This is a genomic window from Polynucleobacter sp. UK-Kesae-W10, from assembly GCF_018881575.1.
GTDB lineage: Bacteria > Pseudomonadota > Gammaproteobacteria > Burkholderiales > Burkholderiaceae > Polynucleobacter.
Map to the genome: position 1 here is coordinate 731723 of NZ_JACVQB010000001.1, position 57671 is coordinate 789393.

The following is a 57671-nucleotide window of genomic DNA, read 5'->3' on the forward strand; positions in this document are numbered from 1 at the left end:
CTTCAGTATTGCAAGAGTGGCTAGATAACATTTACATCGCTTCCAGCTTAGAAGATGCTTTACATCGTCGCGAGAAATTACCTGCGGGTGGTGCATTTGTTACCCAACAAGGCCACTTAGTAAGTCGTGTTGGTGTGCAGTTATATGCAGCGGACTCTGAGCAAGCGGGCATGTTGGCGCGCGCTCAAGAGATGGAAAGTCTCGAGAAGCAATTGCGTGCTCAAAAACTCATGCAGAGTGAATTGCAGGGTGAACTAGATCAGTGTGTAGCGAATTACCAAGCTGCGCACCAGGCTGCAGAGCAAGCACGCTTGAATGCTGAGCATGCCGTTCAAGAGGCACATGGTTTTGAAGTGGAAAGAATGCAGTTGACTCAGGCCGAAGAGCAATACAGTCAACGTGCAGCTCAAATTCAAAATGAACTGGGTGAATTGCGTCAGCAAATGGAGCAATTGACGCAAACTCAAGAGCAGTCAGCTACTGAGTTGGCTCAATCTGAGGAATCAAAGCAAGGCCTACAAGAAGCTTTGGCTTTGGCGCAAGAAAAATTAGAGTTGGCTACGCAAGAGCGTGATCGTTTGCGTGAATCATTACGAGCGGCTGAAATGGCTGCGCAAGAAGCTGCATTTGCTACTCGTTCATTACAGCAACGCATTGCAGATTTACAGCGTGATCAGAGTACGGCACGTACCCAGATCATGGAGATTCAAGATAAGCATGATGTAGCCAGCCAAGAGCTAGAGACCTTGAGCGACGAAGAGGCTCAAGAAAAATTACAAGGTTTGTTATTGGCTCGTAGCGCACGTGAAGCTGCTTTGGCTAATGCGCGTACAGAGCAAGACGCTCTCTTGCATCAGTTGCGGGAAGCGGATGAGGCACGTTTACAAGTTGAACGTAGCTTGCAACCGATGCGTGACAAAGTAGTAGATTTGCAATTGCGTGAACAGGCTGCTCGTTTGAACTATGAGCAATTTGCTACCTTATTGTCTGATGCAGAAGCGGATTTAAGTGCGCTAGAAGCCAACTTCAGTCCTGATCTCAAGGTGGGCGCGCTGCAAAGTGAAGTCAATCGCTTGAACTCCGAAATTCAGTCTTTAGGTCCTGTCAATATGGCTGCTTTAGATGAGCTAGCTAGCTCACGTGAACGCAAGCAGTTCTTGGATGCCCAATCAGCTGACTTAAATGAAGCGATGCAAACATTGACCGATGCGATTGCGAAGATTGATGCTGAAACACGCGACTTGTTGCAAGGCACCTTCGATCAGGTGAACAGCCACTTTGGCAAACTCTTCCCTGAGTTGTTTGGTGGTGGTCATGCTGAGTTGGTGATGACTGGTGAAGAGATTTTGGATGCTGGCGTTCAGGTAATGGCTCAGCCACCAGGTAAGAAGAACAGCAGTATCTACTTGCTCTCCGGTGGTGAGAAAGCCCTGACTGCTATTGCACTGGTCTTCTCACTCTTCCTCCTCAATCCAGCGCCTTTCTGCTTGCTGGACGAGGTCGATGCACCTTTGGATGATGCAAATACCTTGCGCTATGCCCAGATGGTTGCCAAAATGTCAGATAAGACACAGTTTGTGTTTATCTCACATAACAAGATCACTATGGAAATCGCTCATCAACTCATTGGTGTCACGATGCAAGAGCAGGGTGTATCCCGAATTGTGGCAGTGGATATTTCATCTGCCGTTTCGATGGTGGAGGCTGCCTAAGTGTACGTAGAACAAATCATGACGATGTTGGGTTTGTCTGATTTGCAATTCGCTTTGGCTGCAATCGGGCTGCTGATACTCGTTTCAGTGGCCGTCCTGAATTTTAAATACTCCCGCGCAAGACGCAGAGCAAGAGAGCAAGTCGAATTTGCTGGCGATCGTTTCGGAGGTGAGCCTAGCTTCAGCTCGGGCTTTGCTGATCCTGATGCTGCTCGCGCTGAACCTAGTTTTGGTGCCCCACTTTCTGAAACCATATCTGCGCCAGAAAAATTTGCCATTGACCCTCGTATTGATTGCGTCATTACATTGCGTTTTGATGAGGGCATCAGTGGCGCCGAAATTCTTGAAGAGATTGAGGCGTGGACTGACCTGCAAGCCACTTCTTCTGCACGGTGGATGTGCGAAGGATTGAATGCTGATATTGATGCGGCTGAAGATTGGGAAGAATTAAAGCCTGAGGCGAAATATTCAGAGCTGCAATTGGCTGTTCAGTTGGCAAGCCGTCGTGGCGCTATTGGTGTGCTTGAGCTTTCTGACTTCTGCTCCCGTGCTCAAGCTCTTGCAGATACCTTGGGTTCACAGATCGATATGCCTAGTGTCAATACGATGCTGGAAAGTGCCAAAGAATTAGACGCCATGGCTGCTGAGAGTGACATTCAGCTAAGTATTAATGTACTTTTTGATGAACCATGTCCTTGGGGTAACTTTGATGCCCTCATGCGTCAGCGTGGTTTTAGACTGGCGCGCAATGGTCGAGGATATGAGTTCTACAGTAATGGATCGCTCATTTTTAATAGCGCCCAATTGGATCCTAATCAAGCTGTCAAACAAGTTACATTGCTCTTAGAGGTTCCTTTGGTTTCTCAAGAAGAACGTGCATTTGAAAGAATGTTAGGTGAAGGTGTTGAGATTGCACAAGCGGCCCATGGCCGACTGGTTGACGATAATGGCATTAATCTGAGCGAAGCTGCAGTAATCAGTATTCGTCAGCATTTAGATGTTCTCTACGCCAATCTTGAGAAATCTGGCGTAGCAGCTGGCTCCTCAACTGCTAGCAGACTCTTTAGCTAGGACATCACCTTGTCGTCCAATAGTCCGACAAATTTAGCGGAGCGTTATGCATTCTTGCAAGTAGAGCTCGCCCGCTTAGAGCATGCTTATTACGTTCTCGACAATCCCTTGCTTCCTGATATTGAGTATGACCGTTTATATCGCGAGTTATTAGATATTGAAGCGGCTCACCCCGAGTGGGTTACACCAGAATCACTGTCTCAGCGGGTAGGGGGTACGGCTCTCAAAGAGTTTGATTCGGTTACCCATGAGGTGCCGATGCTTTCTTTGAATAATGCATTCGAAGAAGCTGAGTTGATTGCTTTTGATCGCCGCTGTCGTGAAGGTCTGCATGTAGATCGCGTAGCATATGCTGGCGAGCTGAAATTTGATGGCCTGGCAATTTCCCTGCGCTATGAAAATGGCTCTTTAGTTCGCGCCGCCACTCGTGGTGATGGTGCTAGCGGTGAAGATGTCACTGCAAATATCAAAACCATTCGCGCTATCCCACTGAAGTTGTCTGGAAAAAATATTCCACAAGTTTTAGAGGTCCGTGGTGAAGTCTTTATGTACCTTAAGGACTTCGAGAGGATGAATCAACAAGCTGCTGCCCTCGGTGAAAAAGAGTTTGCCAATCCCCGTAATGCTGCAGCAGGTAGTTTGCGTCAGTTGGATTCAAAGATCACTGCAAAAAGACCACTCTCCTTCTTTGCTTATGGCTTGGGGGCGTTGGAGCCTCAAACATGGTTACCCAAAACCCATGAAGAACTATTAAATGCCTATGAAGACTTAGGCTTACCAGTCTGTTCAGAACGGCGCGTCTTGAACTCTGTGGAAGAGATCCTTGCCTTTTATAACGAGATTGGCGCTAAGCGCGATTCATTGCCATATGACATTGATGGCGTAGTGTACAAAGTGAATGCATTTGCTGAGCAAGCTAAGCTAGGCTTTGTATCTAGAGCCCCTCGATTTGCTTTAGCTCATAAGTATCCCGCTCAAGAAGCACTTACCACCGTATTGGGTATTGATGTTCAGGTAGGGCGTACGGGCGCAATTACGCCTGTAGCAAGATTGGCGCCAGTAGAAGTGGGTGGTGTTACGGTGACGAATGCAACCCTACACAATGAAGATGAAGTGAAGCGCAAAGACGTTCGCATTGGCGATACCGTTTCAGTGCGCAGAGCAGGTGACGTCATTCCTGAGGTGGTTTCCGTCATTAAAGATCGTCGCCCCGCAAACACTCAAGAGTTTCAAATGCCAATACGTTGTCCGGTGTGTGACTCTCATATTGAGCGATTAGCAGATGAGGCAGTGGCGCGGTGTAGCGGTGGCTTATTTTGTGGCGCACAGCGTAAGCAGGCTCTGATTCACTTTGCCCATAGAAGGGCTTTAGATATCGAAGGCTTAGGTGAGAAGATCGTCGATCAGCTGGTAGATCAAAATTTAGTCAGAACTCCGGCAGATCTCTATCGACTAGGATTTACCGCTCTAGCTAATTTAGAGCGTATGGGCGAGAAGTCTGCTGACAATCTCATTGTGGCAATTAACAAATCCAGAAACACTACCTTAGCTAGATTTATCTTTGCTTTAGGTATTCGTCATGTGGGCGAGACAACGGCAAAAGATTTGGCAAATCACTATCAGTCTATGCATGCCTTGATGGATGCTGGTATGGAAGATCTTTTGACAGTTAAAGATGTGGGTCCTGTTGTTGCCGATTCCATCACGAGCTTTATGCAAGAAGCCCACAACCGTGAAGTGATTGAACAGTTATTGGCCTCAGGTATGCAGCTGGCCGTCGAAGAAAAAGTGATCAGCGCAGCAGTAGCTGGCAAGACTTTTGTTCTGACTGGTACATTCCCGACACTTACAAGAGATCAAGCAAAAGACCTTCTTGAAAAAGCGGGGGCCAAAGTTGCGGGATCGGTTTCTAAGAAAACAGACTATGTCGTTGCAGGCGCTGATGCCGGCAGCAAGCTTACTAAGGCTGAGGAGCTAGGCGTGCCTGTAATCGATGAAGAGGCGATGTTGGCTTTATTGAGCTAAGCCAAACCATTTGAAGCTTTAAGCCCCCAAAGCCTCAAGTAACTCTGTTTCTAATTGAATTTGCAGCTTGGGATTCTTGCCTAAGTTAGCTGCATCCAACAGCAGAATATCTTCCACGCGTTCACCTAAGGTGTTGATTCTTGCGGTGTGAATCGAAACCTGATGTTTAGCTAATACTCTGGATATTGTGTACAACAGTCCAGTCCTATCGCTGGCTGAAAGCGCAAGGGTGTAATAGCGACCGCGGTCATCCGGAACCATATGGACACGTGGTTGAATTGGGAAGGTGCGCGACTGTCTCGAGAGTCGACCCATGCTGGGTGCTGGTAGCGGCTCAATATTGGTGAGGGCTGCGGTTAATTCAAACTCTACCAATTGAATGATGTCGCGATAGCTGCCGCCTTCATCCACCAAGTTGCTGCCAGAGATTTGGAACGTGTCGAGTGCGTAGCCATGGCGAGTGGTGTGAATGCGGGCGTCCCAGATCGAGAATCCATGTCTTTCAAAATAGGCGCAGATTCTGGCAAAGAGATCTTCTTGGTCTTTGACATAGACTGCAACTTGCAACCCTTCTCCGACTGGTGACAATCTTGCTCTTACAACAGGTTGATCGCTATTGACTTTGTTGTAAAGGTGACGTGTTAGCCATGCAATATCGGATGAATCTTGTCTTAAGAAGAAAGCAACGTCTAGTTGCTTCCAAAATTCTTCATAGAAGTCATCGTTGATGCCATAGAGGCGTAACTTTGCTCGAGACTCTTCTTGATGTTGCGCCAATTCGGAGGAAGCATCTGGTTTGGCGCCACCCAATACTCTGAGAGTTGCACGATAGAGATCTTCCAGCAACTTCCCTTTCCAGGCATTCCACACTTTAGGGCTGGTGCCGCGCACGTCAGCAACCGTCAGTAGGTATAGGGCGGTGAGATGGCGTTCATCACCCATCTTCTTTGCAAATGCGCGAATAACATCGGGGTCGGTAATATCCTGTTTTTGTGCAACCTGACTCATATTGAGATGCTCGGCAACTAGCCATACCAATAACTCAGTATCTTTTTTGTCTAATCCATGGTCTTTGGCGAACTTGCGCATATCCGCTCTGCCTAATTGGGAGTGATCGCCCCCACGTCCTTTGGCGATATCGTGGAATAAGGCAGCAATCACAAGCAGCCAAGGCTTTTCAAAATGGGCAATGAGACTGCTACAAAACGGGAACTCATGGGTATGCTCGACCACCATAAAGCGGCGCACGTTACGTAAGACCATCAAAATGTGTTGATCAACGGTATACACATGAAATAAATCATGCTGCATCTGACCAACAATTTTTCTAAAGGCGGGGAGGTAACGGCCAAGTACACTGCTGCGGTTCATTAGCTGAAATGCGCGACTTACACCTTCCGGTTGTTTCAGAATCTCAATAAAGAGCGCGCGATTGATTGGGTTGGCGCGCCACTTACTATCCATTTTTTGACGTGCGTTATACAGCGCTCTAAAAATGGTCGCTGACAGACTCTTGACGTTGGCAGTTTGAGCAAACACCAAGAAAGTTCTCAGTATTTGTTCAGGATGCTTTTGAAATAGCTGGGGATCTGTGATATCCAGCACACCTTGCCGCTCGATGAAGTGCTCATTGCCTTCACCTGGAATGGGGAGGATTGTTTTGGATTCTTGTGGAAAGAGCAGCGCTTCAATATTTTGTAAAAGTACATCATTTAATTGAGTAACCGCTTTGGCTGCCCAGTAATAGCGACGCATGATGGCTTCGCTTGCTTGGCGTGAGGAGTCGGTCTCAATGCCCATGGCTTTGGCCAAGGGGGCTTGCAAGTCAAAGGCAATTACATCTTGGCGTCGACCAGCGAGCAAATGAAGGTTTGCCCTTAAGGTTTCCAAAAAACGTTGGTTGCGGTTTAGCTCGGTTAACTCACGTTGAGTGACTAGACCGGCTTGGTTTAGATCTTTAAAGGTATCACCCAACAACGCTGCCTTACTCACCCAAGAAATGACCTGCAAATCCCGTAAGCCGCCGGGGCTTTCTTTGCAGTTGGGTTCCAAGGAGTAGGGCGTATTTTGATATTTGTAATGACGCTGTATTTGTTCGGCCTGCTTGGCCTGAAAGAAAGCCTTGGGTTCCATGGCTTCTTCAAATGCTTTTGCAAAGTCTTTAAAAAGGGTTTTCTTGCCGCAGATGAGTCGTGACTCGAGAAGGGATGTGCGGACGGTAATATCTTGCTCAGATTCTGAAATGCACTCTGCTACCGTTCTAACGGAGGAACCAATTTCTAATCCAGTATCCCAACAGCTTGCAACAAATTGTTCGACTTTTTTTGATAAGGCTTGCGCTTGTTTTTCATCTGCCGGTAGCAAGATCAAGATATCGATATCGGAATAGGGGAATAAAGCACCTCGACCAAATCCACCAACCGCAATTAATGCAGCATCCGTATCTAGGCCGCAACTAGCCCACAAATGCGCTAGTAAAGAATCGCTCAGCTTGCTCAGTTGTTTGGTTAGCTTGCCAACCGCCTGAGTTTCTTTAAATTCGGTATATGCAATTTCGCGAGCGGCGCGCAGGCTGGCTGCATCAGTAATCTTGCTCGCGGTTTGCGACTTGTTCATGAGATTAGATCTTGGCTGCTGTGGGTCTAAAGTTGAGGCCTTTAACGCAATCTGGCGGTGGGTTGCTACCCTCAGACCAGGTCAGCACTTCAACACCAGTTTGGGTTACCAACAAAGTGTGCTCCCACTGCGCTGAGAGACTACGATCTTTGGTTTTAACAGTCCACTGATCTGGCATGGTGCGAATGTCGCGTTTACCTGCGTTAATCATGGGCTCGATGGTGAAGGTCATGCCAGCTTCTAATTTCTCGCCTGTGCCTGGTCGGCCATAGTGAAGAATCTGTGGGTCTTGATGAAAGACTTTTCCAATACCGTGACCGCAATATTCGCGCACCACTGAGTAGCCTGCGTTTTCAGCATGCGTTTGAATGACGTGACCAATGTCACCTAGTGATGCACCGGGCTTTACTTGAGCAATGCCAAGCCACATGCATTCAAAAGTGATTTGTGTAAGACGCTTTGCCATGACAGAAACTTCACCCACCATAAACATGCGGCTAGTGTCGCCGTAATATCCGTCAGGCGTAATCACGGTGATGTCTAGATTGACGACGTCACCATTTTTCAGCACCTTTTCTCCGGGAATACCGTGGCAAATCACATCATTGACTGAGGTGCAAATCGATGCCGGAAAGGGTGGATAACCTGGTGGCTGATAGTTCAGTGGTGCTGGGATTGTTTTTTGGACATCGCGCATGTACTCATGGCAAATGCGATCCAATTCACCAGTGGTAACGCCAGCCAGAACATGGGGCGCCACATGGTCCAACACTTCGCTGGCCAGGCGACCAGCTTCACGCATCCCTTGGATGTCTTTTTCTGCAGTAAATACACTATTCATGCCTTGATTATCAACGACTTGGAGAGTTTTGGTTGAGGCAGTTTGCCTAATATTTAGGCAAATATCCCATTTTTGGCGCTTCTAAGGGCTATTTTGATGCCTGGCACCTGTGTTCGGATTGGGGTGGGGGTGTCTAGAGCATTGATATTTAAGCTATAATTTCGGTCTCAGGTCTATTTTGGACTTGAAATCGCGAGTTGAGCCTTCCAGGGTGGCGTTTTTTAGCGCAGCTAGGACTCAACTTTAGAACCAACCCTTAGGAGAAGTTATGTCAGTAACTATGCGTCAAATGCTGGAAGCCGGTTGCCATTTTGGTCACCAAACACGCTTCTGGTCCCCAAAGATGGCCCCATTCATTTTCGGTCATCGCAACAAGATCCACATCATCAACTTGGAAAAAACATTGCCAATGTTTCAGGACGCCCTGAAATTTGCAAAACAAGTTGCTGCTAATCGTGGCACGATTTTATTTGTTGGTACTAAGCGTCAATCACGCGAGATCATTGCTGAAGAAGCTGCTCGTGCTGGTATGCCTTATATCGACAGCCGTTGGTTGGGTGGCACACTCACCAACTTCAAAACTGTTAAAGGTTCTTTGAAGCGTTTGAAAGATATGGAAGTTGCTAAAGAAGCTGGCGACTGGGAAAAGCTTTCCAAGAAAGAAGCTTTGACAAACGACCGCGATCTCGACAAATTGCAAAAAGCACTCGGCGGTATCAAAGATTTGAACGGCGTTCCAGATGCAATTTTTGTAGTGGACGTCGGTTACCACAAGATTGCTATTACTGAAGCGAACAAGCTTGGTATTCCAGTAATCGCTGTTGTGGATACCAACCACTCACCAGAAGGTGTTGATTACATCATCCCTGGTAACGATGACTCCAGCAAGGCTGTAACCCTCTACGCACGTGGCATTGCCGATGCAATCCTCGAAGGCAAAGCAAACTCTGTTCAAGAAATCTTGACAGCAGTTAAAGAAGGTGAAGAAGAGTTTGTTGAAGAAGGGAAAGCTGAATAATGGCCGCTATTACCGCTGCAATGGTTGGCGAGTTACGCGCCAAAACTGATGCTCCGATGATGGAGTGCAAAAAAGCTTTGACTGAGGCTGATGGTGATATGGCTCGTGCAGAAGAAATTCTGCGCGTTAAGCTTGGTAGCAAAGCTGGTAAAGCTGCATCACGCGTTACTGCTGAAGGTATCGTTGCTACTGCAATCAATGGCACTACTGGTGCATTACTGGAAGTGAACTGCGAAACTGACTTCGTTTCTAAGAATGATGACTTCTTGGCGTTTGTAAATGAGTGCGTGAAGTTGGTTGCTGAAAAGAACCCAGCTGACGTTGCTGCATTGCTCGCATTGCCATTGAATGGTCAAACTGTTGATGAAGTTCGTAGCGCATTGATCGGTAAGATCGGCGAGAACATCATGCCGCGTCGCTTTAAGCGTTTTTCAGGTAGCAATAAGTTGGTTTCTTACCTCCATGGCACCCGTATTGGTGTGGTAGTGGAGTTTGAGGGTGACGAGACTGCTGCTAAGGACGTTGCTATGCACGTTGCTGCGATGAAGCCTGTGGCTTTGTCTATGGCTGATGTGCCAGCGGAATCCATTGCGATTGAGCGTAGCGTGGCGGTTCAAAAAGCGGCTGAATCTGGCAAACCACCAGAAATCGTTGAGAAGATGGTTGAAGGTTCTATTCAGAAGTACCTCAAAGAGGTTTCTTTGTTGAACCAAACCTTCGTTAAAAACGACAAGCAAACCGTTGAGCAAATGCTCAAAGCTGCCAACACCACGGTGAAGGGTTTCACCATGTTTGTTGTAGGTGAAGGCATTGAGAAGCGTCAAGACGACTTTGCGGCTGAAGTGGCTGCTCAGGTGGCTGCCGCCTCTAAAGCTAGCGCTTAATACGCGAATCGCCAGTTTGGGGTCTCCCCAACTGGTTGGTAATACCCAAAAGGGCATAGAAACCTTAGTTTCTGTGCCCTTTTCTTTGATCTTTCCCAAGCCCTTTATAATTTGCTGCAGATATTAAAAGCGCTTAAAGATCAATAAGCTAAGTAAGTAAATTACTTGGCAAATTACGGAAAATAAAAACATGCCAGGCTACAAACGCGTCCTCCTCAAATTATCTGGTGAAGCCCTTATGGGAGATGATGCTTTTGGCATCAATCCGGTCACCATTGATTCCATGGTTTCTGAAATTGCCCAAGTTGTTAATAGTGGGGTAGAGCTAGCGATCGTAATCGGCGGCGGAAACATTTTCCGCGGAGTTGCTGGTGGTGCAGCCGGCATGGATCGTGCTACTGCTGACTACATGGGTATGTTAGCGACGATGATGAATTCCTTGGCGCTGCAAGATGCTTTGCGCCAAAAAGGCGTTGAAGCGCGTGTGCAATCAGCGCTGCGAATGGACCAAGTCGTTGAACCCTATATTCGTCCACGTGCAATTCGCGCAATGGGCGAAGGTAAGGTAGTGATTTTTGCGGCAGGCACTGGCAACCCCTTCTTTACTACCGATACTGCAGCTGCTTTGCGAGGTGCGGAGATGGGGGTTGAGGTGATGCTCAAAGCGACTAAGGTAGATGGCATTTACAGTGCTGATCCAGTCAAGGATCCGAGCGCCACTCTATATAAGACCATTACATTTGATGAGTGCCTGATCAAAAATCTACAAGTCATGGATGCCACAGCATTTGCATTATGTCGTGACCGCAAATTACCAATCAAAGTATTTTCAATTCTCAAGCCAGGCGCATTGATGCGTGTAGTGCAAGGTGAACCTGAAGGTACTTTGGTGCACGTTTAATAGGAGACCTGATGTCAGCAGCAGAAATTAAAACCAATACCAATCAAAAGATGGAAAAGTCTCTCGAAGCTTTGAAGTCTAATTTGGCAAAGATTCGTTCCGGTCGAGCTAACCCCGGAATCTTGGAGCATATTCAAGTGGAGTACTACGGTAATCCAACGCCATTGAGTCAAGTAGCTAGTTTGGGCCTTGCGGATGCTCGCACAATCAATGTCCAGCCATTCGAAAAAACCATGGTTGCTGTGGTTGAGAAGGCAATTCGTGATTCTGATTTGGGATTGAATCCTGCTTCGCAAGGAACTGTCATTCGCGTACCAATGCCCGCTCTGACTGAAGAGCGTCGACGCGAGCTCACCAAGGTGGTTAAGAGCGAAGGTGAAGATGCCAAGATTGCTGTGCGCAATTTACGTCGCGATGCTAATGAGCATCTCAAGCGTTTGACTAAGGATAAAGAAATCTCTGAGGATGAAGAGCGTCGCGCAACTGATGAAATTCAGAAAATGACCGATAAAGCAGTAGTGGATATTGACAAAATCATTTCTGAAAAAGAAAAAGAGATCATGACGGTTTAAGGCCTGATTGCGTTTGATTCTTTTATGACCCAACACCTAAGCTCCACTCAGGCAATTCCAGAGGTAAGCGCTATTCCTCGCCATGTGGCGATCATCATGGATGGCAATGGACGTTGGGCCAGTAAGCGCATGATGCCCAGAGTGGCAGGGCACTCAGAAGGCTTGGGTGCTGTGCGAAAAATTGTGCAAGAGTGTCGTCGTCTGGGCGTGGAGTACTTAACAGTCTTTGCTTTTAGCTCTGAGAATTGGCGTCGCCCACCAGAAGAGGTGGGTTTCTTGATGAAGTTATTTCTGAAATCTCTCAAGGGTGAAGTATCCCGTCTTGCTGAGAATGATATTTCTCTACGCTTAATTGGTGACCTCAGTCGTTTTGATACAGCGATTCAGGAGATGGTCCAATTTTCCGAAGAGAAGACAAAGGGTTGCAAGGCTCTGACTTTTACGATTGCCGCTAACTATGGTGGTCGTTGGGATATTTTGCAGGCGATGAGCCGTTGCCTTGCGGCAAATCCAAATTTAAAGCCAGAGGACGTCAGCGAGAATTTGCTTCAGCCCCATCTCTCCATGGCTTATGCGCCAGAGCCCGATCTATTTATTCGTACTGGTGGTGAGCAGCGCATTAGTAATTTCTTATTGTGGCAGTTAGCGTATACCGAGCTGTATTTCACTGATGTCTTGTGGCCAGATTTTGATGAGGTGCAATTGCATAAAGCCTTTGATTGGTTCAGTCAACGCGAACGTCGCTTTGGACGCACAAGTGCTCAGCTTGCATCGCAAGCCATGAGCGACACGGTTTGATTTTTAAAGTCCATACTTCATGTTAAAGACCCGCGTGATTACTGCCCTTGTTTTATTGGCAGTGCTGCTCCCAATACTGTTTTTATTGCCGATTGTGTATGTCGGCGCATTCTTTTTGCTTGCTCTGGTCTTAGCTGCTTGGGAATGGAGTCGTTTGCTAGCACCACAGGCTAGCCGTGCAGCATGGCTATACGCATTGTTTTGTTTTGCTGTCATCATGCTGTTATTGGGAATGCAAAACACAGCATGGCAGTTTTCAATATTATTTTTAGCCGTGCTCTTTTGGTTTTTTGTGGCGCCATTCATATTGGCGCGAGGAATGAATCTCTCTTTAGAGAAGCTACGTCCATTTTATGTGGTGCTTGGACTTATTATTTTGCCGGCCACCTGGTTTGCTTTGGTTTTCTTGCGAGAGCTGGGCCTGATCTTTTTGCTATCAACGATGGCCTTGGTATGGGTTGCCGATATTGGCGCTTACTTTGTTGGCAAAGCATTCGGTAAGCATAAGCTGGCTCTACAAATTAGCCCAGGTAAGTCGGTTGAGGGTGCATTTGGTGGTCTTGTACTCTGCTACGTCTACGCTTTCCTTTGCGTCTATTACCTCCCATTTGAATCCACTTTGTTTGGTGCGTGGGCAATTCGTTTCGGTTGGGTACCCATGTTCTTGATGGTGACCGTACTTACCGCGTTTAGTATTTTTGGTGATCTTTTTGAGTCGCAGTTAAAACGATTAGCGGGTGTTAAAGATAGCAGCCATCTTTTACCAGGTCATGGGGGCATTCTGGACCGAGTCGATGCCTTGATTCCAACCATGCCCATTGCCGCATTGCTTGCAGGACTGGTGTAATGACAAAGCAGGTTGCCATCTTAGGTTCAACAGGTTCTATCGGCGTCAATACACTAGATGTCATTCGCGCACACCCTGACCGCTTCAAAGTGGTGGCGCTCACGGCCGGTAAACAAGTGGAACGCTTGGCCGAACAATGTATTGAATTTCAGCCAGAAATTGCTGTAGTCACAGAGGTGCAAGATGCAGCTCGCCTAGAAAAGTTTCTCCTAGCAAAAGGGCTGCGTACAAAAGTCTTATATGGACCGCAAGCCTTGGTAACTGCCGTTACCGAATCCGGGTGCGATACAGTCATGGCAGCTATTGTCGGTGCGGCGGGTTTGGTTCCTACCTTAGCGGCCGCCCAAGCCGGTAAGCGGGTGCTTTTGGCAAATAAAGAAGCGCTGGTCATGTCCGGTAATTTATTTATGCAGGCAATGCAGCGGGGTGGTGGTGAACTGCTCCCGATTGATAGCGAGCACAATGCCATTTTTCAATGTTTGCCAAATGGATTTGCTAAGGTGCCTCAGTCGAGTTTGGGAGTTGAAGAGCTTTGGTTGACTGCATCTGGCGGCCCATTTAGAGATACCCCGCTTGAGCAGCTCGCCGGTATTACGCCTGCACAAGCTTGTGCTCATCCGAATTGGGTGATGGGAAAAAAGATTTCCGTGGACTCTGCCACCATGATGAATAAAGGTCTTGAAGTCATTGAGGCCTTCTGGTTATTTGGCTTGCCTTTAGAGAAAATCAAAGTATTGATTCATCCACAAAGCGTAGTGCATTCCATGGTGCGCTATCGCGATGGTTCGGTCTTGGCGCAAATGGGCCAACCAGATATGCGTACGCCGATTGCTTACGGACTTTCATGGCCAGAGCGGGTTGATGCGGGTGTTGCTCCTTTGAATTTAGCGCAACTGGCTGCCTTGAGTTTTGCGGAGCCAGACTTGGCGCGCTTTCCTTGCCTCTCTTTAGCCTTTGCGGCCGCAAAAGCTGGAGGGACTAGTCCTGCGATCTTAAATGCAGCCAATGAAATCGCAGTGGCGGCATTTCTAGATGAGGGTCTGCCGTACTTGCAGATCGCTAAGGTAGTAGAGCAAGTCCTAAATGCCATTCCTTCAAGTAATGCCGATTCATTGGAAACGATTTTGTCTGTTGATGCGCAGGCAAGAAAACTCGCACAGGATTTTATTTGCAAGCATTGATTACCCTTGCCTCCTTTTTGCTGACGCTAGGAGTGCTTGTAAGCTTTCATGAGTTTGGGCATTTTGTAGCGGCTCGTGCCTGCGGGGTGCGTGTATTACGTTTTGCCATTGGCTTTGGAAAACCGCTGTATACCTATCGCGCTAAAAATCAAACGGAGTGGGTGATTGCCGCCATTCCTTTAGGGGGATATGTAAAGTTATTAGATGGGCGTGATCGCAATCAGCAGATTGCAGCGGCTGAGAGTGGTCTTGCGTTTGATTCAAAACCGCTGTGGCAACGTTCTTTGATTGTGGCGGCTGGACCATTCGCCAACTTTTTCCTGGCGATGACTCTTTTTTCCGTAATTTATGTTTCTGGGGTGCCTCAATTACCGGCAGTGTTACAGGCGCCACCCGAGCGCTCTGTCGCTGCTAATTTGGGTATTGAGGCGGGGGATAGGGTGATTGGATGGCAAGCAATGAGGGCGGACTTGGGCTCTGTGCCCATTTTTGGTGAATTTGACCGAGTTCCCAGTTGGAATGCCTTGCGCTGGAGCTTGATGGACTCTCTGAGCGGGGAGAATGGTTTTGCGCTGGAGTTGGAGGATGCCGCCGGGCAGCGCCTGGTAAAGGCCTTTCCTAGTGAGATCTTGCCAAAAATCCGCCCAGATAGTGATCCAATGATGCAGTTGGGGATATTGCCTAAATTAACCCCTTTAGATAACTGGGAGACCTTGCAGCTGGGCCCCATTGATGCCATGGTTTTTGCCTCCCAAAGGGTGTGGCTCATCAGCAAGGTTTCCCTGAGGCTCATGGTGGGCATGTTTACGGGTCACACCTCCATTAAGCAGCTGGGTGGCCCCCTCAGTATTGCTGATATGGCCGGTAAGTCAGCCAGGGTTGGCTGGCAGCCTTTTTTGGCATTTTTGGCACTAATCAGCATCAGCATTGGATTGTTAAATCTACTCCCTTTTCCCATGCTTGATGGGGGTCAGCTCCTGTATGATGCATGGGAGTTAGTTACCGGTAAACGGATTTCAATCTCAGCGCAGGAGCAGCTCCAAAAAGTGGGCTTCCTGATACTGATTTTTGTGTCTTTACTGGCCTTGTTTAATGATTTACAACGCTATTTGTCGCCTTGAATTTTTTAATCCCTTCTTCCTCTCTTTTGATGCGTTTTGTCTTGCGACTGCTCATGATTTTGGGTCTTGCTTTAAGCGCTCAGGTTCACGCGGCTGATTCTTTTGTCGTAAAAGATATTCGAGTAGAGGGTTTGCAGCGCGTTGAGCCAGGAACCGTTTTTAGTTATTTGCCTGTTCAAGTTGGAGATACTTTTACTGAAGAAAAAGGTGCAGAAGCTATTAAGGCTTTGTACAGCACAGGCTTCTTTAGAGATGTGCAAATTCAAGCACAAGGCGACGTTCTGATCGTCATTATTGAAGAGCGCCCAACGATCTCCCGCATTGAATTTACCGGGATGAAAGAGTTTGATCCCGAGATCGTGCGTAAATCGCTTAAAGCAGTTGGTGTAGCAGAAGCACGCTTTTACGATAAAGCCTTAATTGATAAAGCAGAACAAGAATTAAAACGTCAATATGTCGGTAAAGGCATGTTCGCGGCTGAGGTTGTGGCAACAGTTACCCCAGTTGAGCGCAACCAAGTAGCGATTTACTTCAATATTGACGAAGGCCCTGTTGCCAAAATTCAAGAAATTAACTTTATTGGTAACGAAGCGTTTAGCGAGGGCGCCCTCAGGGGTGAGATGCAGTTAAAGACTGGCGGTTGGTTATCTTGGTATAGCAAAGACAATCTTTACTCTAAGCAGAAATTAACTGCCGACTTGGAGACCATTCGTTCTTACTATTTAAATCGTGGCTATCTTGAGTTTGTGATTGAGTCCACTCAAGTATCGATTACCCCAGATAAAAAAGGTATTTACCTCACCATCAGCATCCGTGAGGGTAAGAAATTTACCGTTAAGGATGTTCGTTTAGCTGGCGAGTTACTCGGTAAAGAAGCTGAGTTCATGCAGCTGATCACACTCAAGCCTGGTGACACCTTCTCCTCAGCACGTTTAACTGAGAGTACTAAGGCAATTGCGGAGGTCTTGGGCTCATATGGATATGCTTTTGCAACCATCAATCCACAGCCTGATATTCGACGTGAATTGTCAGAGGTCGATTTAACTTTGGTAGTAGATCCAGGGCGACGTATTTATGTTCGTCAAGTGGCTATCTCCGGTAATGCCAAGACGCGTGATATGGTGATTCGTCGCGAGATGCGCCAATTTGAGAGCTCATGGTTTGATAGCGACAAAATCGACTTATCCAAAAAGCGTCTCAATCGCTTAGGCTACTTCAATGAGACAGACGTTACAACTGAAGATGTTCCAGGAACATCTGACCAGGTTGACGTGAATGTGAAGGTCACTGAAAAGCCAACAGGTGCAGTTACATTGGGAGCTGGTTATTCCTCAACTGAGAAAGTGATCTTATCTGCCGGTATTAACCAAGATAATGCGTTTGGTACCGGTACGGCCGTGGGCTTGAATGCTTCCTTAGGTAAGGTTAACCAAAACTTAACCCTCTCTAACTATGATCCTTACTTTACTGAGGATGGCATTAGTCGTTATACCGACCTGTACTATCGTCAATCGAAGCCGCTGTACTACGTTGGTGACCCAGACTACGCCATTAAATCAGTAGGCTCTAATATTAAATTTGGCGTGCCATACACTGAGGTAGACCGCGTATTCTTCGGAACTGGTATTGAGGTGTTTAGTATTTACGCAACTTCGAACACTCCAATTCCGTATCAAAATTACGTAACCAGTTATGGTGGTCAAGTTCCTGGCCGTTTACAAACGTATAACGTACCTTTGACAGTCGGTTGGTCACGCGATGGACGCGATAGCGCTTTGATTCCATCTGACGGATCTTTGCAGCAATTGTCTGCCGAGGTTGGCACACCTGTAGGTGACTTAACCTTCTATCGTTTGTACGGTCAGTATCAGAAATACCACTCATTCTCTAAAGGCAATATTTTGTCCTTTAACGGTGAGGTAGGTTACGGCGAAGCTTATGGTAACAAGCCCTTCCCGATTACCAAAAACTACTATGTGGGTGGTATCGGATCGGTTCGTGGTTATGCCCCGGGTTCGTTGGGTCCCCAGTACTACAACAGCATTATTGGAGCGAACCAGCCCACCGGCGGTCAGTCTAAGATTGTGGGTAACGTGGAATATACCGTTCCAGTGCCTGGATCCGGAATTGATAAAACCTTGCGCGTCTTTACCTTCGTGGACGGCGGTAATGCGTTTGGGGAAAATATCAACTTGGTCTTAAAATACTCCTACGGCTTGGGAGTATCATGGATATCACCGTTGGGGCCGTTGAAGTTTAGTTATGGTATTCCGTACAAATCTGCACCGACCGATAATATTCAGCGTTTGCAGTTCCAGGTGGGTACAGCGTTCTAATTGTTTAAGGAAAGTTTTATGAAGTTTTCTCTATCTTCTAAATGGATTCAAGTAGGATTGGTTGCCGCCGCAATCGCAGTTGTTGCGCCACAGGCTTTTGCCCAGGATGCGGGTACCCGCGTTGCTGTTGTGAACTCTGAAAAAGTATTTAATGAGTCAAATTTGGCAAAAGCAATGCAAACCCGTTTGCAAAATGAATTTACTAAGCGCCAGAATGATTTGCGTGACAGTGCTCAAAAAATCAAAACTGCTGCAGAAAAATTGGATCGCGATGCAGCCGTGATGAACGAAGCTGAGCGTATTCGTCGTCAGCGTGAGTTGGCCGATCAAGATCGCGAATTGCAACGTAAGCAGCGTGAATTTACTGAAGATCTCAATCAGCGCACATTTGAAGAGCGCGCCAAGATTGCTGAAAAAGCGAACTTAGTTCTGCGTCAAATTGCTGAACAAAGAAAGCTCGATGTCATCGTTCAGGAAGCGGCTTATGTAAGTCCTAAAGCTGATATTACCGATGATGTCATCAAGGCTTTAAATAGTCAGAAGTAAGTTTTATGCCTACCGCCATTGAGCTGGCCGAACAGTTTCATGCAAGCTTGGTGGGGGATGGCTCTCCTGCGTTCACTGGCCTCGCTCCTCTAGAGCGGGCCCAGTCGGATCAAATATCCTTTCTATCTAACCCCCTATATCGTCAACAGGCGAGCAATAGCTCTGCAGGGGCGTTGATTCTGAGTCAGGCCGATTACGACTATTTGCAGGCAAACCCCAGCCCGCAATCAGCCAAGCGCGTTTACTTTGTAGCAAAAAATCCCTATGCCATATTTGCAAGAATGGCGCAGCACTTTGCAAGCCAGGCGGCACCTGTGTACGCCCCAGGAATTCATGCAAGCGCAGTGATTGACCCAACTGCAGTTGTTCCAAGTTCATGCCATATCGGCCCATTTGTAAATATTGGTGCTGGAGTGAAGTTGGGGGAGCGGGTCAGCATCTTAGGTAATAGCAGCATTGCAAGAAATAGCAGTATTGCTGGTGACACCTTGATCTATCCTTCAGTATCCATTTATAACGGTACCCAAATCGGTCAACGTTGCATCATTCATAGCGGTGCTGTGATTGGTGCAGATGGCTTTGGATTTGCTCCTGACTTTTCTGCAACAACTGCTGAGTGGGTGAAGATTCCCCAAACAGGTAATGTTGTTATTGGTGATGATGTTGAGATTGGCGCCTCCACAACGATTGATCGCGGTGCTATGAGTGATACAGTGATTGGCGCTGGAACCAAGATCGATAATCAAGTTCAAATTGCGCACAATGTGATTGTTGGGAATTGCTGTGTGATTGCCGGATGTGCTGCTATCTCTGGTAGTACCAAGATTGGTAATTTCTGCATCATTGGAGGCGCCGCTAATTTTGCAGGCCATCTCACTATCGCTGATAGAACGACGGTTTCTGGTAATACCTCCATTATTCGTTCAATTACTGAGCCTGGTCAGCATTTCACTGGGGTATACCCATCTATGCTCCATGCAGCATGGGAAAAGAATGCAGCGATTTTGCGCGGGCTAGATAAAATACGCCAACGCTTGCGTTTATTGGATAAAAACAAAAATAACGAGTCATAGGCTCGGCAGCAATGCTATTCATCATTAACTATTAGGCAGGTAATTTATGAGCAAACCTATTGCGATCGATATCAACAAGATTTTGCAGCTATTGCCACATCGCTACCCATTTTTATTGGTAGACCGTGTATTGGAAATCGAGCCGCGTGTCAGTATTACTGCCCTGAAGAATGTCACGATGAATGAACCTTTTTTCCAAGGCCATTTTCCGGATTTTCCAGTAATGCCTGGCGTGCTCATTATTGAAGCGTTGGCTCAAACAGCCGCCTTACTCACATTCTCAGAAGAGCGTGCAGAAGATGCGATTTATTACTTTGCTGGTATTGATGGCGCGCGTTTCAAAAAGCCAGTATTGCCTGGTGATCAATTGATCATGACTGCTAAGCTGGAGCGTGGGCGTGCTGGCATCTATAAGTTTGCTGTTCAAGCTACAGTGGATGGTGAGATTGCTGCAGAGGCCAATATTACTTGTGCGGTACGTACGAAAGGCGCGTAATGACTCGGATTCATGCATCTGCAGTTGTTGATAGCAAGGCTGAACTTGCGAGCGACGTGGAAATTGGGCCGTATTCAGTGATTGGACCAAAGGTCAAAATCGGTGCCGGAACAAAGGTAGGCTCACATACCGTCATAGAGGGTTACACCACGATTGGTAAGGAAAACAATTTTGCTCACTTTGCTGCTATTGGGGGCCCTCCTCAAGATATGAAGTATCGCGGTGAGCCAACTCAACTCATTATTGGTGATCGTAATACGATTCGCGAGTTCACCACAATTCATACGGGTACATCGCAGGATGAAGGTATTACCCGTATTGGCAATGACAACTGGATCATGGCTTATGTGCATATTGCACATGATTGCCAAGTTGGTAATCACACCATTTTTTCAAGCAATGCTCAAATCGCTGGTCACGTACAAGTAGATGACTGGGCAATTATGGGTGGAATGTCTGGGGTACATCAGTTTGTTCGTATTGGCCAGCACGCTATGCTGGGTGGTGCTTCAGCCTTGGTGCAAGATATTCCTCCTTTTGTCATTGCTGCTGGTGATAAGGCCTCACCTCATGGTATTAACGTTGAGGGCTTGAAGCGACGGGGATTCTCTAGTGAAACGATTTCCGCATTACGTCAGGCGTATAAAGTTCTCTATAAGGATGGACTGAGTTTCGAAGAAGCAAAGCTAGCCATACAAAAGATGGTCGCAGAGCATGCTGCTGATGCACCTACTGCCGAAAAGCTTGCCCAGTTCCATGACTTTATTGCCGCCTCTACCCGCGGCATTATTCGCTAACGATAGGAATACTTTGCCAAAGTTAGCCTGTGTCGCGGGCGAACCCTCTGGTGATTTATTAGCCGCACCGGTATTAAGTGCTTTAAATCAAATTCCGGATATGGCCGGCCTTGAGGTGTATGGCATCGGCGGGCCTCGTATGCAGGCTGAAGGGTTGCGCTCTGATTGGCCAATGGAAACCTTGAGTGTCCGCGGCTATGTAGAGGCGATTCGGCAACTCCCCGCTATTTTGAAATTACGCAAAGAGTTAATTTCGAATCTATTGGGAGAGGGCCGACCTGATGTGTATTTGGGAGTAGATGCGCCTGACTTTAATCTGGGGGTAGAGCTGCAATTACGCAAGGCCGGCATTCCAACTTTGCATTTGGTATCTCCATCCATTTGGGCGTGGAGAGCAGGGCGCATCAAAAAGATCGCACAAGCAGTGGATCGGATGCTCTGCATTTTCCCTTTTGAGACTGAAATCTATGATCGTGCTGGCGTAGCCTCTACTTATGTAGGTCATCCACTTGCCAGTGAAATTCCGCTCGAGCCCAATAGCAAGCAAGCAAGACTAAAGCTAGAAGGCTGCCTCAATATTCCGGCATCCTCTCTTGATGGCGTCCTGGTTGCTGTATTGCCTGGAAGTCGCGGTTCAGAAATTGAACTCATTGCCCCTGTATTTTTTGAGACGATGCAATTATTGGCTGAGCGACTAAAAGGGCAGAAACTGCACTTTTTAATTCCGGTAGCGACGCCTCGCTTACGCGCACCCCTCGAGCAACTCTTGCTTAAAGCAAAAAGCCACCATCCTGATATTCAGATTCATTTACTCGATGGTATGGCCGATGAAGTGCTTGAGGCGGCCGATGTGGTCTTGATTGCGAGCGGCACTGCAACTTTGCAAGCAGCCTTATGGAAAAAGCCAATGGTGATTTCTTATAAGGTGCCTTGGTTAACTGCCCAGATCATGAAGCGCCAGGGTTATTTGCCCTATGTGGGGCTACCTAATATTCTCTGCGGAGAATTTGTGGTGCCAGAGTTATTGCAAGATGATGCTACACCAGAGAAATTAGCCAATGCATTACAGGAGTGGTTAGATCGCCCGAATAAGGTTGCAGAGCTAAAAGCGCGTTTTTCTGAAATGCATGAGACTCTACGTCGTCCAACTGGGCTGCTGGTTGCCCAGGCTGTAGCGCAAACAATTGCTAATCAGCGAGTCACTGCATGAGCATGATTTGGGTCTGCGGTGTTGATGAGGCAGGGCGTGGTCCATTGGTTGGCTCTGTAGTGGCGGGTGCAGTAGTGCTCGATCCTAATCATCCGATTGATGGACTGAAAGACTCTAAAAAACTAAGTGCTACACGTCGTGAATTTTTGTACGAGCAAATTATTGAAAAGGCGAAAGCCTGGGGTATTGGCGAAGCCAGCCCCGCAGAAATCGATGAGATCAATATTTTGCAAGCCACTATGCTGGCGATGCGCCGCGCAGTCGAAGATTTAACTACGCGCCTGGGCGGCTGGCCTGATAAAGCCTTGATCGATGGCAATCGTTGCCCGGAGTTGCCTATTGCTGCCGAGGCTATTATTAAAGGCGATGCAAAAGAGCCGGCAATTTCTGCGGCATCGATCTTGGCAAAAGTTACGCGGGATCGTCAGATGATGTCTTTGCATGAGCGTCACCCAGAATACGGATTTGCACAACACATGGGCTATCCAACCGAGTTTCATTTTGCGGCGCTCAAGCAGTATGGAGCCTGCTCTGAACACCGCCGTAGTTTTTCTCCGGTACGCAAAGTGCTAGAAATGCTGGGTCATTGATATGTCACTGAATATGGACCTCATTAGCTCTAAAGAAAATCCACTCTTTAAAGAGTTGCGCCTCTTGCAGGCAACAGGATCAAAAGGGCAAAAAGCCAGAGTGGCTAGTGGGTGCGCTTTATTAGAGGGCATTCATCTGGTCCAGACTTGGGTTGGTGCCCCCGCTTTAAAAACACTTTTTACTTCTGAAGTTGGAATGCGCAATGGTGAAATCGCCCAAGCGGTATATGCCCATTTGGAAATTTGTCCAGAAACCCGAATTTATCAATTGGATAGTGCGTTGTGGGATTTGCTTAGCGAGCTAGTCAATGCGCCGCATATCGCGGGTTTATTAGAGCTACCAAAATCCTCTCTCCAGTCTGCCCAGTCCATTGCCACCCTAGCTGGTGATGTAGTGATTTTGGATCGCATTCAGGATGCCGGTAATGTGGGTGCTATTTTGCGTACTGCCGCTGCTGCTGGTTTTACACAGATCATTGCCTTATCGGGTTGCGCCCATCTTTGGTCTACAAAGGTACTTCGCGCTGGTATGGGCGCACATCGTTTACTGGACTTGTATGAGGGTTGGTCGAGCCAACAAGTATTAAGTGCAGTGACAGCGCCACTACTTGCCGCGACTGCCGATGCTCAGCAAGATCTTTTCGCTATGAAGAATGAATTAATGCATCCAGTGGCCTGGGTCATGGGTAGCGAAGGTCAGGGCGTATCTGAGGAATTCTTGGCCCAAGCCAAGGGAGTCTCTATTCCAATCGATCCCCGCGTGGAGTCTTTAAATGTAGCTACAGCAGCAGCCGTCTGTTTATTCGAGACGGTCAGAGTGCGGCGAAGTTAAGCCTGGCTACTAGCCTAAGATTGTTTTATCCGACTTGATGGCTTGTAAGACGGTAGTTGCAATCTCTTCAATCGATTTGCTAGTCGTTAAGACCCAAGGAATCGATTGTTTTTTCATCATCGCGGTAGCCTCATTAATTTCATAGCGACAATTTTCGAGTTTGGCGTAGTTGCTTCCAGGTCTGCGCTCATTGCGAATTTCTGAAAGTCGCTCAGCATCGATCATGAGACCAAAGATCTTTTGGCGATAAGGGACTAGATCTTTAGGTAGCTGGCCACGTTCAAAATCTTCTGGGATGAGTGGGTAGTTTGCTGCTTTGAGACCATATTGCATTGCTAAGTACAAACTAGTCGGTGTTTTGCCGACACGGGAAATGCCAATGAGGATGACATCGGCTTCTGCTAAATTTTGGTTGGACTGGCCGTCGTCGTGGGCGAGGGAGTAGTTGATGGCCTCAATTCGGTTTTTATAGGCCTCCGTATCCGCATTGTGGTGAAGGCGGTTCATGGCATGCGTGGATTTCATGCCTAGGGCGGCTTCAAGCGGGGCCACGAAGGTCTGAAACATGTCCAAAATGAGGCCGTTTGCCTTACCTACGATCTGGTTTAGCTCGGAATTGACTAGGGTTGTAAAAACAATGGGTTGAACCCCGTATTTGCTAGCTGCCTGGTTAATGCTGCTGACGGCTTCATGGGCCTTATCGACGCTATCTACAAAAGGGATGCGGATATGCTTAAAAGTAGCCTCAAATTGGGCCAAAATCGACTGGCTGAAGTTCTCGGCGGTAATGCCGGTTCCGTCAGAAACAATAAAAACAATGCGGGTTTCGGTAGACATCGATTTGGCCTAAAAGTTGGGGTCAGCACTACAATAGAATCATATTAAAGTATGCCGCATTTTGGGCGGCCGCTAGACCAGTTTTCCTATCCTTTGAGAGTATTTTATGTCCAACCAACAGCAACAAAATAGCAGTGTGGCAGATGCCTATGTATTGCCTTTTGAACAACTCCGCATGACCGATGTTGAGTCAGTCGGCGGAAAGAACGCTTCTTTGGGAGAGATGATTTCTCAATTGGCTTCTACCGGTGTTCGAGTGCCAACCGGTTTTGCAACCACCGCATTAGCCTTTCGTGATTTCCTAAAGCACAATAATCTGACTGAGCGCATTCAACAGCGTTTAGAAGGTTTAAATATTGATGATGTTCGGGCATTGGCTCAGGCTGGTGCAGAGATTCGTCAATGGATCGAAACAGCGCCATTTCAACCTAAGTTGGAAGAAGAAATTCGCAAAGCATTTGCAGTGCTAGATGATTCTGGCAAAGGTTCGTTTGCTGTGCGCTCATCTGCTACGGCTGAAGATTTACCAGACGCCTCTTTTGCTGGTCAGCAAGAGACCTTTTTGAACGTTGAAGGCATTGAGGATGTTCTAAAGAAGATCCGTGAAGTATTTGCCTCGCTTTATAACGATCGTGCGATCTCGTATCGTGTTCACAAGGGCTTTGCCCATGCCGAAGTGGCCTTATCTGCCGGTATTCAGCGCATGGTGCGCTCAGATCTGGGCGCCGCTGGCGTGATGTTTACCTTGGATACCGAATCCGGTTTTGAGGATGTTGTGTTTATTACTTCAAGCTATGGCTTGGGTGAAACCGTGGTTCAGGGCGCTGTTAATCCAGATGAGTTTTATGTATTCAAGACAACATTGGCTAAAGATAAAAAGGCGATCATTCGTCGCTCTTTAGGTTCCAAGTTGATTCAGATGCAGTTTGCACCGAAGGGATCTGCTGAGAAAGTGCAAACGGTGGATGTGGCTCCAGAAAAGCGCAATCGCTTTTCTTTGGAAGATGCCGACATTACAGAATTAGCAAAGTATGCCGTGATCATTGAGAAGCACTACGGACGTCCAATGGATATCGAGTGGGGTAAAGATGGTCAAGATGGCCGTATCTATATCTTGCAAGCTCGTCCAGAGACTGTGAAGAGCCAATCTGCTGGTCAAGTAGAAATGCGCTACAAGCTCAAGGGCAGCTCTAAGGTATTGGCCAAAGGCCGTGCGATTGGTCAAAAGATTGGTGCTGGTCCCGTACGTATTATTCGTGACCCTAGTGAGATGGATCGCGTGCAGCCGGGCGATGTGCTGGTAGCCGATATGACTGACCCGAACTGGGAGCCGGTAATGAAGCGCGCCTCTGCCATCGTGACCAATCGTGGTGGACGTACTTGCCATGCGGCGATTATTGCCCGTGAATTAGGCGTTCCAGCAGTAGTGGGTTGTGGTGATGCGACTGAGCAATTGCAAGACGGCATGATGGTCACGGTTTCTTGTGCTGAAGGTGATGAAGGCCATATTTATGATGGCTTGATTGAGACTGAAGTGACTGAAGTTTCTCGTGGTGTATTGCCAGAGATCCCAGTGAAGATCACCATGAATATTGGTAATCCTCAATTGGCATTTGATTTCTGCCAGATTCCGAATGCCGGTGTTGGTTTAGCCCGTCTCGAGTTCATCATCAACAACTATATTGGTGTTCATCCCCGCGCAGTTTTGGAGTACCCAAATATTGATCCTGATCTTAAGCGTGCCGTGGAAAGTGTGGCTCGTGGTTATGCAAGCCCACGTCAATTCTATGAAGACAAGTTGGTAGAGGGTGTTGCAACCATTGCAGCGGCTTTCTATCCAAAGCCTGTCATTGTTCGCCTCTCTGACTTTAAATCCAACGAGTACAAGAAACTCATTGGTGGTTCACGTTATGAGCCAGATGAAGAAAACCCAATGTTAGGCTTCCGTGGCGCATCACGTTATGTGTCTGAGGATTTTGGTGAGGCCTTTGCTCTTGAATGCGCAGCAATGAAGCGGGTGCGTGAAGAAATGGGCTTAGACAACGTTGAGATCATGGTTCCGTTTGTGCGTACGATCAAGCAAGCAGAGCGCGTGATTAATATGATGGAAAAATTCGGCCTTAAGCGTGGTGTCAATGGTTTGCGCTTGATCATGATGTGCGAGATTCCATCCAATGCGATCTTGGCTGATCAGTTCCTTGAGTACTTCGATGGCTTCTCTATCGGTTCTAACGACATGACCCAGCTCACTTTGGGTCTGGATCGTGACTCTGGCATGGAATTGCTTGCCATTGATTTTGATGAGCGTGATCCAGCAGTGGAATTCATGATTGCTCGCTCGATTGAGGCTTGCCGCAAGCAAAACAAGTATGTGGGCATTTGCGGTCAAGGCCCTTCTGATCACCCTGACTTTGCGCGTTGGTTAGTAGAGAAAGGTATTACTTCGATCTCACTCAATCCAGATAGCGTAGTAGAGACTTGGGAAATGTTGGGTAAGAAGTAATCTCAAAGCAATCTGCAGTAAAACAATAAAGCGCAATTCATTTGCGCTTTATTGTTTTGTAGACTCGTGAATGAGGTGTGCGCTTAACAAGGCAGTGGCTGGAGAGGGGTTCGTGTTTGCTTTGGTGGCTAGGATGAGTTTGCGTTGTGCCCATGAATCGGTTAGTCGAATAAATCCCAGATCCATCGCCTTCAGCTGGGCAGCGCAGGCTTGCAGTGGTAGAACCCCAATGCCCAGATTAACCCCAATCATTTGGCACATGGCATCATAACTTCTCACTTGAATACGAAGCCGCATTTGCTTTTCTAATCTTTCGGCTGATCGCGAGGTGAGCTCCAGTAATGAGCTGCCGCGATTAAGGCCGACAATATCGTAATCTAGACACTCATCAAAAGAAATCTTTTTTCTTGTCGCAAGCGGGTGGGATTTACTGCAGGCGATGACCAGTTCATCTTTGCCGATGACTCTGGTATCTAAGCCAGCAGTAGGTGTTCCTTCTGCGAAGATGCCAATATCGGCGATACCATCTAACAAAGATTTAACGATATCTCCGCTGAGTTGTTCTTCAATCTCGACTTGAATTTCTGGGTGAGCTTTCAAAAAGCTGGCCAAGGACGATGGCAAAAATTCTGTTAGTGCAGACATATTCGCCCAAAGACGAACGTGCCCTTTGATACCGGTAGCGTATTCACTTAACTCATCACTAAATTGTTCAAAGCCTTGAAAAAGGCGTAGGGCGTGTTGCATGACTGCATGACCTGCATGTGTGAGGGTGACGCCTTTTGCTGAGCGCTCAAGCAGGGTAATGCCAACGGTTTCTTCTAATTCGGAAATCCTTCTGCTGGCAGCCGAGAGGGCGAGATTACATTGGGTAGCGCCTTTCGTAATACTCCCGGATTGGGCTGTGGCGCAAAATAGCTTGAGGGTGACAAAGTCGATCCTGGCTGGGTTAATTTGTGGTTTCATGAGCTTATTCTAGCCAAGCCTTCGCAAAATGAGAAGGCTACCCCACGGGAAAGCAATTTACAGGCCTTTATGAGCCCTTTATTTTCTTGGTATTGCAATTTGAGAAGTCTAGGAAAGTCTTATGGAGCCATTATCCGGATTAAAGGTGATTGAAATGGGGCAGCTGATTGCTGGTCCATTCGCTGCCAAAACATTGGCTGATTTTGGGGCCGATGTTGTCAAAATTGAACCGCCTAAAGTCGGTGATGCTTTGCGTAAATGGCGTTTACTGAAAGATGGCACTTCTATTTGGTGGCAAGTGCAATCACGCAATAAGCGCTCGCTCTCTTTAGACTTGCGACAGGTTGAAGCGCAGGACATCGTACGCACACTCGCCAAAGAAGCCGACATTCTGATTGAAAATTTTCGTCCCGGTACTTTGGAGGGATGGGGGCTTGACCCGAATGAGCTACTCAAAATTAATCCACGTTTAATTGTGCTGCGTATTAGCGGCTATGGACAGACAGGCCCCTATCGAGATAAACCGGGATTTGGCGTTGTTGCCGAAGCCATGGGCGGTTTACGTCATTTGACTGCTGAACCAGGAAGAGTGCCGGTGCGAGTGGGAGTTAGCATTGGCGATACCTTGGCATCGTTACATGGCGTCATTGGAATTTTGCTGGCGTTACAAGAGCGTCATCAAAGCGGTAAGGGTCAGGTTATTGATATTGCCTTGTATGAGGCGGTATTTAATTGCATGGAGAGCTTATTGCCGGAGTACAGTGCATTTGGAGAGGTAAGGCAGGCCGCTGGCAGCGCTTTGCCTGGCATTGCTCCTACGAACGCGTATCTTTGTGCCGATGGAGGCTATGTGTTGGTTGCCGGTAATGGCGATAGCATCTTTAAGCGTCTCATGAAGTTAATCGGCAGGGATGATTTGGGTAATGACCCAGAGCTAGAAAATAATGATGGACGCGTCAAGCGAGTAGTGGAGCTTGATCAAGCCATTGGTACTTGGGCGAAGGATCTCACTGCCGACCAAGCTTTAGAGGCTTTAGATTCAGTGGCGGTACCGGCTGGCAGAATTTATACCGTAGCCGATATTGCGAAGGATCCGCATTACAAAGCAAGAGGCAATATCGAAACGATTCAAATGCGAGATGGCACTAGCGTAGAGGTTCCTGGAGTATTTCCAAAGCTATCCCGCACACCTGGCTCCATCAAAACATTAGCTCCGGACATTGGACAAAATACGGAAGAAATATTACGCAGTATCGGCTTAAATGAATCACAGGTAGCCTCCTTAAAAGAACGCGGCATTGCCTTCACTAAATAAGTAAGCAAAGATAAAAATGACCAGAATTTATTTCAATGATGTAGTGACCAGAGATGGTTTTCAGATTGAGCCCAACTTTATTCCAACTGCCGATAAGGTGCGTCTGATTGATGAAATGAGTCAATGTGGCTTTGCCAAAATTGAAGTCACCTCATTTACCTCGCCTAAGGCTATTCCGATGCTGCGTGACGCCGAAGAGGTGATGGGAAAGATTCAACGGTTTCCAGGAGTTGAATACACCGTATTGGTGCCTAATCTTAGGGGTGCAGAACGCGCGCTGGAGTCTCGTGCTGATGAGTTCAATTTGGTGATGTCTACATCTGAAACGCACAATCTAGCGAACTTGCGAATGACCCGTGAAAAAAGCTTTGCAGGCTTGGCGGAGGTGATTCAGTTCGTGGATGGCAAAACGCCGATCAATGTATCGCTGTCAACCAGTTTTGGCTGCCCTATGGAGGGTGATGTGCCTCAAACAGTCGTTGAGGAATTTGCTAAGCGTTTTGCGGATTTAGGGGTAAGGGGCATAACCATTTGCGATACCACTGGCATGGCTAATCCAGCTCAAGTCAGTGCCATGTCTGAATCCTTGCAAAAATTATTTCCCCATCTTCAGCTCACAATGCATTTTCACAACACGAGGGGAATGGGTTTAGCCAATGTATTGGCAGCAGTTCAATCAGGCATCACGCGTTTCGATGGCTCTCTGGGTGGTTTGGGGGGTTGTCCGTATGCACCAGGAGCTAGCGGCAATATTTCTAGCGAAGATGCCATTCACATGCTCGATGCAATGGGTTACAACACCGGTATCGATATACCTAAATTACTCATCTTGGCTCGTGAGTTGCCGACCATCGTTGGGCATACGGTACCGGGGCAAGTGGCCAAGGCAGGGCGCTCCTGTGACTTGCACCCAGCACCCGAATATGTGGCTGACTTGCGTTAATTCACCTACTTGGAGCGCTCATGATTGATCACCTAGACCATCTTGTTTTAACGACTGCCAATGAAGCTGCTTGCGTTGATTTTTATACTCGCGTACTGGGGATGAATTTAGAGTCATTTATTGGCGGCACGCCGCCGGTTGAGCGCAAGGCATTTAAGTTTGGTAATCAAAAAATCAATTTGCACATCAAGGGTAAGGAATTTGAGCCCAAGGCAAATATTCCTACCCCTGGTTCTTTAGACTTATGCTTTATTGCGGACTGCCCGCTCACCGAAGTCATTGCGAAACTAGAGAAGGCAGCCTGGCCCATTATTGAAGGGCCAGTCATGCGCACGGGTGCGACTGCAAAAATTCATTCAGTCTATGTGCGTGATCCTGATTTCAATTTAATTGAGATCAGTGAAATTTGCCGCAGCTGACTTAGGCTTTTCTGACGACCTTCTTCTTAGAGCCAGCAGTCTTTTTTGCGGCTGGCTTTGACTTGGTCGCCGGAGTCGCTTTGGGTTTTGGAGGCTGACGGTGAATCGGCACAGGACCCATCTTTTTGGCTGGTGCAGAGATTGCGCTCGATTTATGGGCGCCGCTCCAGCTAGGTTCTGAAATGGAATTAAAAGCAGCGCGCAGTTTTTCGCCCCAAAGCTGGTGAATCATCTGGAAATAAGGGTTGGATTCATCCATGGTGACGAGCTTGCTGGCTGTAAGTGAGTTCTTTTCATAAACGAGCAAATCCAAGGGAAGACCAACCGAGATATTGCTGTTCAGGGTAGAGTCCATCGAAATCAATGCGCATTTGGTTGCTAGATTTAATGGTGTGACGTAGTTCAGTACGCGATCCAAGATGGGTTTGCCATATTTAGATTCACCAATTTGGAAATAGCAAGTTTCAGGAGTTGCTTCGATGAAGTTCCCGGCTGAATAAATATTAAATAGCCTTGGACGCTCATCCTTTACTTGCCCACCAAAAATCAAATTGCAATTGAAATCGATTCCGGCTTTCTCAAGCGCTTTGTTATCGCGATCGAAGACTTGCTTAATGGCATCACCAACAACTACCGCAGCATCATGGGCGTTATCAACAGTCCACAGATTTTTGCCATTCAAAAGCTGACCTTGTAACAGGATTTCTTTAACGGCTTGAGTAATTGCCAAGTTACCCGCACTCATGAGGGTGAAAAAACGATCTTGATCCTTTTGAAACAAGGTCATTTTTCTAAAGGTGCCTATCTGGTCTACCCCAGCATTTGTTCTGGTGTCTGATAAGAATACGAGACCGTCTTTAAGGCAAATTCCAACGCAATAAGTCATTCCAAAGATCCTTGGTTATATTTCAGGAGAATTATCTCCTAATAGCCGAAATATAGAGAAATTAAGCCAATTGTTGGATCGCAATACTGGCGCTGAGCTCTTCTCCGCCGCCGCCAGAGCGCACCCCTTTGACGGGTGCTGCGGAATAGTAATCGCGGCCAATGGCCAAGCGAATATGGCGTGCATCAATGAGGCAAGCATGCGTGATATCCACACTTACCCAGGTGCCTTTTTCTATGTCGCTGCAAAAATCAATCCAGGCATGGCTCGCTAGATTAGGAGATTCTTCTGCAAAGAAATAGCCGCTGACGTACCTAGCGGGAATATTGGAAGCACGGCAAAGACTGAGCATAATGTGCGCATGGTCTTGGCAGACGCCAGATTTCATGGCAAACGACTGGGCCGCAGTCGTTGCAAAGTTGGTTTGACCAGGGGAGTACACAATTAAACCTTGCACTGCTTCAGCGAGTTTTAGTACTTGATCTACTGAATTTTTCTTTGGAATGCTATAAGAAAAATATTCCAACATTTCATCGGTAGGCTCAGTCAGATTGGTTTGTTGCAAAAGATAGTAGGGTGAAACTGCTTTGGCATCATCAGAAAACTCAAATGCGTCATGAGTTTGCACCTCGCCCTCAGCCTCAATCATCATCGAGGTGTAAGGAGTCTCTTGAACAAATACACTGCAGTTATTGCCAAATGCGTCAATTGAGCTTGACGCCTTAATGGGTGTGCTAATTTTCCATTTATCAATTTGCTGCCCAGCAGTACTGGGCGGGGTCAAGCGCAACTCCTGGATGGAGTAGCGGACCGGTGTTTCATAACGGTATTCAGTGCGATGGCGGATCTTCAGATGCATATATTTTTCGTAATACTTTAGGCTACTGCCAGTGGAATGAGATAAGCGCTACTGAACTCATCGGCAATGTGATTGATCCGTTCTAAAAAGGCTTCAATAAATTCTTCTAAGCCCTGTTCAAACACTTCATCAATGTCGGAATAGTCTAAGCTCGCTTTGAGTTTTCCAAGTAGGCGCTCAATTTCTTTAGATTGCTGATTCTTCACTTCAGAGATGAGTGGGATGAGTTCATTTACACAGCACACTAAAGAGCGTGGCATTTGCTTATTGAAAATCAAGAGCTGCGCAACCTGTTTTGGTGTTACCTGATCTGAATAAATTTGGCGGTAAATCTCAAAGGCGGAAACGGAGCGCAGCAGGGCGGCCCAGTGATAGAAGTCAAAGAACTCACCATCGGTGCCTTCTTCGGAAGATTTATGAGCGCCCAGCACTTTGAGTGCAGCCTGATCTTCATACTTCGTTTCTAAAATTCGGGCGGTGTTATCGGCGCGCTCTAGGAGAGTGCCTACATTGATGAAGTAGAAAGCCTCATTCTTAAGCATCGTGCCGTAGAGAACGCCTCTAAAAAGGTGGCAACGGTGCTTTACCCACTCCAGAAGTCTGCTGGGATCAGCTTGATGTCGTGCTTCTAAAATGCGTTGCAGTTCAAGCCAGGTCGTATTTTGGGTTTCCCATACTTCTGAAGTAATTTTGCCGCGAATGACCCGGGCGTTTTCGCGGGCAGCAAACAGACAAGAAACAATGCTGGAAGGATTGCTGGTTTCATAAATCATGAAATCCAAGACATTCTCGCGATTAATCACATCATATTTACTGAGAAACGCATCCTCTAGCTTAGAAATGGTTAATAACTTTTTCCAGCTCTGTTCCAGGAACTCCGCAGGCTGTGGCAGGAGTGAGGTTTGGTGGTTGACATCGAGCATGCGGGCAGTATTTTCTGCACGCTCGGTATAGCGAGCCATCCAATATAAGCAATCAGCGGTACGACTTAACATATTTACTCTTCCCTTATTCCTCTAATACCCAGGTATCTTTAGTGCCGCCACCTTGGGAGGAGTTCACGACTAAAGAACCTTCTTTAAGGGCAACCCTAGTTAGGCCACCTGGAACCATCTTGATGGTTTTTCCTGAGAGCACAAAGGGGCGTAAATCAATATGTCTTGGGGCAACACCAGACTCCACAAATGTTGGGCATGTAGAGAGTGCAAGGGTTGGTTGCGCAATGTACTTATCAGGATTGGCAACTAGATGTGTGCGGAACTCTTCAATCTCTGCTTTCGTAGAAGCGGGGCCGACCAACATGCCATAACCGCCAGCGCCATGAGTAAGCTTTACTACCAGCTTCTCTAAGTTGGCTAATGTGTATGCCAAATCATCGGGCTTACGACATTGGAAGGTGGGCACATTATTGAGAATCGGCTTTTCACCGAGATAAAACTCGATCATCTCTGGAACATATGGATAGATGGATTTGTCATCTGCAATGCCCGTTCCAATGGCATTGGCTAAGGTCACATTACCAGCACGATGCGCAGATAAAAGTCCGGCTACTCCGAGGGTCGAATCAGAGCGAAACGCCAATGGATCCAAGAAGTCATCATCAACACGACGATAGATCACATCTACTCGCTCAGGTCCTTGGGTGGTTCGCATAAATACTTGTTCATTTTTGACAAACAAATCCTTGCCCTCAACCAATTCCACACCCATTTGTTGTGCTAGATAGCTATGCTCAAAGTAAGCGGAGTTATACATGCCTGGAGTGAGCACAACAACGTTAGGTTTCTTGACATCATCTGGCTTAACAGACTTGAGGCATTCTAGTAATAAGTCTGGGTAGTGTTCAACCGGAGCAATACGATATTTCTGAAAGAGATCGGGAAAGAGTCGCATCATCATCTTGCGATCTTCCACCATGTATGACACGCCAGATGGAACCCGTAGGTTATCTTCTAGTACATAGAATTCACCTTCGCCGGCGCGCACAATATCAATACCGGCAATTTGCGCATAGATATCGCGCGGCACACTCACATTACGCATCTCAGGACGATATTGCGCATTGTTATAAATTTGTTCAGCAGGGACAATGCCTGCTTTGATAATTTCTTCATCGTGATACACGTCATAGATGAAGCGATTGAGCGCTTTTACGCGTTGACGTAAGCCAGCCTCCAGTTGCTCCCATTCTTTGGCGGTAAAAATGCGTGGTACCTGATCGAAGGGAATAGTCCGCTCGGATCCCAGGTCGTCACCATAGACTGCGAAGGTGATGCCCACGCGTCTAAAGATGAGGTCCGCTTCAGCGCGCTTCAGTCCCATGAGGGTGTCGCTCTGTTGCTTTAACCAGTTATGAAAAATTTGGTAGTGGGGTCGCGCCTTACCTGAGGCGTCGAGCATTTCGTCAAAAGGCAATTTCATACTCATCAAACTAATGCCTTTAAGAAGACTGCTTGGAGTGATTTGAAGCAGCTTGGTGCTGCAATGCACCATAATAGTGCATAAATACTGAACTTAGGCTTTTTACGCCTCAGGCGTTCAAATCGCCTCTCGCGATTCTGCCTTTTTGGACCTCCCACTCACGTTCCTTAGTGGCAGCGCGTTTATCGTGTTGCTTCTTGCCGCGGGCCAAGCCAATTTCGCACTTCACATTTCCTTTGGAAAAGTGCAAATTTAAGGGAACCAGGGTGTAGCCTTTTTGCTCTACTTTGCCAATTAACTTGCGGATTTCAATGGCATTGAGAAGGAGCTTGCGCGTGCGGGTGCTATCGGGGACGATATGAGTGGAGGCTGAAAGTAGGGGGGTGATATGGCAGCCGATGAGAAAAAGCTCCGCCTTGCGTATGACTACATACGCTTCTTTGATGTGCACGCGACCAGCACGAATGGCTTTTACTTCCCAGCCCTCCAGCACTAATCCGGCCTCAAAACGCTCCTCGATAAAATAATCAAAGAAGGCTTTTTTGTTATCGACGATACTCATATTTATTTAGCTTCCAAGATCGATTATGGCAGACGTCTACAAGACCGTTTTAATTGGCCAATCAGCCGACCGCATGTATGGTTTGGTGACTGATGTAGCGCGCTACCCTGAGTTTTTGCCTTGGTGTGGTGGGGTAGAAATATTTGAGCAGACCGAAACCGTCCTAGACGCCAAAATTAATATCAGCTTTAAGGGCATTAATCAGTACTTTCATACGCGTAACGTGAACCATCGCCCAGAGACTATTGATATGGTTTTTGTGGATGGCCCGTTTAAGCACTTCTCTGGCCAGTGGAACTTCATTCCCTTGCGTGAGGATGCTTGCAAGGTCGAATTTAAACTCCATTGGGAATTCAAGAGCGTCATTTTGGACAAGATTATTGGTCCTGTCTTCGGCCATATTGCCGGTACCTTTGTAGATTGTTTTGTAAAGCGTGCTGAAGAGTTGTATGGCTGATCCAACTTTGGATATTTGGATCTGCGATGCGCGGCAGAGTGAGCCGGTGCTCAGGCCTTTTCAGCTGAGCGTTGCCCCTGGTGAACAGTCTACTGTTGGTTTAGCCATCGTGAGGGCGGGTCTGGCCTCTGGTCAGGATGATCCCGTTTTGGCTAGAAAGGGCTGTTTTGGCGTCTTTGGCAAACGTAAAGATTGGGATAGCCCGATTTATCAAGGTGACCGGCTAGAGCTCTATGCACCGCTCTTGATAGACCCAAAGGCGGTTAGGCGTAAAAAGGCCAATCAGAACCTGGATGCCAAATTCCAGGCTGCCGCAGCCAAAAGGAAGGCTAGGAGGCTATAATCTGTTTTTGCGACTAGGGGTTTTGCATGCGACTCATTCAAAAAGCACTCACTTTTGACGATGTGCTCCTCGTACCGGCCTATTCATCGGTACTCCCTCGAGATGCCAGCTTGGCAAGTAAGTTAACTCGAGATATTTCTCTCAATACACCGTTGGTGTCCGCTGCCATGGATACCGTCACCGAAGGCCGCTTGGCGATTGCAATGGCCAGTGAAGGTGGTATTGGTATTGTTCATAAAAACTTGAAACCCGCCGAGCAAGCTCGTGAAGTGGCCAAGGTTAAACGTTACGAATCTGGTGTCTTACGTGATCCGATCACAATTGGTCCGGATGTGACATTGCGTCAAGTGATTCAACTTTCTCGTGAACATGGTTTTTCGGGTTTCCCAGTTCTCACTGGTAAAGAAGTCGTTGGCATTATCACCAACCGCGATTTACGCTTTGAAGAAGATTTGGATGCACCAGTCAAAACCAAGATGACTCCTCGTGAGCGTTTAGTAACCGTTAAAGAAGGCTGCTCATTGGATGAAGCTAAACGCTTGATGAGTCAGCATCGTTTAGAGCGCGTGCTTGTGGTGAACGACAAGTTTGAACTGCGCGGTTTAATTACTGTGAAAGATATCTTGAAGGCTACCGAGCATCCGAATGCTTGTAAAGACAGCGAAGGCAAGTTGCGTGTTGGTGCCGCGGTTGGAGTGGGTCCAGATAATGATGAGCGTATTGAGCTCTTGGTCCGCGCTGGTGTTGACGTCATTGTGGTTGATACAGCCCACGGCCACAGCCAGGGTGTTTTAGATCGTGTGAAATGGGTGAAGAAGAACTACCCACAAGTTCAAGTGATTGGCGGCAATATTGCGACAGGCGATGCAGCAAAAGCATTGGCTGATCACGGTGCTGATGGCGTAAAAGTGGGTATTGGTCCCGGATCAATTTGTACAACCCGTATTGTTGCCGGTGTTGGCGTTCCGCAAATTAGCGCTATTGTCAATGTAGCGACTGCACTTAAAGGTACAGGCATTCCCTTAATTGCGGATGGTGGCGTACGTTACTCAGGTGACGTAGCTAAAGCGTTAGCAGCCGGTGCAAGTTCGGTCATGATGGGCGGTATGTTTGCTGGTACTGAAGAAGCCCCTGGCGAAGTATTTCTCTATCAAGGACGTTCTTATAAGAGCTATCGTGGCATGGGTTCTTTGGGCGCGATGGCTGATGGTTCTGCCGATCGTTATTTCCAAAGCGACATCGTTGCCAATGCTGAAAAGCTGGTACCAGAGGGTATTGAAGGTCAAGTACCTTACAAAGGCAGCGTACTTGCGATCTTGCATCAACTGACTGGCGGCATTCGTTCTTCTATGGGATACCTGGGCTGTAAAACGATTGCAGAGTTGCATGAAAAAGCCAATTTTGTGGAAATCACTTCAGCAGGCGTACGCGAGTCGCACGTTCACGATGTGAAGATCACCAAGGAAGCGCCAAATTACCACATTGATTAACAACTAAATAAAAGCTGAAATTAAGGCTGCTCTTTTCGTGCACGACAAAATACTGATTCTCGACTTTGGTTCACAAGTAACTCAACTCATTGCAAGACGTGTACGTGATGCACGCGTGTATTCAGAGATCCATCCCTACGATTGCGATCCTGAATTCATTCGCAAATTTATTCAAGAGCAGGGCGGCAAAGGCATTATTCTTTCTGGTGGGCCTAGCTCGGTCACAGAAGATGGTAGTCCGCGTGCACCGCAAATCGTTTTTGAACTTGGCGTGCCGGTTCTCGGTATTTGTTATGGCATGCAAACCATGGCAACCCAATTGGGTGGTGCGGTTGCATCTGCCGAGTCCTTAGGTAAGGCGCGTGAGTTTGGTTATTCAGAGGTGCGTGCACACGGTCATACAAATTTACTCAAAGGCATTCAAGATTTTTCTACAAGCGAGGGTCATGGCATCCTGAAGGTGTGGATGAGTCACGGCGATTCAGTAACAGCAATGCCACCATCCTTTAAGTTGATGGCTTCAACCGAATCCTGTCCTATTGCTGGTATGGCAGATGAAGAGCGCCGCTTCTATGCATTCCAATTTCATCCTGAAGTTACCCATACCATCCAAGGCACTGCGGTTATTGAGCGCTTTGTGCATGGCATCTGTCAGTGCAAGCCCGATTGGGTGATGGGCGACTACATCGCTGAAGCTGTTGAAAATATTCGTAAGCAAGCAGGTGATGAAGAAGTCATTCTTGGCTTATCTGGCGGCGTGGATTCTAGCGTAGCTGCTGCCTTAATTCATCGCGCGATTGGCGATCAATTAACTTGCGTGTTTGTAGACCATGGATTATTGCGCCTCAATGAAGGTGACATGGTGATGGAGATGTTTGCGCGTAACCTAGGTGTTAAGGTGATCCGTGTAGACGCTGCAGCCACTTTCATGGGTAAGCTGGCAGGCGTTGCTGATCCTGAAGCGAAGCGCAAGATCATTGGTAAAGAATTTGTAGAGATTTTCCAGACAGAGTCAGGAAAAATCAAGAATGCTAAATGGTTGGCACAAGGCACTATTTATCCAGACGTGATTGAGTCTGCTGGTAAGGGTAAGAAGGGCGCGCATACCATTAAGAGTCACCATAACGTAGGTGGCCTGCCTGAGGATATGCATCTGAAGTTGCTTGAGCCATTGCGTGAGCTGTTTAAAGATGAAGTGCGTGAGCTTGGTGTTGCGCTAGGTTTACCTCGTGAAATGGTTTATCGCCATCCATTCCCAGGGCCGGGCTTAGGTGTGCGCATCTTAGGTGAAGTGAAGGCAGAGTTCGCAAGCTTGTTGCAGCGTGCTGATGCTATCTTTATTGAAGAGCTGCGTAATACGATTGATCAGGCGAGCCAGAAGTCCTGGTATGACCTTACCAGTCAAGCGTTCGCCGTTTTTCTTCCGGTAAAGTCCGTTGGTGTGATGGGTGATGGTAGAACGTATGAATACGTGGTTGCTCTAAGAGCCGTGCAAACCCAAGACTTTATGACTGCACATTGGGCGCACTTACCGCATGAGTTATTGGGTAGGGTATCGAATCGCATCATCAATGAGGTGCGCGGCATTAATCGGGTTGTCTACGATATCAGTGGAAAACCGCCAGCAACGATCGAGTGGGAGTAGAAAATCTTACGTAAGCTATTGATTTATATAGATTTTGTAGTTACACAAAACAGACGTACTCCCAACTAAGTTGTTGATTTGGTTGGGCTTTGGCATTAAAGTTCACAACGCTATATTGAATCGCGTCTAGCTATGTTTAAAGCGGCAGTTGAGTTGGTTTGATTAGATGTGAAAGAACTGAAGTCCTGTGTGTAAATCAGGCTCATATTTGTTTGGTGAACGATTTAAGCTGACGTGCGCACCTATTTCTGCGTTATTCCAGTGCGATTTTCTATCTAGAATATTTCTTAGCAATCGTTCATCAAGTTTACATTCCAGCTTGTCCCCAACTTCTTCGTCCATTTGTAAATGTTTGAATGTTGGATATATTGAATATCTTTCGCCGAACACATCCAATACAACATTGAATGTTGATGATACTCCAAATCTTCCCATTCTTTCTTTCATACCTTTCGCTGCTTTTTCAATGTCAGCAATTAGTTGTTCTTTGTTTGGCGTAGGCTCAAGTTGGTGAGGATATTTTATTTTCGATAAATCATCTTTTATGTAGCGCCTCATTTCCTCTAAGTTTATGGGCTCATACTTTTTGTCAGCAACCCCATATTCAATATCAAGCGTATCATTTTCACGAAGCAAAATAACTTTAGTGGGTTCAATGTTTTTTGTTTCGAGCCATTTCGCACACTCATCCCAAGTGGTTGTCCCCAAATATTTATTTTTGTAATGTAAATCTCCTCCAAGAACATAAGCCCCTGCGAAAGGTAGCATATATTTTGGCTTCATTGCGTCAATAATACTTTTTACGTGATTAAAGTTTCGTTCAAGCACCCTATCATTTTCAGCAATTTTTTCTTCTTCTGTTAGGTTATCAAAACAGCTTGGATATGGACCTGCTGCGTTGTAGTTAAGCATAGCAAGTGTTATTGGTCCATATTTTTCGCGTAGCATACTTGCTGATTCTATTGTTGGTGTATTGTCGTTAGCATTGATGGCCGATACACCGTCACAGGAAATAAGTAAAGCTGAATCAATAAGATTTCCAATGGTTGCGTCGTGAAAGTTGTGCTTGGCAAACGGCGAAAACATAGTCAACTTAAACTCTCTGAAGTTTATGGTTTCTTCATTTTTTATTTTTATTAGATTTTTGTAACCAAGCGCCGTTAGTTTTTTTATCAAAAAGTTTGGACCGTGGTCTAAAACGATTAGAGGCATTGACTTTTCAAAGTCAAAGTTTCGTTCGTCAAAGTGGTCTGGATGTAAGTGAGAAATATATATTGCGTCAACATTTTTAACATCGTTGATTGTTGTCTTTAGTTTCGGAAAGTGGCACCAGCTTCCGTCAAATACACCATCAACCAACCAGGGGTCACATAATATTTGAGTGCCATTCTTGCCGATAAATATTCCGCAAGCATTTGCTATGAACTTAAAGGAAAGTTTGTGTTTGTCTAGAGTCATTGACATCATCTTCAGTGTGTAGTGCTTCATTTTACGTGTGCGTCGTAGCTGCGTAAAGTGCTTTTTCTTTTTGTAGCGCAACGTTTAACCATAAGCGTGTAAAATCCAACAAACACAATGGGTTACGCAAAGGTATGTTGCTACTAGAACGAGCAAAAAAGTCACGAAAAACTTACGCACAGAAAATTTGGCGTGCTGAAAGCCGCTTAAATTCTGGGTTTTTTACCAGAGTAACTATTGAGTGGGAGTAGGCGTTTTAATAACGTACTAATCCCATTTTGCGCAAATGATCGAGTTACGCCAAACTGCTCTCGAAATCCTGTTGATGACAGATGCGCAAATTAAGGTAAATCGAGTTCATCAATTATTCGATACTTATCAACAGAACCAAATTTCATTGAACTCTGATGTGCGGTTGGAATGCTTGGATTCGAATCTACCGGGTAGACCACCAAAACCGGAATTAATTCCCCCCTTACAAGTGCCCAAACGACGGATGGATACGGTTGAGGGTAGAGTCTCTTTGTTGCATTCTTTGGCGCATATTGAATTTAATGCGATTAACCTTGCCTTAGATGCTATTTGGCGCTTCCAAGGTATGCCTGACCAATACTATGGGGATTGGCTTCGAGTTGCAAAAGAAGAGGCCTATCACTTTACTTTGGTAAATGAATATATCGAGTCTCTAGGCTTTGCTTATGGCGACTTTCCAGCGCACAACAGCCTTTGGGAGATGGTAGAAAGAACCAGTGATGCAGTGATTGCCAGAATGGCATTGGTTCCTAGGACGATGGAGGCAAGAGGCCTGGATGCGGTACCGTCGATTCGGGATCGCTTTAAGCAAATCAAAGAAGTGCGTGCAGTGGAGATACTGGAAATTATTTTGCGCGATGAGGTTGGGCATGTTGCGATTGGCAATCATTGGTTTAACTATCTATGCAATCAAACCAATGTCTCTCCAATAAGCACCTATCGAGAGTTGGCTCAACAATATTCCGCTCCACGTTTGCGGGGGCCATTTAATATAGAAGCGCGTAGGCGAGCAGGTTTCACCGATGAAGAGCTCAGCTTGCTCGAGGCAACATAGACATTAATCTTTTAAGGGGGTTTTATGAATTTATCGCGTCGCACCTTTATTGCATCTGCTGCTTTAATGCCGGTTGCATGTGGCATCCCTCTGTCTTATGAAAAAGGCGTTTCTGTTCCGGCCCCAAGCCCATTGCCAACGGTAAGGCCTCCCCAAGTAGGTCAGGAATGGTCCTATATCAAGAAAGATGTTTTCAATGGAAAGACATTGGGCATCATTACTGAAAGGGTTGCGAATATAGGCTCTAGTATTACGATCGCCCGAACCGAAGATGGCAATATGCTGCCAAACGAAGTTCAATCTTCATGGGGGTATGTCAGTGTGGATTCGCAATGGCCGAAGGTGATGCACTTTAGTCCAGCTCTCCCGCTTTGGCCCCTCGAGCTCTCCAGCTCTTGGAGTAAGCAATTTAATACCAAGTACACCATTGCTGGCTATCCGGATGGCAGGCTGAATTGGCAAGAATATATGAGTGCCCAGGGGTGGGAAAAGATTACCGTTCCAGCAGGGGAGTTCGTGACTTTGCGCTTTAGCAACCTCATCAACTATGAGAGTGAAGATGCCAACAAAATTGCTTGCATGCACAAAGAGACTATTTGGTTTGCTCCGCAAATCGGACGCTGGGTTGCTCGCGAGACCTCAGGGTCTTATGAGATTCAAGCGGATGGTGGCGCAACGATTTCTGAGGGTAGTTTTCAATGGCAATTAACTTCATACAAGTAATGCGTAGGGGCTTGCTAGCCCTCTTATTGCCATTGGGCTTGGCGGCCTGTATTGCTACGCAACCTTACCCACAAGGGGAGTTGGTTGCTCCACCGCATCCAACCCCTCCGATTCGTGCGCCTAAGGTAGGGCAAGAATGGGTCTATCAAATTCGAAACGTCTTTAATCAAGAGCTAGTTGATACGGTTACAGAGAGAGTTGTCTCAGTGGGGCGTGAAGTGCGCATCGCTCGGTCTGGAGCAAAAGCAGGGCAGCTGCCAGATGAGATTCAATCGCCCTGGGGATTTGCTTTGCAAGATCCTCACTGGAATCCCCCGCAACAGTTTCAGCAGGCAATGCCCCTATGGCCTGAGCAATTAACACCAGGATGGAATCGTTTTTATCAAACACGTTATGAGGTAGTGGGTTACCCCTCAAATAATTACTACTGGGCGCTGAACATTAGTGCTAATGATTGGGAGCGGGTGCAGGTACCAGCTGGTCAATTTTTGACCCTCAAATTTCATAATCAAATGCCTTATTTTGAGAGTAATGACCTATTCAGAATCGGCAATATACGCGATGAAGATGTCTGGTTTGCCCCAGAAATTGGACGCTGGGCGGTTCGAAGGGGTATGGGGCGATACATCACTGACGGGGTTTGGTGGGCAAATGCCTATTGGGAAGATTATTGGCAGTGGGAGTTGATCTCCTGGAAGTAGTCAAAGCGCTTAAAATGGGCGCATTGTTATGTATACCGTAAAAGAACTATTTCCAACGCTTCAAGGTGAGGGCGCGCACGCAGGGCGTGCTGCTGTTTTTTGTCGCTTTGCTGGCTGCAACTTGTGGAGCGGGCGCGAAGAAGATCGCGAAACGGCTATCTGCCAATTTTGCGATACCGATTTTGTGGGGAGCGATGGGGTAGGCGGCGGCAAATTTTTAACGGCCGAAGAACTTGCTAGTGCAATTGAGAGTGCATGGAGAAGTACCTTAGCTGGACCGCAGCAGCGCTACGTCGTGTTTACTGGTGGAGAGCCCCTGTTGCAATTGGATGAACCGCTCATCGGAGCCCTGCATCAAAAAGGTTTTGAAGTAGCGATTGAGACCAACGGTACTATCAAAGTGCCTAAAGGGGTTGATTGGGTTTGCGTAAGTCCGAAAGCCGGTTCAGAGTTGATCGTATTACAGGCACATGAATTAAAGCTCGTTGTGCCACAAGCAGGTCATGCTTCCCTGGAGTCTTTAATGGCACGATTTGAAAAAATGGATTATCGCAATCGCTTCTTGCAACCGATGGATGGCGCTAATCTCAAAAGCAATACTGAGCTTGCGGTAAGTCTGTGTCAAAAGCGCCCATTATGGAGATTGAGTATTCAATCTCACAAGCTAATTGGAATTCGTTAAAAGGGCTAAGCCCGCTTCTGAGTAAATGATTGAATGACTATTAAACAACCCAATATCTCGATTACACGCCGACTGGAGTTTGACTCAGGTCACCGCATTCCAAATCATGATGGGCAGTGCCGGCATTTGCATGGCCATCGTTATGCCATTGAAGTTACTTTGACTGGTGAGGTCGCAGACCACCCTGGTAAAGCCGATGACGGTATGGTCTTGGATTTTGGCGACATTAAGCGTTTAACGAATCAATACGTGGTGGAGCCCTGGGACCATGCATTTTTGGTGGCTAAAGAAGATGCTGGTTTAGTAGCATTTTTAGGTAGTCTGCCAAATCACAAGACAGTCATCATGGAGCACGTTCCTACTGTTGAAAATCTTGCAAATGCTGCATTCGCAATTTTGCAGCCTGTATTTAGTAAGGCATTTGGCGGGCGTTTGGAGCTATCCGCTATTCGCCTATACGAAACCCCCAACTGCTGGGCTGACGTTCATCATTCCTAAATGAGTCAAGCAGAACTTGATCAGCAATTTATGCAGCAGGCAATCGAGCAGGCACAGTTAGCCGCTCTTGCTGGAGAAGTTCCCGTGGGTGCAGTATTGGTTCGCGATGGCCAAGTCATCGCGAAGGCTTTTAATAAACCCATTACTAATCATGATCCCAGTGCACATGCTGAAATGCTTGCCTTAAGGGATGCAGCCCAATCTGAAAAAAACTATCGCTTGCCGGGTAGTACCTTATATGTCACCTTAGAGCCCTGCGCGATGTGCTCTGGCGCAATTTTGCATGCCCGGGTTGAGCGGGTTGTCTATGGTGCTAAGGACCCCAAAACCGGTGCAGCTGGAAGTGTTTTGGATGTATTCTCTGAAAAACAAATCAATCATCAAACCAGTATTGAGGGTGGCATGATGGGTGAGGCCTGTGGGCAGCTGCTCCGCAGTTTCTTTAAGGAACGACGTTGAAATCGATTCATTTAATTGCTCCCTCAGGCGCTAGTCCTGATGAAAAAAGTCCTTTAGCCGCAATAGAGTGGCTTAAAAGCCAGGGCATCACCATTCATAATCCGGAATGCGTACAGAGAGTGCACCAGCGCTTTGCAGGAACTGATAGCCAACGTTTGACCGAGTTAAATCAATTGGCCGCTCTAAGCTCTAATCAATTGGTGATGGCAATGCGGGGTGGCTACGGCATTCATCGACTACTCCCCAATATTGAATGGGACAACATTGCGAAAGCAGTCGCGCAGGGATTGCAGATTTGCGGCCATAGCGACTTCACAGCGTTTGAATTGGCTTTACTTGCCAAGACCGGGGCGGTAACGTTGTCCGGCCCTATGCTCAATTACGATTTTGGAAAAATGGATGATGGGGTTCTGAGCGCTCCTGATGCATTTATGTGGAAGCATTTCTTAAACGCAGTTCAAGAACGCAAATTAGAGTGCCAAATTACTGCGCCCCAAGATTTTTTAGGGGGAGTGCCTAGCGGCTCTGCTCATGGCATGCTCTGGGGCGGAAACCTCACGGTAGTTGCAGGGTTAATTGGCACTCCTTATCTTCCCTCGCTGGAGCAAACGCAGGGCGGTATTTTATTTTTAGAGGATGTAAACGAACATCCTTATCGTCTGGAGAGGATGTTGATTCAATTGTTAGATGCATGCATCTTAACTAATCAAGCTGCAATATTGTTGGGTGGATTTTCTGCCTATCGTTTGTACGACAACGATAATGGCTATGCATTGGATCATGCAGTTCAAGCCATTCGTGAGCGTCTACCAAAATCGATTCCCATCCTGACAGACCTTCCTTTTGGCCATCAAGCCAATAAGCTCACCTTACCAGTGGGTGCTCAGGCTAACCTGGAATATAGTCCGGCAGGATTTCATCTGCGCGCAGCTTGGTAAGCGAAAAGTCTTAAGCTTCGAACGCTTTAAGTAAAAATTGGGCGCCATTGCCGATACCTAGGACTCTAGTAAGGGTCGGTAGGGCATCAGCCAGATGCTTCTCAAGAGTCCATGGGGGATTGATAATCAACATCCCACTAGTCTGAAGTCGACGCTCGCCTGGAGCATTTTCTACACGTAACTCAGCATGCAGCCAAGAGCGCTGATGGGTTGCTGCAATTTTCTTCATCCTATCAGGCAGTGCTGCTGACTCTCTTCTGGAGAGAATGGGGTACCAAATCGCATAACAACCCGTTGCAAAACGCTGTAATGCTTCTTCGATGGCGGTTTCAAGATGTCGATAATCTTGTTTGTCTTCGTAAGAAGGGTCGATTAATACGAGACCTCTTCTGCTGGGAGGCGGCAATAGCCCTTTGAGTCTTGAGAAACTATCTTCAGCATAAATATCAATTTGCTTTGACTGTTTTAGTTCGCCGATGTTGTGACGCAGGATGTCTATTTCTTTGGGGTGAAGTTCAAACAGTTTTAAGCGATCCTGGGGCCGTAAAAGTCGGGCTAGGATAAAGGGTGATCCTGGGTAGGTATCGATTGCATCCGAGGAATTTTCAGTCTGAATGCATTCTAGATATTTCTGAATACTCTCTGGGAGGGTATTGGACTTTGCATAGGCAAGTAGGCGAAAGATGCCGCCCTCAGCCTCCTTGCTAACCGCAGCAAAACCATCTTTTAGGCTATAAATTCCAGCTCCAGCATGGGTATCGACAATGGTGAGCGCACCGGGCTTTTCTTGGAGGTAGTCAACAAGATGAATCAGAGTGAGGTGCTTGAGGATGTCAGCATGACTGCCAGCATGAAAAGCATGTCGATAGCTAAACATAGAAAATTATTCTGAGATATTGGGTGATTGCTTGAGCTGGGCTTTAGCAAAGAAAATTAAAGTGATGGCGATAATCGCAATTGAGGCGTACTGCAGCGGAAGATTGAGCTCCAAATCCATCATTTGAGTGTAGTGCGCATAGATTGCTACACAGCCACCCAAAGCCATTAAACGAGGCCAGAATTTTCTTGGGCTCAATTGATCCTCAGGGATTCTTAATGAGAGTAGGGCGCCGAGCATGCCACACCATAAGCCTATTCCCGCGCCTGCCAGAACATCTGTTAACCAATGGGCCCCAACAGCGTTGCGTGATAGTCCTACAAATACTGCCAGCGCAAAAAGAATGATGAGATGTTTGCGCATCTCTTTGCTGGCTGAAAAATACAAAGCACTTGCTACTGCAAAAGCAGTCAATGTATGACCTGACGGTAGTGCTCGCTGTGTGATAGCTTCACCAATCCGATAAAAGCTACCCTCTTCTAGAAGGCCTGCAGGCCTGGGAAGGTTAAAAATATTCTTGAGAAGGGTGCTTGCAAGCGCTGCAATAGCGCCCGCAAAGATTCCGGCGCTTAATAAACGGGGCGCTAGCAATATCAGCGGGAAAGTGAGTGCAAATACGCCCCAGCCATTCCCTAGAAAAGTGAGCCAAGCCCAGAGGGTGTCTGGTAATAATTGGGTAAAGCGATTAATGAATAGAAAGCTAGCGCTTTGGAGTTCGCCAAAATAAATGCCCAAGGCAAGCGCAATAGGAATGAGTGGAATAAACCATACGTAGTTAGAGATGGCTTTATTGCTCATCCGGTTTAACGACCCTTGGCTTGATCTGCTGCTTGGAGTTGCACCTGAACTTTTTCCAAAACTTGCGCAACGGTAATGGCCTGCATACAAACATTGTCGTGACACGGTGTTTTGCGATGATTGGCAGCACTAACGCAGGGTGAGCATGCCAAGTTGGCAGTGATCGCAATAGAGTTACCTACAGAGCCATAGAGTGCTGGAGTCTCTGGTCCAAAGAGCACTACTGTTCTCAAAGGGGTCACTGCAGAGAAATGACCGGGGCCTGAATCATTCGTCACCATGACATCAGAAAGCGTGTACAGGGGAGGTAGCTCGGCGAAACCAACCTGACCAGCAAAATTCAAGGCATTCTTTACATTAGCAACAGAGCGAACCTTATCGACATAGACAAATTCAGCGGGGGAGCCGGTGATGAGAATGAGGTCGGTTGGATATTGTTGGTGGATTGCTTGAATCAATTCAGAAAAGCGTTGTTGCGACCAGCGACGTTGCGGCAAAAGATCGCTCGCATTCGGGTTGATCAAAATCAAACGATCTTTTCCGTACGTAAAGGGGATGCTGGCTTCTTTAGCGAGCTTCTCAATTCTAGTGCGCACTTTTTCTAGTGTCTCAGGATGAATCACTGCTTGCTCTAGCTTAACTTCGGAGTCAGAAATGTGGATTTTGCTGAAAGGAACTTCAATGTCTTTGGCAAAGGCTGCATGAATCAGGGACAAGAAGTTCTTGGTGATATGAATATGTGGGTTGTAATGTACCTTGCGGGTCAACATAAAGCCGCGCCATAAACCTTCACCATGGAAGATGTGATAGCCGACTCGACGTCTTGCACCACAAAGGCCGGTGAGTAGGGCAGTAAAGCGAGAGAAAAGCTCAAGATCAATGACGGTATCAATCCGGTGGTGACGTGCAAGCACCAGAAAGCGCAGCGTATCTTTAATTAAGCCGCCCAAGCTTGAAGAGTCAATCGTGAAAATATTTTCCGGCTTGACGGTATTGAGAAGGGTTAGGCTTGCACGATTGCTTTTGAAGATTAAGAAAAATATTTCAGCGCCACGTGCTTGCGCATTACGCATTGCTGGGTCTACTAAGATGGCGCTCCCCATTTCGGAGAGTTCAATGAAGAGTAATTTTTTAGGGTTTTGAGGCCCGCGAGAAAAGACGTTTTTAATGCGATCAATTAGAGCCACTATTGGACTGGCGATTGCGCACAGCGGAACCCCAACCCAATGATCAATGGCACGCATGGTATTGACGCTAATAGACATAGTTTTGCTTTAAGTGGATTATTTTCGTTTGAGTAAAAAGTATGCGCCAGGGAGAACGGAGATCACAGTGATGGCGCCATAACTAATCGAGGCTAATACTGTGAGCGAGGGATTAACGCCCCAGAGTGCCAATACAGAAGAGAGTGTGGCCTCGCGCAAACCCCAACCTGAAATACTAATGGGCAACATGAGTAGCAAGCTTAATGCTGGCAGACCAATCATGAGTCCCTCAATGGGTGCATTTACTCCATAGGCCTTCATGCAGAACAGCAGTGTCAGGATGGTTAAGCAGTGGATGCCAATGGCGAGTAGGGCTTGAGCAATATTCACCGGCCAGGAGAAGGCCAAACGGATACCTGGCATTGCTTGATTCATGCGCAGGCGATCAAGCAGTTTTTGTAAGAGATTGCGACTGGTAGACCAGGCAAGAATTGCGGAAGCAATCAGACCTGCCGAAATCATGATGCCGATGACTGCATAGCCGAGATCTTGTCCCCAGGCGGCGAGGGTAGCACCACCTAAAACTAAACCAATTCCACCAAGTAAGTTATTTCCTGCCAAGCCTAATAGGCGATCAACCAATACCATCGCAAAGCTCAGGCGTAATTTTGGGTTTGCGTGCTCAAGGTCTACAGTGTGGTGAAGCTCCGCATTCAATTCTTTGGGATGGCTAAGATCACCGGTGTTGGTTAAGTGGGTTGCGGTGATAGCGCGATAGCTATCGCCTCCTAGGGTGCTTGGGAGTCCTTGGTTGATAAGACCGCCAGTGAAATACAAACCAATATAAGAATAAATGCGACGTGGAAATCCAACAGCCTGCATAAATAAGCCCCAGCGATAACCACCGCAAATAAAAGCCAACATCATGCTTCCTAGTGCTGCCAAGAACCACAAAGGTTGCATTTGAATATCGGAGTTGAGTAAGGCTTTCCAGTCAATACCGCTAGTTGCCTTCCAGAGGAGTGCTACTGACAGTAGGATCCGAACTGTGGGCCACGCCCGCTTCAGAATAGATTTCCACCCAGAGGGAGCTTTTGGGGTGGATTGTGCTGATGAACTCATAGGCGTAAGGATAATGCTTTGGGCGCCTAAGGTCTTGAATTTGGGCGAATTAGTCCGTCCGACGGGGTCCTTGCCAATTGCTGCAAAGGCTAAAGTCAAATTTGGACAGAATTTGCCCAAATCGTTGAATTTCTAGGGTATCGAGCGCTTCACAGTGTTCAAACCCTACATTCTTGCCAATAGGGCTAGAAAACGACATGCCTGACCAGTTCAGTAGTAGAACGTTGGCGCCTTGAGGAAGTTGCCCAGACCAGAGATCAAATTGATCTTGACGGTCATCCAAGATAAACACGGGGATCGGTCTCGCATACCAAGCAGCTCGACTACCTAGCGTCCAGTTGTGTACTGCAATCCCGGTAACCTTTTTTGCTTGCGCTAGTTCTGCAGCTTTTTGTCCTGCCGCTTTCCAGCCATAGAGATCGGCGATGGGGTTGGACTTGACAGCTGCGGTGCTAATGCCACCAGAAAGTACGTAGGCAAAACCAAGGCAGCAAAGCACGATTTGAGAAATCAGCAAGACTTGAATGAGGCGACGGTGTTGCGTTGACCACGCTTTTGCTAAACCGATTCCCGCAAATGGGGCAAGACAAAACCAAGCAGGTGTTGTCCAGTGTGGCAATCCACCGCCACCAGCAAGACTGGTGAAAATGGCAAAGGGTATGACAAAAAATCCAAGCAAAGCCAATAAAGAAAGCTTGGTGCCATGAATGCAATGCTTCACAAATAAATACGCACCTAGTACTAGAAGTGGCCCATAGACCAGGATCTGAATACCAACATAAGCTGCCAATCTGCGCCAGAGCCAGGCGCTACCAGAGCCATGTGCCAGTTGATATTTGAAGGATATCCAGTCATTAGCCCAATTCCAATACAGCACCGGTGAAATCATGAGTAATGCAACGATCAAGGCGATCCAAAAGCCGAGCTTAGAAATCCAAGGTTTTCTGGGGGCGCTTAAAAATACAACTAGCACGGCAAGGGCTGTGAACGCTGCCGTGTATTTGCTCAGTCCTGCCAAACCTAGCAATACACCGGTAATGAGCCAATCGCTCAATTTAAAGTGATCATTACTCAACCAACGCAGCGTCATTAACATCAGTCCGAGGCTGAGGGGTGCTAGTAAGGTGTCAGGTAATAAGCCGATTGCCAGTACGTGCGGAATGGGCGCGGCAATAATAGTCAGTACCGCCATCAAGCCGCAAGTATTGGCCGATGGCAGTGCACTTGTGAGGTAGCCCGCGTTTCGTCCTTGTATGTAATGGTGTACTGCGATCGTGACTTGGTAGACCAAAAGACAAGAGATGATCCACAGCAATTCGGGGATGAGGCGAATGACTCCCTCTGAGGAGGTGATCACTACGAGTGGCCACTGTAGCCAGCCCACTAAAGGTGGGTGATCAAAATAACTCCAGGCTAAGTGTTGCGCGTATAGCGCGTAATGGGCTTCATCAACTGAAAATTCAATCGCAAATCCTAGGGCAAAGTGCACGACTGCGGCAATGCAGACAGAGATGATTGCCCAGCTTGTAGGGGATTGTTGACGCATATCCGAATTTTAGACTCAGTTAAGCAATTCTTTGGGACAATTGCAGGATGCGTATCCGCCCACTTCTCATATTTACCTGCCTGCTGATTGCTCTGACAGGATGCGCTGGCCCTGGCGGCTCGGTACAAAATGAATCTGGTCAGAATTTTCAGGTTGACCAGCTACAAGCCCAAGATGAATTGCCCAAATTTTCGATGGAAACCGCCCGAGATGGCCTACCTACCGGCTGGAATTTTTATCGGATAGCGCCTTATAAAAAGAACACGGTATATCGCCTTGAAAACTATCAAGGTAGAACAGTCCTCAGCGCCAATGCAATTACTTCAGCCTCTGGATTGGCCGTGAAACTGCGGCCGCGTCAAACCAATAATTTATGGTTACAGTGGGAATGGAAGGCAACTGGCGCATTGCCGGATGCGGATAACGCCCAGTCACTTCAAGATGATGCTCCTCTCAGACTATTGGTTGCTTTTGATGGCAATAAATCAAAACTATCGCTGAAAGAAAAATTAAATTTTGAAATGGCTAATCTCATCAGCGGCCAAGAAATGCCCTATGCAACCTTAATGTACATCTGGTCCGGCAAAACTCCAGTCGACACCATTATTACGAATGCGCATACTTCGCGCATCAAGATGATCGTGGTTGATTCCGGTAAAGAAGGTCTAGGAGAGTGGCGACGACATTCGCGGGACCTTGCTGCCGACTATAAGCGCGCCTATGGAGAAGCGCCTGGGGAAATTATTGGAGTGGCATTATTAACGGATACCGACAATACAAAGTCAGAAACGCGTGCTTTCTACGGAGATATTGAGCTCGTCCGCAAGAACGCAAAATAAAAATATACTGTTCTGGCTTAACTAAAGTGACGAGCAGGGCGCCAGCGTTTGAGCAGCAATGCATTACTCAGTACGCAGAAGCTGGAGAGAGCCATTGCACTACCAGCGAGCATCGGTGAAAGATAGCCAAGAGCGGCCAGTGGAATACCAGTGCAATTAAAGACAAACGCCCAGAATAAATTTTGTTGAATTTTTGCCCATGTCCGTTTAGAGATATCAATGGCATCAGCAACCAAACTGGGATCGCCACGCATGAGTGTGATGCCAGCCGCTTGCATAGCCACATCGGTGCCAGTAGACATGGCCATGCCGACATCGGCGCTTGCTAGGGCAGGGGCATCATTGACGCCATCTCCCACCATAGCCACCCATTGGCGTTGATGGTTTTTGCCAGATGATTGGAGCGCGCGAATAATGTCCGCTTTATTGCTCGGCATAACTTGCCCAAATACTTGATCAATACCAATTGACTGTCCTACGCGATTGGCAGCTGCATTGTTATCGCCGGACAGCATCACAGTACGTATATGGAGTTGATGTAAAGCGGTAATTGCATGCTGCGCACCTGCCTTAACATCATCACCAAAAGCAATCATGGCTAAGGGCTCGGGTGGATGGGTTTGTGTCATCAATACCGAAATAGTTTGTCCCGCATGAAGATGATCTTGTGCTTTTTCAAGAATAGCGGCGTGATGGATATTGCCTTCTAAAGAAGCAATGCTTTGCAAAGACAGTGTTTGATTTTCCCAGGGACCAGAGCTGGGTATACCGCTGATCCCAATTCCAGGAAGCGCCTTGCTGTCTAGTGGACTGATTGGAGTTGCCCCTGCTGTCTTTGCTGCTTCGAGTAGCGCTTTTGCTAGCGGATGCTCGCTACCCATTTGCAGGCCAGCAGCACTAGCCAAAAGTGTCTTGGCATCTGCGCTGTCAGAGATGGGAATTAAAGCGAGTACTTTGGGTTTGCCAATGGTGAGTGTTCCTGTTTTATCAAAGGCAACAATATCGAGGCGGTGCGCTAATTCAAGAACCTGGGGATCCTTAATCAGAATTCCAAAGCGCGCAGCCACTCCGGTGCCAGCCATGATGGCAGCAGGTGTTGCTAATCCTAATGCGCAAGGGCACGCGATCACCAATACGGATACTGCGCGCAAAATGGCGATCGATGCAGAATCTAAATAAAGCCAATTGAGGATGCCCGTTAAGAGGGCGATCGCAATGACGCTTGGTACAAAAATGGCGCTGACTTGATCCACCAGTTTTTGAATCGGTGCCTTTTGTGTTTGGGCATCCTCAACCAAGGTGATTATTTTGGACAATACACTTTCAATCCCCACAGCCTGAGCATCAATCACCAAGACACCCTCGCCATTGAGGGAGCCGCCAATCACATAAGCGTCTAGTAGTTTCTTAACGGGCTGACTCTCACCGGTTAGAAGAGATTCATCTACATGACTACCGCCAAAAATAATCTTGCCGTCTACCGGAATGCGTTCACCTGGTAATACCAGGATCCGGTCATGTGGAAATACTTGATCTAAAGGTAGCTCGCGATACTGATCCAGAAAAGCATTGCCATCAATTGCTGCATCCGGGAGTAATACCTTGGCGTTTTCTGGCCAGAGTTTTTGTAAGGCGCGTATTGCTTCACTGGTTTGTTGTTTTGCTCTAGCCTCCAACCATTTTCCTAAGAGCACCATACAAATGATGACTGCAGATCCTTCAAAGTACAGCTCATGATTCGCATGAGGCGAAGCTAGCATTTGGTAGACGCTAAGACCGTATGCAGCACTAGTGCCCAGTGCTACCAATAAATCCATATTTCCGGAACCGGCAAGAAGTGATTTGAATCCTGCGCGATAAAAGCGCCACCCCAAAAAGAATTGCACTGGAGTTGCTAGTAATAACTGCCATTTGGGCGATAAGGCCCAATCTATTCCAAAGGGCATGAGCAACATCGGCAAAAAGAGGGGGGCAGACAAGGCGAAGCTCAGTATTACTCGTCCTAAACCGTCAGAACCCCAAAAAGAGTGACTCTTGTTATTTTGACTATTCCCGTGGGGAGTGCTCGCTTGAGCGGTGTATCCGGTTTTTTGGATAGCATCGATGATTTGCCCAATGGTGGTGCTGGAATTTGCCTGGATGCGAACTTTGGCTTGCTCGGTTGCCAAATTCACGCTGGCTGCTTCAACCCCGGGAATGCGATCAAGCGCCTTCTCAACCCGGCCAACGCAGGAGGCGCAAGTCATGCCGCCAATATCGAGGGTAAACAGCGAGGGAGAGGCGTCTTTTGGGGTGTCCATATGGAAGATAATCTACCCCATACCAAACAAATTCAATACAAAGGGGTGGATATGTTGAGCTTAAAGGTGTCGGGCATGACTTGTGGCGGCTGCATTAATGCCGTCACGCGGGCTGTACAGGCCCAAGATCCCTTTGCCAAGGTTGAGGCGGATCTGGCCACCCAAACCGTGAATCTAGAAACAAGCCTTTCTCTGGCGCAAGCAAGTCAGTTGATCACGGATGCTGGCTTTCCAGTTGTTCAATAGCAATTGTTTAGAATGTGGGCAAATCTAACAAAACCTGCATTTTGTTCCTAAAGGATCGGGATTTATGTTCTTCAGCAAGTTGATGCCTCACGACGGTAATTTCTTTGAATTGTTCAATGAACATGCGGGAAATATTGTTGCTGCCTCAGAATCATTTCTTAAGTTCGTTGAGCACTATAACGATGAAGTATTGCGTGCTAAGTACACACAAGAAGTCGATAGAGCGGAACATGCTTGTGACGATGTTGTAAAGGAAGTACATCGCCGCCTCCACAAAACATTTATCACCCCGATTGATCGCGATCAGATCTTCTCCTTGATTAACACCATGGATGACGTTGCTGACTTATTGCAGAATGGTACTGAAGCAATGCATTTGTATGACGTCAAGCAAATGACGCCAGAAATGATTCAAATGGCAGAGCTTTGCAACCAGTGCTGTATTAGCATGAAAAATGCAGTAGCTACCTTGAAAGACATTTCTGATCCTGATGTAGCTAAGGCTGCATTGAAGACCTGTGATGAAATTGATCATTTGGAGTCAAATGCTGACCGCCTCTTATCTACAGCGATTACACGTCTATTTCGAGAAGACATTGAGGTGCGCGAACTTATCAAGTGTCAGCGTATTTATGAGCTTCTCGAGGAAGTAACCGATAAATGTGAGGACGTTGCCAATTTGGTTGAAGGCATCGTTCTTGAAAACTCTTAAGGCGAATTAAGTTGCCAGCGACAGAAGTAGCCTTTTGGGTAGTAGCGCTCTTAGTGGTGCTAGCACTGGGTTTCGATTTCATGAATGGTTTTCATGATGCGGCCAACTCTATTGCAACCGTTGTATCTACCGGTGTACTGAAGCCGCAACAAGCCGTTGTCTTTGCTGCCTTCTTTAACTTCTTAGCAGTCTTCATTTTTCATCTGAGTGTTGCTGCAACTGTTGGCAAGGGAATTGTTCATCCTAGCGCCGTTGATTTGCACGTGATTTTTGGTGCCTTGGTGGGCGCCATCATCTGGAATGTGATTACTTGGTATTACGGCATTCCCTCCAGTTCTTCTCATGCCTTGATCGGCGGCCTTGTTGGTGCTGCTTTGCCTAAGGCTGGTTTGGGTGGATTGGTATGGACCGGGATTTTTAAGACTGTTGCCTTTATCTTTATTTCGCCCTTGGTAGGCTTTTTGCTTGGCTCGCTCATGATGCTTTTGGTGTCTTGGGTTTGCCGCCATGCGACCCTGTCAAAAACTGACCGCTGGTTCCGTCGCCTGCAATTGTTATCGGCTAGTGCCTATAGTTTGGGTCACGGTGGTAATGATGCCCAAAAAACCATTGGCATTATTTGGCTGCTGTTGATCATTACAGGCTACGCTGAAGCGGGCGCGAGTATGCCGCCTACCTGGACCATCATTTGTTGTTATGTCGCGATTGCGATGGGCACGATGTTTGGTGGTTGGCGTATTGTGAAAACGATGGGTCAGAAGTTAACCAAGCTCAAGCCTGTGGGTGGCTTTTGCGCTGAAACGGGCGGTGCAATTACTTTATTTGCAGCTACCGCCTTAGGTGTGCCGGTTTCTACTACCCACACTATTACTGGGGCTATTGTTGGTGTGGGCTCTACTCAGCGGGCAAGTGCTGTTCGTTGGGGTGTGGCTGGAAATATCGTCTGGGCCTGGATTTTTACTATTCCGGCAACGGCAATCATGTCGATGTTGGTCTATTACCTAAGCTTAATGATCTTTTAATTCGATCTCACAAATCCACTCAATTGCATTTCAAGCAAGTTTTCGCGGGTGCGGTTAATCTACCTGCTATTCATTAGAACTTATATTTTTATGGCTCTGCCGCCTACTTCAGGTCGGATGAGCTTACGAACCACAGGAGAAGGTAGTGTCAGTTACTGTAGAAGCCGTTCAGGGCGCACTCAAGGGCTTAATTGATCCAAATACAAAGATCGATTTTGTTACCGCTAAAAATGTTAAGAATCTCAAGGTGGAAGAGGGCGACATCTCTTTGGATATCGTATTGGGTTATCCCGCAAAGAGTCAGTTTGATGCTATTCGTAAATTGGTTATCAATGCCCTGCGTGAATTGCCTGGCGTGAAAAATGTAAGTGTCAATATCACCAGTCAAATTGTTGCGCATGCCGTGCAACGCGGTGTTAAGTTATTACCAGGCGTTAAAAACATTATTGCAGTTGCCAGTGGTAAAGGTGGAGTTGGAAAGTCCACGACTGCTGTAAACCTGGCTTTAGCCTTAGCGGCTGAAGGTGCGCAAGTGGGTATTTTGGATGCTGATATTTATGGCCCAAGCCAGCCGATGATGTTGGGCATTACTGGCAGACCAGACTCGCTTGAAGAAAATACGATTGAGCCAATGGAAGGCCATGGATTGCAGGCGAGTTCCATTGGTTTCTTGATTGATGATGATGCACCGATGGTTTGGCGTGGACCAATGGTGACGTCTGCCTTAGAGCAGTTGTTGCGTCAAACCCGTTGGCGTGATTTAGATTATTTAATAGTGGATATGCCTCCGGGAACGGGTGATATTCAGTTGACGCTGTCACAAAAGGTACCCGTGACCGGCTCAGTGATTGTTACTACACCGCAAGATATTGCATTGCTCGACGCCCGCAAGGGTTTGAAGATGTTTGAGAAGGTGGGCGTTCCGATTATTGGCATCATTGAAAATATGAGCATCTATGTTTGCCCCAGCTGTGGACATGAGGAGCATGTATTTGGTGCGGGTGGCGGCGAGAAGATGTGTCAGGAATACGGCGTCGACTTTCTGGGTGCTTTGCCGCTCAATCTTTCCATTCGTGAGCAAGCCGATGCTGGCCGTCCGACCGTGGTTGCTGATCCTGATGGTGCCATCAGCGCTATTTATAAAAACATTGCTAGACAGGTTGCTATACGTGTTGCTACCCTGGCAAAAGATATGAGCAGTAAATTTCCCGATATTGTTGTTCAAAACACCTGAGGATTTATGCGCTTTGCAGTATTGATGCGTAAGCAACACATCGACAACCCATGGGTCTCATACCGCTGGGTTCCTCAGGAGGTATTGCCTGATTTTGGTCAATACAGCAAA

56 protein-coding genes (2 of these 56 running past the window's edge) are annotated in these 57671 nt (G+C 47.1%); 40 read left to right on the forward strand and 16 right to left on the reverse strand.

Going from position 1 to position 57671, the window contains the following annotated elements; all coding sequences use genetic code 11:
• The 3 genes in view from smc to ligA are tightly spaced (at most 9 nt apart) and all read left to right on the forward strand, a layout consistent with a single transcriptional unit that may run on beyond the window.
• On the forward strand, window positions 1–1712 hold the end of the coding sequence (gene smc / locus ICN24_RS03860; RefSeq protein ID WP_216221448.1) for a chromosome segregation protein SMC. Its footprint begins 1810 nt before the window's first position; 1712 of the gene's 3522 nt are visible here — the last part of the coding sequence; the start codon falls outside the window, past its left edge; its stop codon occupies window positions 1710–1712.
• On the forward strand, window positions 1713–2783 hold the full coding sequence (locus ICN24_RS03865) for a cell division protein ZipA C-terminal FtsZ-binding domain-containing protein (protein WP_370623098.1): 1071 nt from the start codon (window positions 1713–1715) through the stop codon (window positions 2781–2783).
• A gap of 9 nt (window positions 2784–2792) precedes the next feature.
• Window positions 2793–4808: an NAD-dependent DNA ligase LigA gene (gene ligA, locus ICN24_RS03870; protein ID WP_216221450.1), complete on the forward strand. Its 2016-nt coding sequence runs from the start codon at window positions 2793–2795 to the stop codon at window positions 4806–4808.
• An 18-nt stretch (window positions 4809–4826) separates the two neighbouring features.
• Here ligA and ICN24_RS03875 read toward each other — a convergent pair whose 3' ends face one another.
• Both ICN24_RS03875 and map read right to left on the reverse strand, forming a co-directional pair.
• Window positions 4827–7424, reverse strand: coding sequence for a [protein-PII] uridylyltransferase (locus ICN24_RS03875; protein WP_216221452.1), 2598 nt, complete (start codon window positions 7422–7424; stop codon window positions 4827–4829).
• A gap of 4 nt (window positions 7425–7428) precedes the next feature.
• Window positions 7429–8328: a type I methionyl aminopeptidase gene (gene map, locus ICN24_RS03880; RefSeq protein WP_216222222.1), complete on the reverse strand. Its 900-nt coding sequence runs from the start codon at window positions 8326–8328 to the stop codon at window positions 7429–7431.
• Window positions 8329–8533: 205 nt separating this feature from the next.
• Between map and rpsB the strand changes: the two genes are divergently transcribed.
• From rpsB to ICN24_RS03960, 16 genes are all read left to right on the forward strand, one after another.
• Window positions 8534–9283, forward strand: coding sequence for a 30S ribosomal protein S2 (gene rpsB, locus ICN24_RS03885; RefSeq protein WP_071467757.1), 750 nt, complete (start codon window positions 8534–8536; stop codon window positions 9281–9283).
• The gene (gene tsf, locus ICN24_RS03890; RefSeq protein WP_216221454.1) at window positions 9283–10167 is read left to right on the forward strand and encodes a translation elongation factor Ts; all 885 of its coding nucleotides are present in this window, start codon (window positions 9283–9285) and stop codon (window positions 10165–10167) included. The genes rpsB and tsf overlap by 1 nt, the downstream gene beginning before the upstream one ends.
• 190 nt (window positions 10168–10357) lie before the next feature.
• The gene (gene pyrH / locus ICN24_RS03895; RefSeq protein ID WP_216221455.1) at window positions 10358–11068 is read left to right on the forward strand and encodes a UMP kinase; all 711 of its coding nucleotides are present in this window, start codon (window positions 10358–10360) and stop codon (window positions 11066–11068) included.
• Between the two features lie 11 nt (window positions 11069–11079).
• Window positions 11080–11640 (forward strand): ribosome recycling factor, encoded by a 561-nt coding sequence (frr, locus tag ICN24_RS03900; protein WP_216221456.1) that lies wholly within the window; start codon window positions 11080–11082, stop codon window positions 11638–11640.
• Window positions 11641–11664: 24 nt separating this feature from the next.
• Window positions 11665–12438 carry a polyprenyl diphosphate synthase gene (gene uppS, locus ICN24_RS03905; protein ID WP_216221457.1) on the forward strand — a complete coding sequence of 258 codons (774 nt, stop codon included), beginning with the start codon at window positions 11665–11667 and terminating at the stop codon, window positions 12436–12438.
• A gap of 19 nt (window positions 12439–12457) precedes the next feature.
• Entirely contained in the window at window positions 12458–13285 is an 828-nt protein-coding gene (locus ICN24_RS03910) for a phosphatidate cytidylyltransferase (RefSeq protein WP_216221458.1), read from the forward strand.
• On the forward strand, window positions 13285–14466 hold the full coding sequence (gene ispC, locus ICN24_RS03915) for a 1-deoxy-D-xylulose-5-phosphate reductoisomerase (RefSeq protein ID WP_216221459.1): 1182 nt from the start codon (window positions 13285–13287) through the stop codon (window positions 14464–14466). The genes ICN24_RS03910 and ispC overlap by 1 nt, the downstream gene beginning before the upstream one ends.
• The gene (locus tag ICN24_RS03920; RefSeq protein WP_216221460.1) at window positions 14454–15587 is read left to right on the forward strand and encodes an RIP metalloprotease; all 1134 of its coding nucleotides are present in this window, start codon (window positions 14454–14456) and stop codon (window positions 15585–15587) included. The genes ispC and ICN24_RS03920 overlap by 13 nt, the downstream gene beginning before the upstream one ends.
• 29 nt (window positions 15588–15616) lie before the next feature.
• Complete coding sequence (gene bamA, locus ICN24_RS03925) at window positions 15617–17923, forward strand: outer membrane protein assembly factor BamA (RefSeq protein ID WP_216221461.1); 2307 nt, start codon at window positions 15617–15619, stop codon at window positions 17921–17923.
• Between the two features lie 18 nt (window positions 17924–17941).
• On the forward strand, window positions 17942–18469 hold the full coding sequence (locus tag ICN24_RS03930) for an OmpH family outer membrane protein (protein WP_216221463.1): 528 nt from the start codon (window positions 17942–17944) through the stop codon (window positions 18467–18469).
• 5 nt (window positions 18470–18474) lie between these two features.
• Window positions 18475–19542 (forward strand): UDP-3-O-(3-hydroxymyristoyl)glucosamine N-acyltransferase, encoded by a 1068-nt coding sequence (lpxD, locus tag ICN24_RS03935; protein WP_216221465.1) that lies wholly within the window; start codon window positions 18475–18477, stop codon window positions 19540–19542.
• A gap of 46 nt (window positions 19543–19588) precedes the next feature.
• Window positions 19589–20038, forward strand: coding sequence for a 3-hydroxyacyl-ACP dehydratase FabZ (gene fabZ, locus ICN24_RS03940; protein WP_216221467.1), 450 nt, complete (start codon window positions 19589–19591; stop codon window positions 20036–20038).
• Entirely contained in the window at window positions 20038–20835 is a 798-nt protein-coding gene (gene lpxA, locus ICN24_RS03945; protein ID WP_216221469.1) for an acyl-ACP--UDP-N-acetylglucosamine O-acyltransferase, read from the forward strand. Before fabZ ends, lpxA begins: the two co-directional genes overlap by 1 nt.
• A gap of 13 nt (window positions 20836–20848) precedes the next feature.
• The gene (lpxB, locus tag ICN24_RS03950) at window positions 20849–22045 is read left to right on the forward strand and encodes a lipid-A-disaccharide synthase (protein ID WP_370623099.1); all 1197 of its coding nucleotides are present in this window, start codon (window positions 20849–20851) and stop codon (window positions 22043–22045) included.
• Window positions 22042–22635: a ribonuclease HII gene (gene rnhB / locus ICN24_RS03955; protein WP_216221475.1), complete on the forward strand. Its 594-nt coding sequence runs from the start codon at window positions 22042–22044 to the stop codon at window positions 22633–22635. The genes lpxB and rnhB overlap by 4 nt, the downstream gene beginning before the upstream one ends.
• Before the next feature lies 1 nt (window position 22636).
• Window positions 22637–23467 carry an RNA methyltransferase gene (locus ICN24_RS03960; RefSeq protein ID WP_255532552.1) on the forward strand — a complete coding sequence of 277 codons (831 nt, stop codon included), beginning with the start codon at window positions 22637–22639 and terminating at the stop codon, window positions 23465–23467.
• A 9-nt stretch (window positions 23468–23476) separates the two neighbouring features.
• Here the strand turns inward: ICN24_RS03960 and ICN24_RS03965 are convergent, their stop codons facing one another.
• Window positions 23477–24304, reverse strand: coding sequence for a pyruvate, water dikinase regulatory protein (locus ICN24_RS03965; protein WP_216221476.1), 828 nt, complete (start codon window positions 24302–24304; stop codon window positions 23477–23479).
• Window positions 24305–24410: 106 nt separating this feature from the next.
• On the opposite strand from ICN24_RS03965, the gene ppsA reads away from it, so the two are divergent.
• Entirely contained in the window at window positions 24411–26807 is a 2397-nt protein-coding gene (gene ppsA, locus ICN24_RS03970) for a phosphoenolpyruvate synthase (RefSeq protein WP_216221477.1), read from the forward strand.
• A 48-nt stretch (window positions 26808–26855) separates the two neighbouring features.
• Here the strand turns inward: ppsA and ICN24_RS03975 are convergent, their stop codons facing one another.
• Window positions 26856–27773, reverse strand: a complete 918-nt coding sequence (locus ICN24_RS03975) for a LysR family transcriptional regulator (protein WP_216221478.1) — start codon at window positions 27771–27773, stop codon at window positions 26856–26858.
• 121 nt (window positions 27774–27894) lie between these two features.
• On the opposite strand from ICN24_RS03975, the gene ICN24_RS03980 reads away from it, so the two are divergent.
• The 3 genes from ICN24_RS03980 to ICN24_RS03990 are packed head-to-tail and all read left to right on the forward strand — an operon-like array spanning window position 27895 to window position 30450.
• Complete coding sequence (locus tag ICN24_RS03980) at window positions 27895–29088, forward strand: CaiB/BaiF CoA-transferase family protein (protein ID WP_216221479.1); 1194 nt, start codon at window positions 27895–27897, stop codon at window positions 29086–29088.
• A gap of 16 nt (window positions 29089–29104) precedes the next feature.
• Window positions 29105–30031, forward strand: a complete 927-nt coding sequence (locus tag ICN24_RS03985) for a hydroxymethylglutaryl-CoA lyase (RefSeq protein WP_216221480.1) — start codon at window positions 29105–29107, stop codon at window positions 30029–30031.
• Between the two features lie 20 nt (window positions 30032–30051).
• Entirely contained in the window at window positions 30052–30450 is a 399-nt protein-coding gene (locus ICN24_RS03990) for a VOC family protein (protein ID WP_216221481.1), read from the forward strand.
• Window position 30451: 1 nt separating this feature from the next.
• On the opposite strand, the gene ICN24_RS03995 is transcribed toward ICN24_RS03990, so the two are convergent.
• The 5 genes from ICN24_RS03995 to smpB form a co-directional block, all read right to left on the reverse strand.
• A complete protein-coding gene (locus tag ICN24_RS03995; RefSeq protein ID WP_216221482.1) occupies window positions 30452–31336 on the reverse strand; it encodes a peptidase in 885 nt (294 codons plus the stop codon).
• A 61-nt stretch (window positions 31337–31397) separates the two neighbouring features.
• On the reverse strand, window positions 31398–32195 hold the full coding sequence (locus ICN24_RS04000; RefSeq protein WP_216221489.1) for a transglutaminase family protein: 798 nt from the start codon (window positions 32193–32195) through the stop codon (window positions 31398–31400).
• A 17-nt stretch (window positions 32196–32212) separates the two neighbouring features.
• Window positions 32213–33190: an alpha-E domain-containing protein gene (locus tag ICN24_RS04005; RefSeq protein ID WP_216221491.1), complete on the reverse strand. Its 978-nt coding sequence runs from the start codon at window positions 33188–33190 to the stop codon at window positions 32213–32215.
• 13 nt (window positions 33191–33203) lie between these two features.
• A complete protein-coding gene (locus ICN24_RS04010) occupies window positions 33204–34616 on the reverse strand; it encodes a circularly permuted type 2 ATP-grasp protein (RefSeq protein ID WP_216222224.1) in 1413 nt (470 codons plus the stop codon).
• Window positions 34617–34725: 109 nt separating this feature from the next.
• Window positions 34726–35178 carry an SsrA-binding protein SmpB gene (gene smpB / locus ICN24_RS04015; protein WP_114638281.1) on the reverse strand — a complete coding sequence of 151 codons (453 nt, stop codon included), beginning with the start codon at window positions 35176–35178 and terminating at the stop codon, window positions 34726–34728.
• 25 nt (window positions 35179–35203) lie between these two features.
• On the opposite strand from smpB, the gene ICN24_RS04020 reads away from it, so the two are divergent.
• From ICN24_RS04020 to guaA, 4 genes are read left to right on the forward strand one after another with little or no spacing between them, the layout of a single operon-like run.
• On the forward strand, window positions 35204–35635 hold the full coding sequence (locus ICN24_RS04020) for a type II toxin-antitoxin system RatA family toxin (RefSeq protein WP_216221493.1): 432 nt from the start codon (window positions 35204–35206) through the stop codon (window positions 35633–35635).
• Window positions 35628–35978, forward strand: a complete 351-nt coding sequence (locus ICN24_RS04025) for an RnfH family protein (RefSeq protein ID WP_216221496.1) — start codon at window positions 35628–35630, stop codon at window positions 35976–35978. The genes ICN24_RS04020 and ICN24_RS04025 overlap by 8 nt, the downstream gene beginning before the upstream one ends.
• Before the next feature lie 26 nt (window positions 35979–36004).
• Window positions 36005–37468, forward strand: a complete 1464-nt coding sequence (guaB, locus tag ICN24_RS04030; RefSeq protein ID WP_216221498.1) for an IMP dehydrogenase — start codon at window positions 36005–36007, stop codon at window positions 37466–37468.
• A 37-nt stretch (window positions 37469–37505) separates the two neighbouring features.
• Window positions 37506–39113: a glutamine-hydrolyzing GMP synthase gene (gene guaA / locus ICN24_RS04035; protein ID WP_216221499.1), complete on the forward strand. Its 1608-nt coding sequence runs from the start codon at window positions 37506–37508 to the stop codon at window positions 39111–39113.
• A gap of 162 nt (window positions 39114–39275) precedes the next feature.
• On the opposite strand, the gene ICN24_RS04040 is transcribed toward guaA, so the two are convergent.
• Window positions 39276–40577, reverse strand: a complete 1302-nt coding sequence (locus ICN24_RS04040; RefSeq protein WP_216221501.1) for an MBL fold metallo-hydrolase — start codon at window positions 40575–40577, stop codon at window positions 39276–39278.
• A 280-nt stretch (window positions 40578–40857) separates the two neighbouring features.
• On the opposite strand from ICN24_RS04040, the gene ICN24_RS04045 reads away from it, so the two are divergent.
• From ICN24_RS04045 to ICN24_RS04075, 7 genes are read left to right on the forward strand one after another with little or no spacing between them, the layout of a single operon-like run.
• On the forward strand, window positions 40858–41658 hold the full coding sequence (locus ICN24_RS04045) for a ferritin-like domain-containing protein (RefSeq protein ID WP_216221503.1): 801 nt from the start codon (window positions 40858–40860) through the stop codon (window positions 41656–41658).
• Between the two features lie 24 nt (window positions 41659–41682).
• Window positions 41683–42381, forward strand: a complete 699-nt coding sequence (locus tag ICN24_RS04050) for a hypothetical protein (RefSeq protein ID WP_216221506.1) — start codon at window positions 41683–41685, stop codon at window positions 42379–42381.
• Window positions 42357–43082, forward strand: a complete 726-nt coding sequence (locus tag ICN24_RS04055) for a hypothetical protein (protein ID WP_216221508.1) — start codon at window positions 42357–42359, stop codon at window positions 43080–43082. Before ICN24_RS04050 ends, ICN24_RS04055 begins: the two co-directional genes overlap by 25 nt.
• A 28-nt stretch (window positions 43083–43110) precedes the next feature.
• On the forward strand, window positions 43111–43764 hold the full coding sequence (gene queE / locus ICN24_RS04060; protein ID WP_216221510.1) for a 7-carboxy-7-deazaguanine synthase: 654 nt from the start codon (window positions 43111–43113) through the stop codon (window positions 43762–43764).
• A gap of 33 nt (window positions 43765–43797) precedes the next feature.
• Window positions 43798–44262 carry a 6-carboxytetrahydropterin synthase QueD gene (gene queD, locus ICN24_RS04065; protein ID WP_216221512.1) on the forward strand — a complete coding sequence of 155 codons (465 nt, stop codon included), beginning with the start codon at window positions 43798–43800 and terminating at the stop codon, window positions 44260–44262.
• Window positions 44263–44721 carry a tRNA adenosine(34) deaminase TadA gene (tadA, locus tag ICN24_RS04070; protein WP_216221514.1) on the forward strand — a complete coding sequence of 153 codons (459 nt, stop codon included), beginning with the start codon at window positions 44263–44265 and terminating at the stop codon, window positions 44719–44721.
• Window positions 44718–45659: an LD-carboxypeptidase gene (locus tag ICN24_RS04075; protein ID WP_216221516.1), complete on the forward strand. Its 942-nt coding sequence runs from the start codon at window positions 44718–44720 to the stop codon at window positions 45657–45659. The genes tadA and ICN24_RS04075 overlap by 4 nt, the downstream gene beginning before the upstream one ends.
• 10 nt (window positions 45660–45669) lie before the next feature.
• Here ICN24_RS04075 and ICN24_RS04080 read toward each other — a convergent pair whose 3' ends face one another.
• The 5 genes from ICN24_RS04080 to ICN24_RS04100 are packed head-to-tail and all read right to left on the reverse strand — an operon-like array spanning window position 45670 to window position 51207.
• Window positions 45670–46536, reverse strand: coding sequence for a 23S rRNA (adenine(2030)-N(6))-methyltransferase RlmJ (locus ICN24_RS04080; protein WP_216221517.1), 867 nt, complete (start codon window positions 46534–46536; stop codon window positions 45670–45672).
• A gap of 6 nt (window positions 46537–46542) precedes the next feature.
• On the reverse strand, window positions 46543–47334 hold the full coding sequence (locus ICN24_RS04085; RefSeq protein ID WP_216221519.1) for a phosphatase PAP2 family protein: 792 nt from the start codon (window positions 47332–47334) through the stop codon (window positions 46543–46545).
• A gap of 5 nt (window positions 47335–47339) precedes the next feature.
• Entirely contained in the window at window positions 47340–48599 is a 1260-nt protein-coding gene (locus tag ICN24_RS04090; RefSeq protein WP_216221520.1) for a glycosyltransferase family 9 protein, read from the reverse strand.
• 18 nt (window positions 48600–48617) lie between these two features.
• Window positions 48618–49661 carry a lysylphosphatidylglycerol synthase transmembrane domain-containing protein gene (locus tag ICN24_RS04095; protein ID WP_216221521.1) on the reverse strand — a complete coding sequence of 348 codons (1044 nt, stop codon included), beginning with the start codon at window positions 49659–49661 and terminating at the stop codon, window positions 48618–48620.
• A 49-nt stretch (window positions 49662–49710) separates the two neighbouring features.
• Window positions 49711–51207: a glycosyltransferase family 39 protein gene (locus ICN24_RS04100; protein ID WP_216221522.1), complete on the reverse strand. Its 1497-nt coding sequence runs from the start codon at window positions 51205–51207 to the stop codon at window positions 49711–49713.
• Window positions 51208–51254: 47 nt separating this feature from the next.
• Here ICN24_RS04100 and ICN24_RS04105 point away from each other — a divergent pair, with 47 nt between their 5' ends.
• Window positions 51255–52046, forward strand: a complete 792-nt coding sequence (locus tag ICN24_RS04105) for a DUF3047 domain-containing protein (protein ID WP_216221523.1) — start codon at window positions 51255–51257, stop codon at window positions 52044–52046.
• Window positions 52047–52063: 17 nt separating this feature from the next.
• Here ICN24_RS04105 and ICN24_RS04110 read toward each other — a convergent pair whose 3' ends face one another.
• Window positions 52064–54346 carry a cation-translocating P-type ATPase gene (locus ICN24_RS04110; protein WP_216221524.1) on the reverse strand — a complete coding sequence of 761 codons (2283 nt, stop codon included), beginning with the start codon at window positions 54344–54346 and terminating at the stop codon, window positions 52064–52066.
• Between ICN24_RS04110 and ICN24_RS04115 the strand changes: the two genes are divergently transcribed.
• From ICN24_RS04115 to ICN24_RS04135, 5 genes are all read left to right on the forward strand, one after another.
• Entirely contained in the window at window positions 54347–54592 is a 246-nt protein-coding gene (locus tag ICN24_RS04115) for a heavy-metal-associated domain-containing protein (RefSeq protein ID WP_255532553.1), read from the forward strand.
• Window positions 54593–54656: 64 nt separating this feature from the next.
• Entirely contained in the window at window positions 54657–55304 is a 648-nt protein-coding gene (locus ICN24_RS04120; RefSeq protein ID WP_216221525.1) for a DUF47 domain-containing protein, read from the forward strand.
• An 80-nt stretch (window positions 55305–55384) separates the two neighbouring features.
• Window positions 55385–56326 carry an anion permease gene (locus tag ICN24_RS04125; RefSeq protein WP_370623111.1) on the forward strand — a complete coding sequence of 314 codons (942 nt, stop codon included), beginning with the start codon at window positions 55385–55387 and terminating at the stop codon, window positions 56324–56326.
• 145 nt (window positions 56327–56471) lie between these two features.
• Entirely contained in the window at window positions 56472–57560 is a 1089-nt protein-coding gene (gene apbC / locus ICN24_RS04130; RefSeq protein ID WP_216221529.1) for an iron-sulfur cluster carrier protein ApbC, read from the forward strand.
• Between the two features lie 6 nt (window positions 57561–57566).
• Window positions 57567–57671, forward strand: partial view of a DUF3305 domain-containing protein gene (locus ICN24_RS04135; RefSeq protein WP_216221532.1) — the 5' end (the start) only. Its footprint extends 435 nt past the window's final position; the window shows 105 of its 540 coding nt (coding positions 1–105); the start codon lies at window positions 57567–57569; its stop codon lies off the right edge, out of view.

Coding starts and splice junctions, on each gene's coding strand:
- ICN24_RS03875 (WP_216221452.1), bottom strand. CDS start 7,424: ATGAACAAGTCGCAAACCGCGAGCAAGATTACTGATGCAGCCAGCCTG.
- rpsB (WP_071467757.1), top strand. CDS start 8,534: ATGTCAGTAACTATGCGTCAAATGCTGGAAGCCGGTTGCCATTTTGGT.
- tsf (WP_216221454.1), top strand. CDS start 9,283: ATGGCCGCTATTACCGCTGCAATGGTTGGCGAGTTACGCGCCAAAACT.
- pyrH (WP_216221455.1), top strand. CDS start 10,358: ATGCCAGGCTACAAACGCGTCCTCCTCAAATTATCTGGTGAAGCCCTT.
- frr (WP_216221456.1), top strand. CDS start 11,080: ATGTCAGCAGCAGAAATTAAAACCAATACCAATCAAAAGATGGAAAAG.
- uppS (WP_216221457.1), top strand. CDS start 11,665: ATGACCCAACACCTAAGCTCCACTCAGGCAATTCCAGAGGTAAGCGCT.
- ICN24_RS03910 (WP_216221458.1), top strand. CDS start 12,458: ATGTTAAAGACCCGCGTGATTACTGCCCTTGTTTTATTGGCAGTGCTG.
- ispC (WP_216221459.1), top strand. CDS start 13,285: ATGACAAAGCAGGTTGCCATCTTAGGTTCAACAGGTTCTATCGGCGTC.
- bamA (WP_216221461.1), top strand. CDS start 15,617: ATGCGTTTTGTCTTGCGACTGCTCATGATTTTGGGTCTTGCTTTAAGC.
- ICN24_RS03930 (WP_216221463.1), top strand. CDS start 17,942: ATGAAGTTTTCTCTATCTTCTAAATGGATTCAAGTAGGATTGGTTGCC.
- lpxD (WP_216221465.1), top strand. CDS start 18,475: ATGCCTACCGCCATTGAGCTGGCCGAACAGTTTCATGCAAGCTTGGTG.
- fabZ (WP_216221467.1), top strand. CDS start 19,589: ATGAGCAAACCTATTGCGATCGATATCAACAAGATTTTGCAGCTATTG.
- lpxA (WP_216221469.1), top strand. CDS start 20,038: ATGACTCGGATTCATGCATCTGCAGTTGTTGATAGCAAGGCTGAACTT.
- rnhB (WP_216221475.1), top strand. CDS start 22,042: ATGAGCATGATTTGGGTCTGCGGTGTTGATGAGGCAGGGCGTGGTCCA.
- ICN24_RS03960 (WP_255532552.1), top strand. CDS start 22,637: ATGTCACTGAATATGGACCTCATTAGCTCTAAAGAAAATCCACTCTTT.
- ICN24_RS03965 (WP_216221476.1), bottom strand. CDS start 24,304: ATGTCTACCGAAACCCGCATTGTTTTTATTGTTTCTGACGGAACCGGC.
- ppsA (WP_216221477.1), top strand. CDS start 24,411: ATGTCCAACCAACAGCAACAAAATAGCAGTGTGGCAGATGCCTATGTA.
- ICN24_RS03975 (WP_216221478.1), bottom strand. CDS start 27,773: ATGAAACCACAAATTAACCCAGCCAGGATCGACTTTGTCACCCTCAAG.
- ICN24_RS03980 (WP_216221479.1), top strand. CDS start 27,895: ATGGAGCCATTATCCGGATTAAAGGTGATTGAAATGGGGCAGCTGATT.
- ICN24_RS03985 (WP_216221480.1), top strand. CDS start 29,105: ATGACCAGAATTTATTTCAATGATGTAGTGACCAGAGATGGTTTTCAG.
- ICN24_RS03990 (WP_216221481.1), top strand. CDS start 30,052: ATGATTGATCACCTAGACCATCTTGTTTTAACGACTGCCAATGAAGCT.
- ICN24_RS03995 (WP_216221482.1), bottom strand. CDS start 31,336: ATGACTTATTGCGTTGGAATTTGCCTTAAAGACGGTCTCGTATTCTTA.
- ICN24_RS04000 (WP_216221489.1), bottom strand. CDS start 32,195: ATGCATCTGAAGATCCGCCATCGCACTGAATACCGTTATGAAACACCG.
- ICN24_RS04005 (WP_216221491.1), bottom strand. CDS start 33,190: ATGTTAAGTCGTACCGCTGATTGCTTATATTGGATGGCTCGCTATACC.
- ICN24_RS04010 (WP_216222224.1), bottom strand. CDS start 34,616: ATGAAATTGCCTTTTGACGAAATGCTCGACGCCTCAGGTAAGGCGCGA.
- smpB (WP_114638281.1), bottom strand. CDS start 35,178: ATGAGTATCGTCGATAACAAAAAAGCCTTCTTTGATTATTTTATCGAG.
- ICN24_RS04020 (WP_216221493.1), top strand. CDS start 35,204: ATGGCAGACGTCTACAAGACCGTTTTAATTGGCCAATCAGCCGACCGC.
- ICN24_RS04025 (WP_216221496.1), top strand. CDS start 35,628: ATGGCTGATCCAACTTTGGATATTTGGATCTGCGATGCGCGGCAGAGT.
- guaB (WP_216221498.1), top strand. CDS start 36,005: ATGCGACTCATTCAAAAAGCACTCACTTTTGACGATGTGCTCCTCGTA.
- ICN24_RS04040 (WP_216221501.1), bottom strand. CDS start 40,577: ATGTCAATGACTCTAGACAAACACAAACTTTCCTTTAAGTTCATAGCA.
- ICN24_RS04045 (WP_216221503.1), top strand. CDS start 40,858: ATGATCGAGTTACGCCAAACTGCTCTCGAAATCCTGTTGATGACAGAT.
- ICN24_RS04050 (WP_216221506.1), top strand. CDS start 41,683: ATGAATTTATCGCGTCGCACCTTTATTGCATCTGCTGCTTTAATGCCG.
- ICN24_RS04055 (WP_216221508.1), top strand. CDS start 42,357: ATGGCAATTAACTTCATACAAGTAATGCGTAGGGGCTTGCTAGCCCTC.
- queE (WP_216221510.1), top strand. CDS start 43,111: ATGTATACCGTAAAAGAACTATTTCCAACGCTTCAAGGTGAGGGCGCG.
- queD (WP_216221512.1), top strand. CDS start 43,798: ATGACTATTAAACAACCCAATATCTCGATTACACGCCGACTGGAGTTT.
- tadA (WP_216221514.1), top strand. CDS start 44,263: ATGAGTCAAGCAGAACTTGATCAGCAATTTATGCAGCAGGCAATCGAG.
- ICN24_RS04080 (WP_216221517.1), bottom strand. CDS start 46,536: ATGTTTAGCTATCGACATGCTTTTCATGCTGGCAGTCATGCTGACATC.
- ICN24_RS04085 (WP_216221519.1), bottom strand. CDS start 47,334: ATGAGCAATAAAGCCATCTCTAACTACGTATGGTTTATTCCACTCATT.
- ICN24_RS04090 (WP_216221520.1), bottom strand. CDS start 48,599: ATGTCTATTAGCGTCAATACCATGCGTGCCATTGATCATTGGGTTGGG.
- ICN24_RS04095 (WP_216221521.1), bottom strand. CDS start 49,661: ATGAGTTCATCAGCACAATCCACCCCAAAAGCTCCCTCTGGGTGGAAA.
- ICN24_RS04100 (WP_216221522.1), bottom strand. CDS start 51,207: ATGCGTCAACAATCCCCTACAAGCTGGGCAATCATCTCTGTCTGCATT.
- ICN24_RS04105 (WP_216221523.1), top strand. CDS start 51,255: ATGCGTATCCGCCCACTTCTCATATTTACCTGCCTGCTGATTGCTCTG.
- ICN24_RS04110 (WP_216221524.1), bottom strand. CDS start 54,346: ATGGACACCCCAAAAGACGCCTCTCCCTCGCTGTTTACCCTCGATATT.
- ICN24_RS04115 (WP_255532553.1), top strand. CDS start 54,347: ATGGAAGATAATCTACCCCATACCAAACAAATTCAATACAAAGGGGTG.
- ICN24_RS04120 (WP_216221525.1), top strand. CDS start 54,657: ATGTTCTTCAGCAAGTTGATGCCTCACGACGGTAATTTCTTTGAATTG.
- ICN24_RS04125 (WP_370623111.1), top strand. CDS start 55,385: ATGAATGGTTTTCATGATGCGGCCAACTCTATTGCAACCGTTGTATCT.